33 protein-coding genes and 1 pseudogene (1 of these 34 only partly in view) are annotated in these 48,199 nt (G+C 63.4%); 23 read left to right on the forward strand and 11 right to left on the reverse strand.

Annotated elements, in window-relative coordinates:
• Positions 1–1,161, forward strand: the 3' portion of a protein-coding gene (locus NCT32_RS28870) for a replication initiation protein (protein WP_061119531.1). 246 nt of this gene lie to the left of the window's left edge; the window shows 1,161 of its 1,407 coding nt (coding positions 247–1,407); the start codon falls outside the window, past its left edge; its stop codon occupies positions 1,159–1,161.
• Between the two features lie 53 nt (positions 1,162–1,214).
• On the opposite strand, the gene NCT32_RS28875 is transcribed toward NCT32_RS28870, so the two are convergent.
• On the reverse strand, positions 1,215–2,480 hold the full coding sequence (locus NCT32_RS28875; RefSeq protein ID WP_409219315.1) for a YbfB/YjiJ family MFS transporter: 1,266 nt from the start codon (positions 2,478–2,480) through the stop codon (positions 1,215–1,217).
• Between the two features lie 168 nt (positions 2,481–2,648).
• Positions 2,649–2,774 (reverse strand): hypothetical protein, encoded by a 126-nt coding sequence (locus NCT32_RS37335; RefSeq protein WP_284502442.1) that lies wholly within the window; start codon positions 2,772–2,774, stop codon positions 2,649–2,651.
• A gap of 154 nt (positions 2,775–2,928) precedes the next feature.
• Here NCT32_RS37335 and NCT32_RS28880 point away from each other — a divergent pair, with 154 nt between their 5' ends.
• The 7 genes from NCT32_RS28880 to asnB all read left to right on the forward strand — a co-directional run bounded on the left by NCT32_RS28880 (position 2,929) and on the right by asnB (position 11,925).
• Complete coding sequence (locus NCT32_RS28880) at positions 2,929–5,043, forward strand: phosphocholine-specific phospholipase C (protein WP_061119532.1); 2,115 nt, start codon at positions 2,929–2,931, stop codon at positions 5,041–5,043.
• A gap of 304 nt (positions 5,044–5,347) precedes the next feature.
• Complete coding sequence (locus NCT32_RS28885) at positions 5,348–5,776, forward strand: NUDIX domain-containing protein (protein ID WP_250478075.1); 429 nt, start codon at positions 5,348–5,350, stop codon at positions 5,774–5,776.
• Between the two features lie 204 nt (positions 5,777–5,980).
• Positions 5,981–6,109, forward strand: coding sequence for a hypothetical protein (locus NCT32_RS37340; protein ID WP_284502443.1), 129 nt, complete (start codon positions 5,981–5,983; stop codon positions 6,107–6,109).
• Between the two features lie 464 nt (positions 6,110–6,573).
• Positions 6,574–6,762 (forward strand): hypothetical protein, encoded by a 189-nt coding sequence (locus NCT32_RS28890; protein ID WP_143756365.1) that lies wholly within the window; start codon positions 6,574–6,576, stop codon positions 6,760–6,762.
• A 331-nt stretch (positions 6,763–7,093) separates the two neighbouring features.
• Entirely contained in the window at positions 7,094–8,452 is a 1,359-nt protein-coding gene (locus NCT32_RS28895; protein ID WP_061119533.1) for a hypothetical protein, read from the forward strand.
• A 271-nt stretch (positions 8,453–8,723) separates the two neighbouring features.
• Positions 8,724–9,857 carry a glycosyltransferase gene (locus NCT32_RS28900; RefSeq protein ID WP_061119534.1) on the forward strand — a complete coding sequence of 378 codons (1,134 nt, stop codon included), beginning with the start codon at positions 8,724–8,726 and terminating at the stop codon, positions 9,855–9,857.
• A 46-nt stretch (positions 9,858–9,903) separates the two neighbouring features.
• A complete protein-coding gene (asnB, locus tag NCT32_RS28905) occupies positions 9,904–11,925 on the forward strand; it encodes an asparagine synthase (glutamine-hydrolyzing) (protein WP_250478076.1) in 2,022 nt (673 codons plus the stop codon).
• A gap of 496 nt (positions 11,926–12,421) precedes the next feature.
• Here asnB and NCT32_RS28910 read toward each other — a convergent pair whose 3' ends face one another.
• Positions 12,422–13,546 carry a glycosyltransferase gene (locus NCT32_RS28910; protein ID WP_061119536.1) on the reverse strand — a complete coding sequence of 375 codons (1,125 nt, stop codon included), beginning with the start codon at positions 13,544–13,546 and terminating at the stop codon, positions 12,422–12,424.
• A gap of 780 nt (positions 13,547–14,326) precedes the next feature.
• On the opposite strand from NCT32_RS28910, the gene NCT32_RS28915 reads away from it, so the two are divergent.
• The 10 genes from NCT32_RS28915 (at position 14,327) to NCT32_RS28960 (ending at position 27,899) form a co-directional block, all read left to right on the forward strand.
• Positions 14,327–16,567, forward strand: a complete 2,241-nt coding sequence (locus tag NCT32_RS28915; RefSeq protein WP_061119537.1) for a polysaccharide biosynthesis tyrosine autokinase — start codon at positions 14,327–14,329, stop codon at positions 16,565–16,567.
• A 94-nt stretch (positions 16,568–16,661) separates the two neighbouring features.
• Entirely contained in the window at positions 16,662–17,939 is a 1,278-nt protein-coding gene (gene tviB / locus NCT32_RS28920; protein ID WP_061119538.1) for a Vi polysaccharide biosynthesis UDP-N-acetylglucosamine C-6 dehydrogenase TviB, read from the forward strand.
• A 117-nt stretch (positions 17,940–18,056) separates the two neighbouring features.
• Entirely contained in the window at positions 18,057–19,268 is a 1,212-nt protein-coding gene (locus NCT32_RS28925) for a glycosyltransferase family 4 protein (RefSeq protein ID WP_061119585.1), read from the forward strand.
• Positions 19,261–20,334, forward strand: a complete 1,074-nt coding sequence (locus tag NCT32_RS28930; protein ID WP_061119539.1) for an SDR family oxidoreductase — start codon at positions 19,261–19,263, stop codon at positions 20,332–20,334. Before NCT32_RS28925 ends, NCT32_RS28930 begins: the two co-directional genes overlap by 8 nt.
• The gene (locus tag NCT32_RS28935) at positions 20,331–21,500 is read left to right on the forward strand and encodes a glycosyltransferase family 4 protein (RefSeq protein ID WP_061119540.1); all 1,170 of its coding nucleotides are present in this window, start codon (positions 20,331–20,333) and stop codon (positions 21,498–21,500) included. Before NCT32_RS28930 ends, NCT32_RS28935 begins: the two co-directional genes overlap by 4 nt.
• Positions 21,501–21,510: 10 nt before the next feature.
• Positions 21,511–22,674, forward strand: a complete 1,164-nt coding sequence (locus tag NCT32_RS28940) for a glycosyltransferase family 4 protein (RefSeq protein ID WP_061119541.1) — start codon at positions 21,511–21,513, stop codon at positions 22,672–22,674.
• On the forward strand, positions 22,674–23,693 hold the full coding sequence (locus tag NCT32_RS28945) for a hypothetical protein (RefSeq protein ID WP_061119542.1): 1,020 nt from the start codon (positions 22,674–22,676) through the stop codon (positions 23,691–23,693). Before NCT32_RS28940 ends, NCT32_RS28945 begins: the two co-directional genes overlap by 1 nt.
• A 46-nt stretch (positions 23,694–23,739) precedes the next feature.
• Positions 23,740–24,822, forward strand: a complete 1,083-nt coding sequence (locus NCT32_RS28950; RefSeq protein ID WP_250478077.1) for a hypothetical protein — start codon at positions 23,740–23,742, stop codon at positions 24,820–24,822.
• Positions 24,823–24,827: 5 nt separating this feature from the next.
• Positions 24,828–25,841, forward strand: a complete 1,014-nt coding sequence (locus NCT32_RS28955; RefSeq protein ID WP_250478078.1) for a polysaccharide deacetylase family protein — start codon at positions 24,828–24,830, stop codon at positions 25,839–25,841.
• A 123-nt stretch (positions 25,842–25,964) separates the two neighbouring features.
• A complete protein-coding gene (locus NCT32_RS28960; RefSeq protein ID WP_250490818.1) occupies positions 25,965–27,899 on the forward strand; it encodes an acyltransferase family protein in 1,935 nt (644 codons plus the stop codon).
• A gap of 48 nt (positions 27,900–27,947) precedes the next feature.
• On the opposite strand, the gene murJ is transcribed toward NCT32_RS28960, so the two are convergent.
• Both murJ and NCT32_RS28970 read right to left on the reverse strand, forming a co-directional pair.
• Positions 27,948–29,333 carry a murein biosynthesis integral membrane protein MurJ gene (gene murJ, locus NCT32_RS28965; RefSeq protein ID WP_061119587.1) on the reverse strand — a complete coding sequence of 462 codons (1,386 nt, stop codon included), beginning with the start codon at positions 29,331–29,333 and terminating at the stop codon, positions 27,948–27,950.
• A gap of 206 nt (positions 29,334–29,539) precedes the next feature.
• A complete protein-coding gene (locus NCT32_RS28970; protein WP_061119545.1) occupies positions 29,540–30,103 on the reverse strand; it encodes a serine O-acetyltransferase in 564 nt (187 codons plus the stop codon).
• A gap of 1,118 nt (positions 30,104–31,221) precedes the next feature.
• Here NCT32_RS28970 and NCT32_RS28975 point away from each other — a divergent pair.
• Positions 31,222–32,439, forward strand: coding sequence for a hypothetical protein (locus NCT32_RS28975; RefSeq protein ID WP_061119546.1), 1,218 nt, complete (start codon positions 31,222–31,224; stop codon positions 32,437–32,439).
• 83 nt (positions 32,440–32,522) lie between these two features.
• Here NCT32_RS28975 and NCT32_RS28980 read toward each other — a convergent pair whose 3' ends face one another.
• From NCT32_RS28980 to NCT32_RS28990, 3 genes are all read right to left on the reverse strand, one after another.
• Entirely contained in the window at positions 32,523–33,698 is a 1,176-nt protein-coding gene (locus tag NCT32_RS28980) for a GDSL-type esterase/lipase family protein (protein WP_061119547.1), read from the reverse strand.
• A 282-nt stretch (positions 33,699–33,980) separates the two neighbouring features.
• Positions 33,981–36,356, reverse strand: a complete 2,376-nt coding sequence (locus tag NCT32_RS28985; RefSeq protein ID WP_061119548.1) for a penicillin-binding protein 1A — start codon at positions 36,354–36,356, stop codon at positions 33,981–33,983.
• A 74-nt stretch (positions 36,357–36,430) separates the two neighbouring features.
• A complete protein-coding gene (locus NCT32_RS28990; protein WP_061119549.1) occupies positions 36,431–36,967 on the reverse strand; it encodes an Lrp/AsnC family transcriptional regulator in 537 nt (178 codons plus the stop codon).
• 144 nt (positions 36,968–37,111) lie between these two features.
• Here NCT32_RS28990 and NCT32_RS28995 point away from each other — a divergent pair, with 144 nt between their 5' ends.
• Positions 37,112–38,128, forward strand: coding sequence for a 1-aminocyclopropane-1-carboxylate deaminase (locus tag NCT32_RS28995; protein WP_061119588.1), 1,017 nt, complete (start codon positions 37,112–37,114; stop codon positions 38,126–38,128).
• Between the two features lie 2 nt (positions 38,129–38,130).
• Here the strand turns inward: NCT32_RS28995 and NCT32_RS29000 are convergent, their stop codons facing one another.
• The 3 genes from NCT32_RS29000 to NCT32_RS29010 all read right to left on the reverse strand — a co-directional run bounded on the left by NCT32_RS29000 (position 38,131) and on the right by NCT32_RS29010 (position 40,405).
• The gene (locus tag NCT32_RS29000) at positions 38,131–39,003 is read right to left on the reverse strand and encodes a nucleotidyl transferase AbiEii/AbiGii toxin family protein (RefSeq protein ID WP_250478080.1); all 873 of its coding nucleotides are present in this window, start codon (positions 39,001–39,003) and stop codon (positions 38,131–38,133) included.
• Entirely contained in the window at positions 38,981–40,009 is a 1,029-nt protein-coding gene (locus NCT32_RS29005; RefSeq protein ID WP_061119550.1) for a type IV toxin-antitoxin system AbiEi family antitoxin, read from the reverse strand. Before NCT32_RS29005 ends, NCT32_RS29000 begins: the two co-directional genes overlap by 23 nt.
• Positions 40,010–40,084: 75 nt before the next feature.
• A complete protein-coding gene (locus NCT32_RS29010) occupies positions 40,085–40,405 on the reverse strand; it encodes a pyrimidine/purine nucleoside phosphorylase (RefSeq protein WP_061119551.1) in 321 nt (106 codons plus the stop codon).
• A gap of 241 nt (positions 40,406–40,646) precedes the next feature.
• On the opposite strand from NCT32_RS29010, the gene NCT32_RS29015 reads away from it, so the two are divergent.
• The 3 genes and pseudogenes from NCT32_RS29015 to NCT32_RS29025 all read left to right on the forward strand — a co-directional run.
• The gene (locus NCT32_RS29015; protein WP_250490819.1) at positions 40,647–47,708 is read left to right on the forward strand and encodes an S-layer family protein; all 7,062 of its coding nucleotides are present in this window, start codon (positions 40,647–40,649) and stop codon (positions 47,706–47,708) included.
• A gap of 116 nt (positions 47,709–47,824) precedes the next feature.
• Positions 47,825–47,962: pseudogene (locus tag NCT32_RS29020) on the forward strand (peptide transporter); the annotation flags it as partial.
• Positions 47,963–47,968: 6 nt separating this feature from the next.
• Positions 47,969–48,199: hemagglutinin repeat-containing protein (locus tag NCT32_RS29025; protein WP_250490820.1), on the forward strand; the 231-nt coding region annotated here is incomplete at its 3' end.

Raw genomic sequence — 48,199 nt, forward strand, 5'->3', positions numbered from 1 at the left:
GACATCAACTACTTCAAATGGTTGATGCGGTATGACAGCCGCAACCACAGCCATCTGATCGCCCAGATGCGATCTGCGGCGCGGGCTCGTGTCGAAATCATGACGGCCCCGTCGATCGAAGAACTGACCGAAAAGGACTCGTGGGGCACCATCAGTCTGCTGGGTGATTGCTACATCGAGCGCAACGTCGTTTGCATCCTGCTTGCGGGACGCGTCATCAAGTATCTGATCAGTCCGTACAAGGCGCACTGGCTGAGCCTGCGGGCATCGACGGCGTTTTCGCTTTCGCTCGCCCGGGCAATCTACGACCGCCTCATCCCATGCGAAGGCCACGGCGTGACCGAGTGGTTCGCATTCGAAGACGTGCTGGAGTGGCCGGGAAAGGTCGGCGAGTCGCGCAAGGAAGTGAAAGAGTTCAAGAAGCGCTTCCTCGAGCCCGCGATCGACCAGCTCAACGATGTCTCGGATTTCGATGTCAGCTGGGAGCCCAATGCCGAACGCGTTACCGCGGACAAGCTGAAAATCCGGTTTCGCTTCACGAAGAAGCAGGGCGCGGATGCCGCCCGCGCCGGCATTCAGGATTCGATGTATCTCCTGTTGCACAACGAGTTCGCCTTCGATACGCCCGACTTCGAGCGCCTCGCCAAGCGCCGCGACGTCTGGACCGACGAGCGGCTCGAGCAGGCCATCGAATACACGCGTTTCAAGCTCAACGAGGGCAAGGTGACGGTCAGTCCCCGCGGCTATCTGTTCAAGGCGCTGGAGGGAAACTACCGGATCGGCGATGCGGATCGAAAGATGGCGTCGATCAAGGCGAAGCAACTCGAGGACGACAAGAAAGACCGCCGTTCGCGCGATACGGTGAAGGCGCACCTCGAAGCCAGCATCCAGGTCCAGAACGACACGGCGAAGGCCAAGATGAGCGAAGAGATCCGGGCCGGCCGCGAGTATTTCGAATCGGTCGACGCTCCGTCGCGCAAGGAGCTTTGCCATTCGTTCGTAAGCCAGTTGATTCCGCAGCGGCTCATCGAGAAACAGGGTCTTTCACGCGAAAGCGTCAGCGCCGACAACATTCTCACCGTCAATCGCGTGGTCGCCGATGCGTTCTGTGCGCATGTCTACGCGAAGCTGAAGAAGGCGCGCGCGGGCAGCCGGATCTGATTCGTACGAGGCGCTGCGAGATGATCCGCAATTCGTAGTATCCAACTACCCCGTCATCCAGGCCGCTTCAGCGGTTTCTGACAACCCGCGAGCACCGCGCCCGCCGCCAGCACGAGCGCGGAATAAACGAGGCCGCGCGTCAGCCCCGCGCTATCCGACACCCGCCCGATCACCACCGGCCCGACGATCTGCCCCAGCGCGAACACGATCGTGAATGCGTTGATGCCGGTCGGCCACTGATTCGCGGGCAGATTGTGCCGCACGAATGCCGTCGTCGACGCCACCGCCGACAGGAACGTCGCACCGAACAGCGTGCCCGAAATGAATGCCGCCAACGGATGCACGAGCATCGCGGGGATGAGCGTCGCCGCGGCGAGCAGCCCGTTGAGGATCGCCAGCGCCTGGCCGCCGCGCATGCGATCGAGTAGCCCGGACCACATCCGCGCCGATACCACCGTCGCTACACCCAGAAGGATATAGAAGCCGCTCACCACAGCCGCGCTCATGCCCGCGTTGCGAAGCAGGGCGACGATGAACGTCATGTAGCCGATATAGCCGATGCCGAAGCAGCCATATCCGGCGAGCGCGAGCGCGAAACGCCGCCGTTGCACAGGTGCGCCGGACACGGCATCCGTGCCGTGGCGCGCCGACGAAAGCGGATGCGCGGATTCGATCCGCCGCGCGGCCCAGACCGCGACGCCGGAAAAAGCGGCGCAGGCGGCGGCGAGCGCGAACCACGCGAAGCGCCAGCCGTGCGCAACGGGCAAGACCGCGACCGGAACGAGCAGCGACGAAATCACGATTCCCCAGCCCGTGCCGCCGTAGTAGAGGCCGATCACGAGCCCCGCATCGCGCGGAGACATCGATGCGAGCCGGGCGGCCAGCACACCGCCGCTCACGAAGATGAGCGCGCTGCCGATGCCTGTCGCGACGCGCAGCACGAGCAGGGCGTCGGTAGCGGTCGTTGCGCCGCTCGCCGCCATCAGCAAAGCGGTGAGCGCGCAACCAGCGATGAACAGCGTGCGTGACGCGACGCGCATCGACAATCGGGAGAACGCGAGCGCGCCGAGCAGATAGCCGAACGCGTTCGCCGTATTCATCGCGCCGGCCTGGGCGAAGTTCCACGCGAGGTCGAGCCGCATCGGCGGCAGAAGGAGCGCGTATGAAAAGCGCGCGAGCCCGAGCGCGATGGCGCTCCCGAGCGACAACGCCACCGCGAGCAAGAGCGCGTGTCTGCGATCGGCCTCGTAGACGATCGCGCGGGAAGGGGCTGGGCTGTTCTCGCGAAGGTCTGCGCTCGCATCGTCACGCTGTCTCACGCTCTTGTCGTCCTATGGATGGCGATTCGTCTTGTCATGTCGTCGGTCTGCCGGCCTATGGTATCGCGGACCGGTCACATTGCTTACACACGTCATGGCTAAGCTTCGCTGCGCTGTATGGATCTGCGCGACCCTGCCGGAGAACCCGATGTCGATCGTCTCGTGCCGCTACGTGAGCGTGGCCTGTTTCGCCGTATGCGTCAGCGCAATCGTTTGCGGATGCAGCAAGCCGGACGCGGATTCGCCGTCACCGGTCGCCGTCATGCGCAGCGAGCCGTCCGAAACAGCCGCCACGAGCGAGCTTCAGGACTGGGCGAAGCAGGCGACAGGAGGCGCATCCGCTCAAGCCGCGCGACCCGCCATGGCACGGGCCGCATCGGAGCCGCTCGCAACACCGGTGATGCACACAGTGGACTAACCTTTCCTATTCACTTCCCCCGCGAAACGAATGAAAAACAAGAACCGTCGTGACTTTCTGCGCGCGGCCGTCGAGGCCGCAGGCGCGACCGCCGCACTCAACGTGATGCCGCTCGGCATTCGCCAGGCGCTCGCGATTCCCGCGAACAACCGTCATGGATCGATCGAGGACATCGAGCATATCGTCGTGCTCATGCAGGAAAACCGGTCGTTCGATCATTACTTCGGCACCTTGCGCGGCGTGCGCGGTTTCGGTGACAAGAGCGCGGTGACGCTGCCGAATGGCAAGCCCGTTTTCAACCAGCCGATCGCGGCCGGCGCGGGCGAAGTGCTGCCGTTTCATCCCGGCGCGTCGAACCTCGGCCTGCAGTTCCTGCAGGATTTGCCGCACGACTGGGTGAGCGGGCAGGGCGCATTCCACGGCGGTCTGTACGATCAGTGGGTGCCGTTCAAGGGCACGACGACGATGGCGTACCTGCAACGCGACGACATCCCGTTCCACTATCAGCTCGCCGACGCCTTCACGATCTGCGACGCCTATCACTGCTCGACGAACACATCGACCGATCCGAACCGCTACTACATGTGGACGGGCTACCTGGGCAACGACGGCGCGGGCGGCGGTCCGGTCGTCGACAACGCGGAAGCCGGCTACGGCTGGTCCACGTTCCCCGAAGTGCTCGAACGCGCGGGCATCTCCTGGAAGATCTATCAGGACATCGGCGCCGGGCTCGACGCGAAAAACGCGTGGGGCTGGACTGACGACGCGTACATCGGCAACTACGGCGACAACTCGCTGCTCTACTTCACGCAATATCAGAACGCGCAGCCGGGCAGTCCGCTGTACGAAAAGGCGCGTCGCGGCACGAACGCGGCCGCCGGCGACGACTACTTCGCGATTCTGAAGCGCGATGTGCAAGCCGGCACGCTGCCGCAGGTCTCGTGGATCGTCGCCCCGGAAGCGTTCTCCGAGCATCCGAACTGGCCCGCGAACTATGGCGCCTGGTACGTCGATCAGGTCTTGCAGGTGCTCACGTCGAATCCGGATGTGTGGAGCAAGACGGCGCTTCTCATCAACTACGACGAAAACGACGGTTTCTTCGACCATCTCGTTCCGCCTTTCCCGCCGACTTCGAGCGCAAACGGACTTTCGACCGTCGATACGGGCGGCGAGATCTTTCCGGGCACCGCGAAATATGCGAGCGGCCCGTATGGACTCGGCGCGCGCGTGCCGATGCTCGTCGTGTCGCCGTGGTCGAAAGGCGGCTGGGTGTGCTCCGAAACCTTCGACCACACGTCGGTGATCCGCTTCATCCAGAAGCGCTTCGGCCGCGCGCACGGCCTGGCCGAACCGAACATCTCGCCGTGGCGCCGCGCGATTTGCGGCGATCTCACATCCGCGTTCGACTTCCGCAATCCGAACACCGCGACGCCCACGCTGCCCGCCACGAGCGGCTACGTTCCGCCCGACAAGCTGCGGCATCCAGACTACGTGCCTGTTCCGCCCGTCGCGCAGGCGATCCCGAAGCAGGAGCCGGGCGTTCGCGCCGCGCGCGCGTTGCCTTACGAACTGTTCGTGCGAACGCGCGCGGATGCGTCGAAGGACACCGTCTCGTTCGATTTCGTCAACACGGGCAGCGCGGGCGCGGTATTTCTGCTCTATCGCAACGCGAGCGCGGACGCGCCGCGCACCTACACGGTCGAAGCGCGCAAGCGTCTCGCGGACCGCGTCGCGGCGAATCCGGACGGCAGCTTCGATTTCGTCGTGCACGGCCCGAACGGCTTTCTCCGGCGGATCGCCGGCAAGGCGGGCGCGCAGTCGCACGGCTGGTGGTCGCGCGAGCAGGCCGCGCCCGATGTCGCGGAAGGTTACGACGTCGCCAACGGCAATCTGCAATTGCGGCTCGCGAATCGCGGAACGGCCGCGTGCACCTTCAGCGTGACCAATGCGTACGATCCCTCGAAGACGATCACGCGACGCGTGCGGGGCGGCGACACCGAGCAGGTCTACCTCGATTTGCGCGAAGCGCACGGCTGGTACGACGTCGAAGTCAAGGTCGACACCGATCGCGCATTCTTGCGCCGCCTCGCCGGTCACGTCGAGACCGGCCGCGACAGCATGAGCGATCCCGCGCTCGGGGAATGATCTCGATCGCAAGAATGACTTCCTTATCGCAGTAGGCAACGCCGACCAGCGAACTCTCATGCCCAACCCCGCGCATGCGGGACTTTTTTCCGATCGCGGCTCGTCGTGCAGCGCACATACGTGGGACATCACGCATTGCGAAGCGCGACGAACCCTGTGAAGATCGAGCGTGCACGCCAGTTCACGCTTGAGCTCGACGCGACGGTGAAATCAAAATGGCACGCCGCGCGTCGTATCGCACCATCGAATCCAACAACGAATTGGGGTGCAACACGGAGAGACGGGGATGAGAGAACGAGCAACAGTGCTGCTGGTTCGTCACCAGTCAGTACTGCTGGTCCGGGAACGCGGCGGACCGTGGTTGCTGCCGGGCGGCGCGGTGGCATTCGACGAACTGACGATTATTGCGGCGATCCGAGCGCTGCACGAAGACACCGGGGTGCAGGCGAGCGCCGCCGCTTTTCTGTTTCAGCAGGCATCGGCGCATCATCTGCATCATGTCTTTCGCATCGCGATACCGGACGACGTCCATCTGCGGCCGAAAGCCGGAGCCAGATTCCATGAGCTATTTTGGGTGGAGGCGCATCAGCTCGCGCATGTCAGCGCGACTCCGGGCACCCGGGCGATCCTGACGCGCGCAATGGGCGGCGGCCGTGAGTCCACGCGGCACGCGTGGAGCAACGGTGGGGTGGAGCAGGAGGCCGCGGCCGGTTTTGGGAGGCGCGGCCGCTAAGTCGCTTCGGCTTGTTTCCAGCTAACTGTATTTCTTGTCTGCGCAAACCACGCAGGCGCGTACTTCGCTGCGAAATGAATACTTTTTCGGCGACGTTGGGCCTATGCTACCGTTTGAACGGTTGCGGGCGCTCGAGCGAAGGTCGAGCGCCCGCACCTGCCATTGAGCAACGGAAGCATTCGCCCCTGATTGGCGGAGGAAACCATGAAGCTCGTCAGCATGTTTGCCGGAACCGTCGGATTCGTGGCCGTCGTCGGCCTTTCCTTATTGGCCGTTGCGGACATTCTCTTGACGCCATCCGACAAACCCGCAGAGAAAGAACGGCTCGCGTAACACGGCGCTTTCTTTCAGACCGCCGAATGACCGTTTAATTGTCGGTCAAATCGATGAGCCGGCTGTCCATGAAACGTCGAATTTCAGTTGAAGGCATTCGAATGCGAAATGCTGTCTTTCTATAACCAGACGACAGTGATAATGAGCGATGCATCATAATTCCATTATCGCGGACGCCCTTTGCTCCGGCGGCGCGACGATGCCAGGCCCGGCGGGGCAAGGGCCAAGTGCCGCCGGGCGCGGCGCGCGTCGACGGTCGATCGAACAGACCTGCTTTCACCCCTTTGTTCAGGGATTTGCGCGCGTCGGATGCATCCGAAAATCATGCCTACAGTTCGCATGCCGGAAATCGGCGAATTTGAGATGTGATATAATCGTCGATAAATCAAAGTTCATTCGGTCAAAACTTTCAGTCACGGGTTTTATCAAATGCTTGATTCAACGCGTATGAGCGCGGAGGAAGCATGTCAGTAGTCGGTGTCATAGGCGCAATTGTTTTTTTCGCAATAATCGGTCTTGCATTGCTGGCCGTGATCGAAATTATCTTTTCGCCTTTTGCCAAACATAAGGCAAATGAAACGAGCAAGCACGGCCACAAGCGGCCGACCTGGTATCGCAGGCGCGAAGTCGCCGTGCGCCGCGACGAGCCCTGATCGACGCCAAATTTTCCTGATCCGCCAACAGCTTAGCGTACCCTCCCGAGCCGGCTGACACAGCCGCCACCAGCCTGCCGATCATGAAGCAGTGCCATATTTTCGGCACATCCGTTCAAATCCCTCGCATTAATTAGCTCTCGCAACTGTGCGATAACGCACCGCACGCGCTTTCCCCAGACTCTAGTCTTTCTTCGCCGGCACACGCATGAAATGGACTGTTCATCATTTCAAAAGCGCCGGACCACAACACATATAAAGACAGTTAAGCGTTTAGCTAAAGACCTGCATCGGGTCGACTGGCGAATGGCTGCTGTCTGAGGGAAAAGAAATGGCGCAACCCGCATATCCTTCCGTGCTTGAATGGTGGACGCGCGTCGAAAAGCGGCTCTATGGTGACTCGGACGAGACTCCGCAGAGCCGCTCTCTTGTCCGTGCACCGATCATGGTCTTGTACGACGGCTGTGAGAACATCGAAGCGCTGTGGAAAGCGCTGCTCCAATGCCGAACGCCGCATATCCAGGTTGTTTGGAAGTCGCCCGAGTCGGACGAAATGCGTCTGCTGGCGGAGTCGTATGTCGCGATACCGGAGAAGCTCTTCTTCCTGAAGTCGCTTCAGACGAGCCTGCGGCGTGTCGCCGTTCTCGTCGGGCGGGCGCAGAAGCGTCTGGAGTCCGCTTCGTCGCCGCGTGACTTTCCGCTCGTCAAGGCGAAGGCGCAGCCGGCGCGACTTTCGGCTCTCACGTCGGCGTGCTTCGCGTTGCGGCATCTCGGCCGCAAGGTGCTGAATCAGCCGCTCAAGCTGCTGGTGCAGCGCGGACACTGGGTGCTGGCGTACCGTCGCACCGACACGCCCTCCGAGTTGCGCGCGGGGAGCAGTGTCGACGGTGACGAAAGCCGCAACTGGGTCACGCTTCCCGGCATGACGTCGCAATTTCACGCCGACCCGTTCCTCTGGCGCGGCAAGAACGGCGACTACCATCTGTTCTTCGAGAGCCTTCCCTACGACACGAACCGCGGGACGATCAGCCATATTGCGTTCGATCCGGTCAAGCAGACATGGCAGGAGACGCCGCGCGTCGTGCTCGACAAGAGCTATCACCTGTCGTACCCGTTTCTCTTCGAGCACGAAGGCGAGGTCTTCATGATTCCGGAGACCTGCGGCAATCGCACGATCGAGATGTATCGGGCCGCTTCATTCCCGACCGACTGGGCGCTGCACAAGGTGATCATGCGCGATGTCGTCGCCGCCGATACGACGCTCCATCACGACGGCAAGACCTGGTGGATGTTCACGAGCATCACCGAAGAGGGCGGATCGAACTGGGACGAACTGTCGATCTTCTATTCGGATAGCCCGTTCGGCGAATGGACCGCGCATCCGATGAACCCGGTCGTCTCCGACTGCCGTCTCGCCCGCATGGCCGGCAACCTGTTCAAGGACGCGCAGAACCGCCTGATTCGTCCCGCGCAGAATTGCGAGCGCGAATATGGCGCCGCGCTGACGTTCCGCGAGATCACCGAACTCACGACCACGACGTATGCCGAGCGGACCGTGTCGATTCGCACGCCGCCGCGCGGCCACCAGGGACTTCACACGTGGAATGCAGTCGGCGGGATCACCGTCATCGATCTGAAGACGCAGCTTCGCAAGTGGAATCCCTGGCGCGGGCCGATGAGGCGCGCATGACGCGACAGGCGCCCGTCGGCGGCTGCGCACGGGCAAGAGAACCGGCGTGTGGCACGTCGCACAGTGCGTGCCACGGCGCCGGCTTACATTGGTGATTCATCGGAGACTGGAAGCCGCATCGCGCGTTTGTCTTTAGCGCGCGTCACGCAGGTCCTCCGGCGAGGCAGCCCATCGCCATAAAACACCCGTCACAGCACCAGCATCTCCGCCAGCGGCGCGCGCGTCGGTTGCCTGGGGACGGGCCCATCGTAGAAAAACGGCAGCCGGGACCATGAAGCTTCTCCATGTCATCGTTGCGCTCAATGCGGACGGCGCTGAACGCATGCTCCAGCGACTCATCGAGTCGCACATCGAAGATCCGCGGTTTCGTCACGTCGTCTGCTCGCTCACGACGACCGGCAAGGTCGGTGAGGAACTTGCCGCTCGCGGCATCGACGTGCATAGCCTCGGCATGCGTTCGCCGCTCGGCTTTCCGCGCGCGCTGTGGCAACTCGTGAAACTGATTCGCGCAGTACGCCCCGACATCATTCAGACGTGGATGTATCACGCCGACTTTCTCGGCGGACTCGCGGGACGGCTCGCGGCGCACAAGCGCATCGTCTGGGGCGTGCGCACCACCGACGTCAGATCGGGCGGCTCGCGCGTGACCGTGCTGCTGCGCAAGGTCTGCGCGTGGCTGTCGTACTCCGTGCCGCAGGCGATCGTGTGCGCGGCCGAGGCATCGCGCCGGGCGCACGTATTGGTCGGCTATGACGCGAGCCGCATGATGGTCGTGCCGAACGGATTCGATGTCGCACGCCTTGCCGCGACGCCCGAGCAACGCGCCGCGATCCGCCAGCAATGCGGATTCGGCGATGGCACGGTCGTCGTCGGCATCCTGGGGCGTTTCCATCCGGTGAAGGATCATCAGAATTTCGTGCGCGCGGCAGGCATCCTGGCCGCGCGCCATCCCGACGTGCGTTTCATGATGGTCGGGCGCGATCTCGACGCGAACAATCGCGAGCTCGCCGACTGGATCGCGCAGACGGGATTCGCGTCGCGCTTCGTGCTGCTCGGCGAGCGGCGCGACGTGCCCGCGTGCCTGTCGGCGATGGACGTGTTCTGCCTTTCGTCGCGCACGGAGGGCTTTCCGAACGTGGTCGGCGAGGCAATGGCGATGGCGCTGCCATGCGTCGTCACCGATGTCGGCGATGCGGCCATGCTCGTCGCCAATACGGGCGTGGTTGTCGCGAAGGAAAACACCGACGCGCTCGCGGCCGGACTGTCCCGCGTCGTCGACATGACACCCGACGAGCGCATCCGTCTCGGCCAGATGGCGAAAGCGCGCATCCATGCCGAATTCACGATGATGCGCGCGCGCGAGCGTTTCGAAGATATCTACCTGCGGCTCGTCGAAGAAAAGTGAGCATCGCATAAGCGTGGCCTCTGGCCGCAACTTAAGGAGAACGAACATGTGCGGTATCGTCGGCTTTCTGGGTGGTCGCGGCATCGGCCCGGGCGACTCGAAGACAACGGTCAGGAAGATGGCGCTCGCCATCGCCTATCGCGGACCCGACGACGCGGGCGAGTGGACCGATGATCTGCGCGGCATCGCGCTCGGCCATCGCCGGCTGGCGATTCAGGATCTCTCGTCGGCGGGGCATCAGCCGATGTCATCGGGCAGCGGCCGTTATGTCATCGTCTTCAATGGCGAGATCTATAACCATCTCGATCTGCGCGATGAGCTCGAGGACACGCAGCGCGCGCCTGTCTGGCGCGGAAGTTCGGATACCGAAACATTGATGGCCGGCTTCGATGCGTGGGGCATTCAGGCGACCATCGAACGCGCGGTCGGCATGTTCGCGTTCGCCGTGTGGGACCGGCAGGAATGCCAGCTCACGCTCGCGCGCGACCGGATCGGCGAAAAACCCCTTTACTACGGCTGGCAGGGACAGGGCGAAGAAGCCGCGTTCGTGTTCGGCTCCGAGCTCAAGGGGCTGCGCGAGCATCCCGCGTTCGAGAACAACGTCGATCGCGGCGCGCTGACGCTGCAGATCCGTCACGGTTGCGTGCCGGCGCCGTATTCCATCTTCGAAGGCATCTACAAGCTTGAACCGGGCAAGATGCTCACCGTGTCGCTCGAACGGCGTGAGCCGCGCATCTGGCCGTACTGGTCCGGCGTCGAGGCGGCCGTCAACGGTGCGGCACGCGGCTTCGCGGGCAGCCCGGAGGACGCCGTCGACGAACTCGAGCACCTGCTGAGCGATGCGATCCGCCAGCAGATGCTCTCCGACGTGCCGCTCGGCGCGTTCCTCTCGGGCGGCGTGGACTCGTCGACCATCGTCGCGCTGATGCAGAAGCAATCGTCGCGTCCGGTGAAGACGTTCACGATCGGCTTCAACGAAAGCGACTTCGACGAAGCGAAGCTCGCGAAGGCCGTCTCGGCGCATCTCGGCACCGACCATACGGAGTTGTACGTGACGGCGCGTGAGGCGCTCGACGTCATTCCGCGTCTGCCCGAACTCTACGACGAACCGTTCGCCGATTCGTCGCAGATACCGACGTTCCTCGTGTCGCAGCTCGCCAGGCAACACGTGACGGTCTCGCTGTCCGGCGACGCCGGCGACGAGCTCTTCTGCGGCTATCAGCGCTACCGGACCGCACCCGACATGTGGGACAAGATGACGGTGCTGCCAGCGGCGCTGCGCAAGCTGGCGGCATCGGGCATCGTCGGGATATCGCCGAAGCGCTGGAACAGCATGGCGGGGCTGATGGAACCGATTCTGCCGTCGTCGCTGCGCGGCGTGAAAGTCGGCGACAAGCTGCACAAGGGCGCGCAACTGCTGTCGTGCCAGTCGCGCGACGAGGTTTATCTGCACCTGATGTCGCAATGGAACGACCCGGCCGCGCTCGTGATCGGCGGTCACCAGCCGCCGACGCTGATGACCGGCAACGCGCCGGCCTTCACCGGCCTCGACGACGTGCAGCGCATGATGGCGCTCGACATGATCACCTATCTGCCCGACGACATTCTCACGAAGGTCGATCGCGCCGCGATGGGCGTCTCGCTCGAAACGCGCGTGCCGTTCCTCGATCATCGTGTCGTGGAGTTCGCGTGGCGCCTGCCGCAGTCGATGAAGGTGCGCGACGGACAAACCAAATGGGCGCTGCGCCAGGTGCTTTATCGTCATGTGCCGCGCGCGATGATCGAGCGGCCCAAGCAGGGCTTCGGCGTGCCGATCACGCACTGGCTGCGCGGCGAGCTGCGCGACTGGGCCGAAGCGCTGCTCGACGCATCGCGGCTGCGTCGCGAGGGCTTCTTCGATCCGACGATCGTGCGGGCGAAATGGCAGCAGCATCTGTCGGGCGAGCAGAACTGGCACCGGCAGTTGTGGAACGTGCTGATGTTCCAGCAGTGGCTCGAGCATCAGCATGCTTCGTCGATCCCGCTGTTCACGTCGCCTGCGGCCGATCTCGCTGGCATGGAGAGCTGATATCGTTGCGCGGCGCATGCGCGCCGCGCGTGACGACATCCATGACGAAAGGCCCTGGTCTACCGGACCAGGGCCTTTTGCCTGGGCGCACACGCCTGCGATCTTCTCCCGGTTTCATGATGGGCAAATATGGGCAGGCGTAGCCGATGCGCTGCCGATTACGGCATCGGCACGGGCGTCTCCTTGCGCGCACACGCCCGCGATCGACGCGCCTGATTCTCCCCGTTTCATCAAGGGCGAACATGGGCAGGGCGTGGTTACGCCATCGCCGAATCTGTCAGGCCCCGGCCGGATGACGAACGGCCTTTTGTTCGTGCGCGAACGCCTGCGATCGACGCGCCCGATTCCCCCGTTTCCCGTTGAGAGAATCCACGAAGAGCGTGGTCGACGCTCGGCTCACGAGGGCACCGCCAAAGCAAAAGGCCCCGGTCTGATCGACCAGGGCCTTTCGTCTTTCTGCCATTCTCCGGCGCGCCTCGCGCCCGGAATTGCACGCCTACTTGTGATGCTGCTCGGGAACGGCGCGGGGAACGACGGGCTGTCTGCTGCCCACCAGCCAGCGCGGCGTCTTGAACCGGACGATCGCGGTGTACAGCCAGACATACGCGACGGCGAACACGACCGCGGTCACCGCGAGCACCACCGGGTTGTGCCAGAAGAGCGAGGCCGGCACGATGCCGATCATGCTCAGCACCCACAGATACGGCGACGTCCGCGCGTTTCTGCGCTGACGCTGACGCGGGTCGGAGCCTTTGCGCACGATACGCTTGAAAATCAGCGTATGCAGGTGGATGCCATCGGGCGCGCCGACCGGCCGGCCGCGCACGATCCTGCGGCGGTAGATCGAGAACAGCGTTTCGAAGAGCGGATAGATCGCCACGACCATGGCATACCACGCGCAGACGCTCGGGTGGCGGGCGACCAGCAGCACGAGCAGCTCCGCGATCGTGAAGCCGATGAAGTACGCACCGCCGTCACCGAGAAAAATCGACGCCGCGGGATAGTTCCAGATCGCAAAGCCGCCGATCGCACCGATCATCGTGAGCGCGGTGCTCATCACGAGCAGGTCGCCGACTTCATGCGCGACATAGCCGATCGAACCGAAGATCAGAATCGCCACGACTGCGGCGAGCCCGTTGAAACCGTCGATGATGTTGACCGCATTGGTGAGGCCCGCGACCGCGAGCACCGTCAGGCCGATCGCGATGGGCGCGACGGAGAGAATCGGATCGACGAGCGGAAGGTCCACGCGGCTGACCACGCCGTTGAGCAGGAACGCGCCCAGGAGCGCCGCGAGCATCGCACTGAGAAGGCGTGCACGAACACTCACGCGCTTGGTCAGATCCTCGATCACGCCACTCGCAAATGCCGGCGCCGCACAGAGCAGCAGCAGCAGGGACTCCTCACGCGGATTACCCCCGAAAATCGCGGCGATGGGAAAGGTCACGCAGGCCGCAACCATCAGCGCGATGCCGCCGATTCTCGGCACCGGATGAGAATGATTCTTTTGAACCCCGTTCAAATCGTGATCCAGGGAAAGCGCCCCGTAGCGTCCCGCGAATCGAACTATAAGTAGCGTCATGCAGAAAGAACTGATGAAGCCAAGCGCAAGGTTTAACATTTTTTTCACTCACGAAGAGGGCGCATCTCTTTTCGAATATCAAAACCCGAAAACGTATGGTAGGTACAACCCCCGCCATTGTCCACGCATTTATGGCGCTTTAATGTGTGAAACCGAGCCTATCGGGATTATATCGGGACTTCCCCCGATTATTCATACAAACCGGCTTTTAAAATCCCGTTAAAACACGATTTTCATATAACGGACTTAAAAAATCGCTTTAGAGAAATCGTGCGTCGTCGGTGCGCAAGCCCACTTTCGGGCGCATTTTCTTCGTGGGGCCGGTACGTTTTGCCGCGGCAAAAGGCCGTCAGGTCGTCTCTACGCCTAGCATAGGCTAAAAGAACCACGGCGGCAGGCGAAAAATGTCCGCAAATCGAACCCCGGCTAAACCGGCTTTCTTCATAAAATTAGCAGTTCGATTAAAAGCGATTATATGTGCGGTGGCGCGCATACAGCAATACGCGTTGTGATAGCTTCCGATTTGCTCAAATGGCCCGCATACTCAATAAATTCTTAAAAGTGGGTTATAGAACACTCGATCGCGTTGAAAGGTTCGTTAAACAACAAAAATCGTCTGTTGGAATTTCTCTTTTTTTGAGTCGTGTGTTTCAATACGACTGCAATGCCGGGGCGGGATTTTAACGGCTCCGAATGTCGACCTGAATTCAAGAATAAGGAAATAGTGTTTGCGCCCCTTTGGGCGCGCTGCAAGTGTTTCGATCCGCATCCGGTGCGCATGTCGCGCCGGTCCCATAAGAGCCTGTAACGAGACGTTCCATGAAAGTTAAAAATCAGGCGTCAGCCGTAACGGCCGAGACCGACAAAGAGATCGAGCTCACGTCGATTCTCGAAACGCTGGGCCGTCACTGGAAGATGATCGCGACGACCGTGGCGGTCGTCTTCAGCATCGGGGTGGTGTACGCGTATTTCTCCGCGCCGATTTACCAGGCCGGCATGCTGGTCCGCGTCGACGACTCGACCGCCGCGCCGCCGACCGATTCACGCGACATGGTAAGAACCGCTGCCGCGATGTTCGACCAGCGGGCGACGGCCGAAGGCGAGATCCAGGTCATCGGCTCCAAGTTCGTGCTCGGACCCGTCGTCGATGCCCTCAAGCTGTATATCCAGGCCGCGCCGCATCGCTTCCCGCTGATCGGCGGGATGGTCGCGCGCATGAACGACGAAACGTCGACGCCGGGTCTCTTCGGCCGTGGCGGCTACGCCTGGGGCGCCGAATCGATCGACGTGTCCGCGTTCGACGTGCCGAAGAAGTTCGAAGGCAAGGAATACACGCTGCGCTATCTCGGCAACGGCCAGTATCAGGTTCGCGGTCCGGGCGTCGAAACGGGCGTCGGCGGCCAGGTCGGCACCGTGCAGCGCTTCGACACGGAAGCGGGCCCGATCTCGCTGCTCGTCGGCTTCATTCACGGCGAGAAGGGCGTCGAATTCGATCTCACGCGTAATTCGCGCACGTCCGCCATCGACCGGCTGCAGAACTCGCTGACGATCGCCGAGCAGGGCAACAAGTCGGGCGTGATCAGCACGTCGCTGGAAGGCAAGGATCCGGTGCTCGTGGCGGCGATCATCAACGAACTCTCGCAGATGTACGTCCGGCAAAACGCCGATCGCCGCGGGATCAACGCCGCGAAGTCGCTCGAGTATCTCGAGCAGCAGTTGCCCGACGCGAAACGTCAGATGGAAACGGCCGAGGACAACTACAACGCCTATCGCAACAGCCGCACGCTGTTCAATCCGGACGAAGAAGGCCGCATCGTCATGCAGCAGGCTTCGCAGGCGGACGCCCAGTTGCTCGACCTGAAGCGCCGCCGTTCGGACCTGGCAGTTCACTTCTCGCCGTCGCATCCGAGCGTGGTGGTGATCGACCAGCAGATTGCGGCGACCGAGAAGTACATCAACGACCTCGCAGCGCGCGTCAAGGCGATGCCGGCAGCCGAGCAGGGCGCGCTTCGCCTGCAACGCGACGTGCGCGTGAGCACCGATGTGTATTCGGCGTTGCGCAACAACATCGAAACGATGCGCCTGATCAGGGCCGGCCGCGTGCCGACCGTGGAACTGCTCGACCGCGCCGAAGTGCCCGAGCGTCCCGTCAAGCCGGTCAAGGCGCTGGTGCTCGTGATCGCAGCAGGCCTCGGACTCTTCATCGGCATCGTGCTCGCCTTCGCTCGCGACTTCCTGTTCAAGGGCGTGCTCGACCCGAAGGAACTGGAATCGAAGACGGGTCTTTCGGTATTCGCGACGATTCCGGACAGCGAACGCCAGAAGGAACTCGCGAAGCGCATCGCCGACAAGCGGCCCGAACAGCTCGCGCTCGCCTCGCGTTACCCGACGGACCCGGCCGTGGAAGGCCTGCGCATGATGCGCTCCTCCCTCCACTACGCGTTGATGGATGCGCCGAACAACGTCGTGATGCTGGCGGGCCCGCTGCCGGGTATCGGCAAGTCGTTCGTGTCGGCGAATCTCGCGACGCTGCTCGCGGCCGGCGGCAAGCGCGTGCTGCTCGTCGATTGCGACCTGCGCCGCGGCCACCTGAACCAGTACTTCGGCCTGCCGCGCGGCAAGGGGCTCGTCGATATCGTCAACGGCTCCAGCACGCTCGAAGAGACCGTGCATCGCTCGGTGCTGAACAACCTCGACTTCGTGCAGTGCGGCTTCTATCCGCCGGACCCGGCCGAGCTGCTCCTGTCGAACGCGTTCACGGAATCGGTGAGCCGCGCATCGGAGCAATACGACATCGTGCTGCTCGACGCGCCGGCGATCCTGGCGGTGTCCGACACGGCGATCATGGCGCCCGTCGCGGGTTCGATCTTCCTGGTCGCGCGTTATGGGGATACGCGCTCCGGGGAAATCTCGGAGTCCGTGAAGCGGCTTGAACAGTCGGGCGCAAGCGTCACCGGCGTACTGCTCAACGGCTTCAAGGTGCATTACGGCAACTACGCCCAGGCGCGTCAGTACGGCGGCTACGCCTACGCTGCCTACAAGGCCGAGAAGGCTGACTAGAGGCTGACTCATCCGGCATGCGCTCCTGCCGGACCCCGAATCAAAAAGTAGTACTAAACAAACGTCCTGAGTCGTATAACGAGGAGAAGTGAATATGTTCTCGCCGCATGAGTTGAAACTCGGCATCGTGGGCCTGGGCTATGTCGGCCTGCCGCTCGCCGTTGAATTTGGAAAGCGTCATCCCGTCGTGGGCTTCGATATCAACCGCGCGCGCATCAACGCGCTGCGCGAAGGCCGCGACGTGACGCTCGAAGTCGACGATGCCGAGCTGGCCTCCGCGACGTTCATGCAATACAGCGCCGAAGTCGAAGACTTGCGCAGCTGCACCGTCTTCATCGCCACCGTGCCGACGCCGATCGATCACTACAAGCGTCCGGACCTCTCGCCGCTGATCGGTGCATCGACGACCATCGGCAGCGTGCTGAAGAAGGGCGATGTCGTCATTTATGAATCGACGGTTTATCCCGGCGCGACCGAGGAAGAATGCGTGCCCGTGCTCGAGAAGATGTCGGGCCTGAAATTCAACGAGGACTTCTTCGTCGGCTACAGCCCGGAGCGGATCAACCCGGGCGACAAGTCGCACCGTCTGCCGGACATCAAGAAGGTCACGTCCGGCTCGACGCCCGAAGTGGCCGACTTCGTCGACGAGCTGTATCGCGGCATCATTACCGCGGGCACGCACAAGGCGAGCAGCATCCGCGTCGCCGAGGCGGCCAAGGTGATCGAGAACACGCAGCGCGACGTCAACATCGCGCTCATCAATGAACTCTCGATCATCTTCAACAAGATGAATATCGATACCGAATCCGTGCTGCTCGCGGCCGGCACGAAGTGGAACTTCATCCCGTTCCGCCCGGGCCTCGTCGGCGGCCACTGCATCGGCGTAGACCCGTACTACCTGACGCACAAGGCGCAGGCGATCGGCTACCACCCGGAGATCATTCTCGCGGGGCGGCGTCTGAACGACAGCATGGGCAATTACGTCGTCTCGCAACTCGTGAAGACGATGACCAAGCGCGATATCGCCATCTCCGGTGCGCGCGTGCTCATCATGGGCCTCACCTTCAAGGAAAACTGCCCGGACCTGCGCAATACGCGCGTGGTCGACATCATCGCCGACCTCAAGGAATACGGCGTCCAGGTCGATGTGTACGACCCGTGGGTGTCGAAGGAAGAGTCGCGGCACGAGTACGGCATCGATCCGATCGAGCAGCCGGCCAAGGGCGCGTACGACGCGATCGTGCTCGCCGTCGCGCACCAGCAGTTCGCCGAAGAAGGCGCGGAAGGCATCCACGCATACGGCAAGGCGAAGCACGTGCTGTGCGACCTCAAGTACATCCTGCCGCTCGAGTCGAGCGACATGCGTCTCTGAGGCTCGGTGGCATCGGCGTGACTGCCGATGCAGGCCGTCGCACAACATCGCCGCGGTTCGGCCCTCGACATTCGGGGGTTGCCCGCGGCGATGTCAACCGGACGTTCGGAGTTCGCAATGAAGATGCCCAAGGTAGTTCTGTACGCCAACACCGATTGGTATCTATATAACTTTCGCCTTTCGTTCGCTCGCAGACTGCGCGATGCGGGTTTCGAAGTCATTCTGTTGTCACCCGACGGCGAGTACGGCCCGAAGCTGCGCGATCTCGGTTTTCGCTGGCACGCGGTGCCGATGAACCGTCGCAGCCTGAATCCGCTTCGCGAACTGGCGCTCGTGCTGTGGCTCGCGCGCTTCTTCCAGCGCGAAAAGCCGCAGCTCGTGCACGGCTTCACGATCAAGAGCGCGGTGTACGGCTCGTTCGCGAGCAAGCTCGCCGGCGTCCCCGCGCGCGTGAACGCGGTCGCGGGCATGGGCTACGTCTTCACGAGCCGCGACCTCAAGGCGCGTATCCTGAAGCCGGTCGTGCGCCAGGTGATGCGCACGGCGCTGAACGGCCGCGACAGCATTCTCGTCCTGCAGAATCCGGACGACATCAAGCTGTTCGAGGCCGCGCGCATCGTCGAGACGCAGGGGATCCGCCTCATCAAGGGATCGGGGGTCGATCTGACGCGCTTCAAGGTGCGCGAGGAATCGGCCGAAGACGCGGGCAAGCCGCTGCGCATCCTGCTGGCGGCGCGGCTCGTGTGGGACAAGGGTATCGAGGAATACGTCGAGGCGGCGCGCATGTTGCGGCGCGAGAATCGCACCGTGCGCTTCCTTCTCGCGGGCTCGCCCGATGACGGGAATCCGGCGTCGGTGAGCACGGCGATGGTGCAGGGCTGGGTGAAGGAAGGGCTCGTCGAATGGCTCGGCCATGTGAGCGACATGCCGAAACTCTTCACCGAAGTGGATGTAATGGTGCTGCCGAGCTATCGCGAAGGCTTGCCGAAAGCGCTGATCGAAGCCGCCGGCTGCGCGCTGCCGCTCATCACGACCGATGCGCCGGGCTGCCGCGAAGTGGTCAGCGAGTCGGGTGTGGATGGCTTGCAGGTGCCGGTGCGCGACGCCCGCGCGCTCGCCGACGCGATTCGCCAGCTCGACGACGACCGCGCGCTCGCGAGAAAGCTCGGCCTCGCCGCGCGGGAAAAGGCACTGAAGAATTTCGACGAACGCATCGTCATCGAGAAGACGCTGGCCGTGTATCGCGAGCTGGTGCCCTCGATCGCGATCGAAGGCGAGCGCCGCGAACATGCCGCGCCCGTCGGTAATCTTGGAGACTTTCATGTCTGATCGTTACGAATCGATCCGCCAGCAACTGACGCGCGCTCCGCGCAAGTGGCTGATCACCGGCGTGGCCGGGTTCATCGGCTCGAACCTGCTCGAAGCGCTTCTCAAGCTCGACCAGGAAGTCGTCGGGCTCGACAACTTCGCGACGGGCCATCAGCGCAATCTGGACGAAGTGCGCTCGCTCGTGAGCCCCGCGCAATGGAACCGTTTCAGCTTCATCGAGGGCGACATCCGCAATCTCGACGATTGCCGCGCCGCGGTGAAGGGCGCCGCCCACGTGCTGCACGAAGCCGCGCTCGGCTCGGTGCCGCGTTCCGTGAACGATCCGATCACGACGCACGAAGTCAACATCAGCGGCTTTCTGAACATGCTCGTCGCCGCGCGCGACGCGAAGGTGGAGAGCTTTACCTACGCGGCGTCGAGCTCGACGTATGGCGATCATCCGGGCTTGCCCAAAGTCGAGGATCGTATCGGCCAGCCGCTGTCGCCGTACGCGGTGACGAAATACGCGAACGAGCTGTACGCATCGGTGTTTGCGCGCACGTATGGCCTGAACGCCATCGGCCTGCGTTACTTCAATGTCTTCGGCAAGCGTCAGGACCCGGACGGCGCGTATGCGGCCGTGATTCCGAAGTGGACGGCCGCGCTCATCGACGACGAGCAGGTGACCATCAACGGCGACGGCGAAACGAGCCGCGACTTCTGCTTTATCGATAACGTCGTGCAGATGAACATCCTCGCGGCGCTGTCCGACGCGGCGGCGCGCAACCAGGTCTACAACGTCGCGGTCGGCGATCGCACGACGCTCAATCAGCTGTACGACGCGCTGAAGCGCGTGCTCGCCGAGAACGGCGTGCCGAACGACGGCAGCCCGGTGTACGCGCCGTTCCGCGCCGGCGACGTGCGCCATTCGCAGGCCAACGTCGACAAGGCCGCGCAGTTGCTGGGCTACGCGAACGCCATTGCGCTTGCGGACGGGCTCGCGATCGCGATGCCGTGGTACATCCGCTTCCTTTCCGAGCGGCGGCTCGTGCCGGCGGAAGCCGACATGGCGGCGAGGCCCGCATGAAGATCGTCGTTTTCATCTACTCGATGCACGGCGGCGGCGCGGAGCGCGTCACCGCCAATCTCGCGAACGAGTGGGCGGCGCTCGGCTGGGAAGTGACCGTCGTCACGCTGACGGCCGGTGAGGGCGACGTCTATCCGTTCCATCCGCGCGTGAAGCGCATCGAGCTCGGACTCGCGGGCGGCGTCGAAGGCGGCGGCATGCTGCGAACGGTGATGGCGAACCTGAAGCGCGTCCTCGCCTTCCGCAAGGTGCTGCGTGAGACGAAGCCGACGGTTGCGCTCGGCGTCATGGCGACCGCCAACGTGCTCGCCGTTCTCGCGGGCATCGGCCTGCCCTACAAGATCATCGCGAGCGAGCACACGCATCCGCCGCGCGCACCGCTCACGCCGTTCTGGGAGCGTCTGCGGCTGCTGACGTACCGCTTCGCGGACAAGGTCGTCGCGCTCACCGACGAAACCCGCGAATGGATCGAAACGCATTGCCGTTGCACCGACGTCAAGGTGATTCCGCCGCCGTTCACGCTGCCGATCGCGCGGACGAATCCGGTCATCGAGCCGCGCAGCGTCGTCGGTGACGAGCGCCGCGTGTTGCTCGCGGTCGGACGGCTGTCGCCTGAAAAGGGCTTCGACAGTCTCATCGACGCGTTCAGGAAAATCGCCGGCGCGCTGCCGCAATGGGATCTCGTGATCGTCGGGGAAGGCCTGGCGCGCGCGAGTCTCGAGCGGCGCCTAGAGGAGGCAAGGCTGCGCGGCCGCGTGTTCCTGCCGGGCCGCGCCGGCAACGTGGCGGACTGGTACGAACGCGCGGATCTCTACGTGCTGAGCTCGCACTTCGAAGGCTTCTCGATGACGCTCGTCGAAGCGATGGCGAGCGGCTGCGCGGCCGTCAGCTACGACTGCGATTCCGGCCCGCGCGTGATCGTCACGCACGGCACGAACGGCCTGCTCGTGAATCCGGTGGGCGATGCGGCCGCGCTCGCGAAGTCGCTCGAAACGCTGATGAGGGACGACGCCGAGCGTCATCGCATGGCGTTGTGCGCGACATCGGTCAACGAGACCTTCGCGCTGCCGAAGACCATCGCGCTGTGGCAGGAAGTGTTCGAAGAGTCCGGCGTGAAGGTTCCGCGGCGCGCGGCGGACCTGCGCGTTCCCGTTGCCGAGCGATGAGGAGCCGCCCATGAAAATCATGCTCGTCGTCAGTTCGATGGGAAGCGGCGGCGCCGAGCGCGTCGCGGCTTCGCTCGTCAATGCGTGGGCGCAACGCGGCGACACCGTGACGCTCGTCATCACGTACAGCGGCCGCGGCGCGTGCTTCTATCCGCTCGCGGAGAACGTGCGCTGCATCTTTCTCGCCGATCGCGTGAAGGCCGGCGCGCGCATGCTGCAATATCCCGCGCGGTTCCGCGCATTGCGCGCGCTCATCCGCGAGAGCGCGCCGGATGTCGTCGTGTCGTTTCTCTCGAACGTGAACATCACGACGATTCTCGCCACCCGCGGGCTCGGCGTTCCGGTGATCGCGTGCGAGCACATCGACCCTTCCGCCGATGGCCGCTCGCAGCTCATGAGCCAGATGTGCCGCTTCGTCTATCCGAGCGCGGATCTGCTCACGCTGCTCACGGACAACATGGAGGCATCGTTCAGGAAGATGGTGCCGCGCGTGAAGCGCATCGAGGTGGTGCCCAATCCGCTGCCGGACGAACTATTGCTGTTGCAGCCCGAGACCGTCGAGAAGAGTGCGCGCAAGCGGCTCGTCGCGGTGGGGCGTCTGAACACGCAGAAGCAGTTCGACTTGCTGATCGACGTGTTCGCGACGCTCGCGCCCGAGTTTCCAGACTGGGACTTGTGGATCTGGGGCGAAGGCCCGGAGCGCGCGGCGCTCGAAGCGCAGGTCGCCCGCTTGCAGATGGGCGAGCGCGTGCTGATGCCGGGCAAGACTACGAGTCCCTGGGAAGAAATGGCGCGCTCGGACGCGTTCGTGCTGTCGTCGCGCTATGAAGGCTTGCCGATGGCGATGCTCGAAGGCATGGCGCTCGGACTGGCGACCGTCGCGTTCGACTGCAAGAGCGGCCCGCGCGAACTGACGCGCGACGGTGAGGACGGCGTGCTCGTGCCGCCCGGCGACAAGTCCGCGCTCATCGATGCGCTGCGGCGCGTGATGTCGGACGACGCGCTGCGCGCCGAGCTCGGACGCAAGGCGGCGGCCTCGGTGCGGCAACGCTATTCGTCGCCGGCCATCCTGCGCCAGTGGGACGCCATCTTCGCGCAGCTCGGCGCGCGCACGCGTGGCGACGAAGGCAAGAGCACGGCGTATCCGCGCACCATCACGGGAGAAAAAGCGTAATGGTCGACAGGCGACGCGTGATCCACTCGCTGCTGATGGGCGCCGTCGCCGGTGGATCGGGTGCGCTCGGCCTCGGCGCGCGCGCGGCCGGACGGCGCGATGTCGTCACCGACAAGTCGTTCGGCGTCAAGGGCGATGGCAAGACCAATGACCGCGCCGCGCTGCAAACGGCCATCGACCGGTCCGTCGACCAGACGCTCCTGATCACGGGCAAGTGCCGCATCGACGAAAAGGGTCTCGATCTGCGCCGCGACAGTCACGTGCGATTCGCGCCGGGCGCGTCGATCAAGCTGCTGCCGCACGACACGTCGTTCTATTCGATGTTTCGCATCTGGGACGTGAACAACGTGCTCGTCGAAAACGCGGTGCTGGACGGCAGCAAGGAGTTGAACGCCGCGAAGCCCGAGCTGCGCGAAAACGGCCACGGCATGGGTTTTTCCATCGCCGGCAGCACGGAGGTCACGCTCGTCTCGCCGAAGACGGTCGGGTGCTGGGGCGACGGCATCTATATCGCCAACAGCTACAACGTGCCGTTCAAGTACAGCAGCGGCATCCGCGTGGTGAATCATCATGCGGACCGCTGCCGCCGGCAGGGCCTCTCGATCATCAGCGGGCGCAATATCGTGTTCGAGAATCCGCTGTGGGAGAACATCGGCGGCACGCAGCCGGAGGCGGGCATGGATGCGGAGCCGAACAGCAACGCGGACATTCTCGAGAACATCCGCATCGTCAATCCGACGACGCGCAAGTGCCGCTACGGGATCATCGTGTGGCTGGAAGAGATCGTGGGGCCGATGCCCAAGCATGTCGATATCGGCATCACGAATCATCGCGACGAAGGCGCGAGCGATGCGGCGTTCGCCGTGTCGTCGCTCAAGCTGAAAGGACGAAAGGTGTCCGGGCAGATCGCGAGCCACTCGCCGACGTGGGTCAGCCCGAGGCTTGCCACCGTCGAGAGCATCGATTACGACAAGGCGGGACCGAAGATCGTCGTCACCAACCTGAGGCTCGTGCCATGACAGCCGCGCCCACGGACAATAACTAAAGCGTATAAAGGCCAGAACGATGCAAGCAACGACAATGGACAACACGGCGCAGCAGCGCGCACCCGCGAAGCGGGTGCGCGGATTCGCGTACTTCTTGACGCCCTCCGGATGGGCGTTCCTGGTGCTGGCGACCGCCGCGATTTCGATCGTCGCGTTCCGCGAGCGCAGCGTCGGGCTGATCTTCGACCAGGAAGCGTACATCCAGTACTTCCGGTCGACGGACTGGCACTGGCTCGTGCAGTTCTATCAGAACCGCCAGTCGGACATGGGCTTTCTCATCAGCCTGATCACCGAGGAGCTCGGCTGGCGCTCGTGGGTCATATTGCTCAACGCGTTCGGCGTGACGCCCGAAGGCGGCATTCGCACGACGGTCGTGCTGCTCAACCTGATCGTGATGTACTCGCTGCTGCAGACGCGGCGGCCGCTCGTGGGCCTGCTTCTGTGGCTCGTCATTCCGTATGCGCTCGCGACCGTCGGCCTGTTCCAGATCCGGCAGGGCTTCGGGCTCGCAATTGCCATGCTGTTCACCTGCCGCTTCAACCGCCCCACGCTCGGCATGGGCCTCGCGAGCTTCGTGCACACGACCTTCGCGGTGCCCACTGCGCTGCTGCTCGCGGCGGGTTTCGGCGGCGAGAAAAAGCGCTCGCTCATCGTGGTCAGCGCGGTGGCGATCGTGCTGGCGTCGGCGGCGAAGTTCCTGTTCGCGAACTACGGCGGACGCCGTATCGACGAATACACCGGCTATCAGGAAAACTTCACGATCAAGCTGCTGGCGCTGCTGTTCTTCTACACGATGGCCTCCGTCATGGTGCTGTACTCGTCGTGGCGCTCGCCGGAAACAAAGCGGGAAATCGCCTACACGCGCCTGTCGATCATGCATTTCGGCCTGTTCGTGTATCTCGTCGTCGCGTTCTTCGTGTTCCCGTTCGCCAAGGGCCGCGTCTGGTATTGCGTGCCGCTGCTGCTGCCGTTCCTCGCGCCGGAAATCAAGTTCAAGAACGCGGCCGTTCTCGTCATCACCTTCGGCGTGTTCGTGGCCGTCGCCGCCGACGCAACGAAGAGTTATTTCGAAGGCGTCTATCACTACTTCCTGATGCCCTGACGACGATGTCCTACTTCCTGATTTCGCTCGATTTCGAATTGATGTGGGGCGTGCGCGACCATCGCTCGATCGCTACGTACGGAAAGAACATCCTCGGCGTGCGCGAGGCGATTCCGGCCATGCTCGCGATGTTCACGAAGTACCGCGTGAAGGCGACATGGGCGACGGTCGGCATGCTGCTCTTCGATAACAAGAAGGACCTGCTCGCGAATCTGCCCGACATCCGCCCGACCTATAACGATACGAAACTCAGTCCGTACGCGAACGGCTATATCGATTCGATCGGCACGGACGAGAAAAGCGATCCCTACCATTACGGCCTGTCGCTCGCGCGACAGATCGTCGATACCGAAGGCAGCGAGCTCGCAAGCCATACCTTCTGTCACTACTACTGCCTCGAAGCGGGACAGGACAAGGCGCAATTCGCCGCCGACATGCAAGCGTCCGTCGCGTCGATCCGGCGTCTCGCCGATCCGCCCGCGAGCATCGTGTTTCCGCGCAATCAGGTGAACAACGCGTACCTTTCGGTGTGCGCGGAAGCGGGACTGATCGCGTACCGGGGCACCGAACGCAACTGGATGTATCGCGAAACATCGCGCGCCGATGAAGCCGCGCTGCGCCGCGCCGCGCGTCTCGCCGATGCCTATGTCAATCTCTCGGGCGATCACGCCTTCGATCCGCGCCCTTCGGGTGGTGGGCTCGTCGATGTGCGCTCCAGCCGCTTCCTGCGTCCCTATGCGCGCAACAAGGCTGCGCTGGAATGGCTGCGCATCCATCGGATCAAGCAGTCGATGACTTCGGCGGCGCGCACGGGACGCTCGTTTCATTTGTGGTGGCATCCGCATAACTTCGGCGCGAATCTCGCCGAAAACCTCGCGGTGCTCGAAGCGGTGCTCAAGCATCAGGCGCATCTGAGAGACACCTACGGCATGCAGCCCGCGACCATGGCGGAAGTCGCGCGCGCGACGCAATCCGAAGAGAGCCGGCTTGCGGAGATGGAATTCGGCCTGTTCGTTTGACCAAGTTCGAAGAAGCAACAACAAGACACTAGAAAACGACCCGCACCGCGGGTGCGATGCACGGGCGATGGCCATTGCATCGCGCCGGCGCGCGCCGGGGATAAGAACAAAGGGGGAAGTGCGATGAATTTTCGTAACGACATAAACGGCTTGCGCGCGTTCGCGGTCCTCGCGGTCGTCCTGTTCCACTTCGATGTGCCCGGCTTCAAGGGCGGCTTTCTCGGCGTCGACGTGTTCTTCGTGATCTCCGGCTACCTGATGACGAGCATCATCTTCAGGCGCATCGCGAAGGGCAGGTTCTCGGTGCTCGAGTTCTATGGCGATCGGGCGCGGCGCATCGTTCCGGCGCTCGCGTTTCTCTGCTTCGCGCTTTTCGTGCTCGGCTGGCTCGTTTTCCTGCCCTCCGAATTCCGCGCGTTCGGCAAGGCGGCGGCTTCGAGCCTCGGGTTCTTCTCCAATATCGTCTACTGGCGCGAGGCGGGTTATTTCGATGTCCGCTCGCACCTGAAGTGGCTGCTGCACACGTGGTCGCTTTCCGTCGAGTGGCAGTTCTATCTTCTGTATCCGCTCGGCATCCTCCTCGTGCGCAAGCTGTTCGGGCATCGCGGGACGGTGATCGCGATGATCGGTACCGCGCTCGCGTCGCTTGCGGTGTGCGTCTATCTCTCCGATCCCACCAAATGGCCGACGGCTGCGTTCTTCCTGCTGCCGACGCGCGCATGGGAAATGCTCGCGGGCGGTCTCGTGTACCTGTTCCCGGTAACGCCGCGCAGACCCCTGCGCCGGACGCTCGAAATCGCCGGCCTGGCGATGATCGTGTACGGCACGCTCACCTTCAACGAAAACAATGCGTGGCCCGGCTATCTCGCGCTCGTGCCGGTTCTGGGCACGGCGCTCGTGATCCTCGCGGCGCGCAAGCATTCGATCTTCACGTGCAATCCGCTCGCGCAGTTCATCGGCAAGATTTCGTACTCGGTGTATCTCTGGCACTGGCCGTTCGTCGTCGCGCTCACGTACTTCGACAAAGAAGGCTCGCTGCCGTGGCGCGTGGGCGCCATCGCCGACGGTTTCGCGATGGGGTATCTGTCGTACGCGCTCGTCGAGTCGAAGACGAGAAAGCCGTCGCATGGCGAGGCGCGCGCGTTTCCGAAGTTCATCACGCTGCGCCCGATTCTCGTGTTCACGCTGCTGCTCGCAATCGGCGGCGGCAGCATCTATGCGAACCAGGGCGTGCCGAATCGCTTCGACCGCTCCGTGTTCATCGCCGACAGCGAGACCTACGACACGAATCCGCACCGCACGAAGTGTCACATGATGATCGATCCGTGCGACGTCGCGAGCAAGCAGAAGGATAGCCGCGCGGTCGTCCTCGGCGACAGCCACGCGGAGGCGATCGCCGAAGCAGTCGTCGATGCCGTGCCGAACGGCAAGCCGGACGATGTGCTGCTCATCACGATCGAAGGCTGTCCGACGATCTACGGCATCCGTCGCGGCGACGGCGACTGCTTCGAGCAGGACCGCAAGTACATCGATATCCTGAGCCGCGATCAGACCGCGAAGACGCCCGTCATCATCGCCAATCACTGGTCGCAGTACTGGTCGGGACCGTCCCCGGATGATTATTCGTTCGTCGATCCGGAGCGGCCTGCGCAGACGCCCACGCCGTTTTCGACCGAGTCGTATCGCGAGCATTTGCTGTCGACGGTCTGCCGCATTTCGAAGATCCGGCCCGTCTATCTGGTCGAGCCGATTCCGGAGTTCGACTTCAACGTGCCGCTGGTGCTCGCGCGCGAGAAGATGAAAGACCCGCACGCGCCCGATCTGTCGATCACGCTCTCGGATTACGTCCAGCGCAACGGCGGTTTGCTGCAGGCGATGCGCCAGGCCCACGACGAGTGCGGCATCCATCTGCTCGACCCGCGCCCGTATCTGTGCCCGGACGGCAAATGCATGGGCTCGCACGACGGCCGGCCGCTCTATTCCGACTTCCACCACATGAGCGAATACGGCAACCGCTTCCTCGTGCCGATGTTCCGGCATGTGTTCGAACAGACGTGAGCGCGCGCGAAATCGACGACAGAACGGCCTCCTTCGGGAGGCCGTATTTCATTCGGACGTGCCGGCTTCGGTTTGCGGACCATTACCGGTGAAGGGCGGCGCGAAGCGCGTCCAGAAGATGTAGCTCGCAAGCACCGCCATCGCGCCGATGCCGGTTGCGAGCAGCACGCCCTGAGCGCCATAGAGACGCACGAGAATGACGTTGCCGATGATCTTGGTCCCGAAGCCGATCAGCGAAATGACGGAGATCGCCCGATAACGCGTTTCACTCGCGAACAACTGCACGAGCACGCACATGCCGAAGTAGAACGGCACTTGCAGCAGCCCGTAGCGAAAGAGCGTGGTCACTGCGATCGTGTCCTCGGCCGTGAAGGCGCCTTTCTGGAACAGCAGCTTGACCACGTACGGTGCGAGCGCATACGCGAAGAGTCCGCCGACGAGACCGAGCATCGTCATGATGCCCGACCACTTCAGCGCGGTGCTGCGCGCGCGCGCATGATCGCCGCGATGAAGAATCTCCGCGAGAATCGGCAAGGTTGCGCGGGTGATGGCGAGCGCGCCCATGCTGAGCACGAGCGAGAGCAGGCGGTTCGCGTAGCCGAGCGTCGCGATGGCGCCGTCGCCTTGCTGCGCCATGAAATACTGGTCGATGGGAAGCCAGAGGCTCGCGACGACCGAACCGATCATGAGCATGCCCATCGAGCGGATCGTCGACGGCCACTGTGTCGCGCGCGCCGAGACGCGCGGCAGTACGGCCATCGAATCGGCGCGTCTGGCCAGCACCCGCAGCCACGCAGCCTGAACCACGAAGCCGAGCGACGTGCCGAGAACGAGCGGCATGATCGACGTGTTGTTGCGCGCGGCAAGCACGAAGACGAGCAGGCCGATGGCCGGCACGCATTCCAGCAACGTATTGATGTGCTTGCCCGAAGCCTGCAGGCGCGACGACGAGATGCAGATCGTGAAGGTCAGCACGCCGACCGGCGTCATGCTGATGATCATGTCGCGGCACATGTCGCGCGTGGATTCCGCGAGACTGCCCGCGATCACATCCGCGAGATAAGGCCAGAAGAGCCAGAGCAGGAGCGAGGACGCGAGGCCGAGGACGAGCCCGATGCCTTCCAGCTCGCCGAGAAAGCCGTCGCGCTGGGACTTGTCTTCCTTGAGCGACACGAGCGCGGGAACGAGCAGCACCGCCAGCACGTTCGTGAGCATCGAGGGCAGCCAGGTGACGAGCGTGAGCGCGAACTGATACGCGTCGACGGTTCCGCTGATCCCGTAGCGATACGCGATCGCCATTTCCTTCGACGCGCCGATACATTTCCCGGCGATCACGAATATCAGCAGAACGACCGCGCTTCTCGCGATCCGCTTGTGATCCTGATGCACGCCGCCGAGACGTCGTCTTACCGATTGCACAGCTGTGCTCAGCACGTGTACTCCTCCTGCGTTGGAGCCTTTCGTCGCGTGGCTCGACGTCAGGTTGAAATCGCCATGCGATGAGATACGCGAAAGCCGCCGGCTTTCGCGTGAGAGTGACGAGCATGCACGAGAACGGGCGCCGCGACTGTTCGCCAAGGCACCCGGCAACGCCGATGACGGCGCGCTTGCCGTCCGGAAGAAGCGAAGCGCGTCTTTTCTTACGACGATTGCACGCTCCAGGGACGCACGATGTAGCGCGCCGCGCGATCGGGCGATGCATCGTTCGTCAGGATTCGCGCCGGGCAGCCGGCCACGGTCACGTTCGATGGAATGTCTTTCGTCACGACGCTGCCCGCGCCGATCGTCACGTTGTCGCCGATGGTCACGTCTTCGACGATGCAGACGTTCGGCCCGATATACACGTTATTGCCGATCGTCGCCGCCTTGCCGTGGTTCGATCCGATCGTCACGCCTTGGGAAATATTGCAGTTGGCGCCGATGACCGCGGTCGGATTCACCACGAGCGAACCGACGTGACTGATATAGAAGCCCGGCCCGATCTTCGTGCGGGGGCTGATCACGAATCCGAACCTGCGCTGCTTCAGGCGGACGATGTGGTTGAGCACGAGCCGCACCGGCCGCGACGACGCCGCGCTCGCGAGGCGCAGCCAGAACATGTAGTTGAACCCTTCGTTCAACACCAGTTGCTCGAGGAGGAGCATGAGGCTGTACTCGCCGCTGTAGCGATAGAGGTCGCTCTTGATCAGATCGAAGGTTTTCATTGCAGCGTGTCTTTTTCGTTGGCATGGACGCTTTCAGGACTTCCCCCGCCGCTTCGGAGAGAAGCACGGCGAGCGGCGCCAACGTTGAGACTAGTGATTAGTGCTGGTGCATTCGGTGCGAAATGGAACACATGGACGGTTCGTGCGGCAAGGTCTGCCGATTTCGATTAATTTGTCTGCTGAATACCTGATTTGTTTAATCAGATTATTAGATATTCAGCCGCCGACCAGTGGCGGCGGTCGATCTGGCCGTTTAGACCGTCGTGCGTATTAACCCGATAAGGGTATTCACGGTAGGGTCTTTTAGTTTCGTATTTAAAAAAATTTCCGGCGTCGCATTTACAAAATCGTATTGATCAGTTGAAAACAGCAAGAAGCCACCTTTCATGTTGTAATTTTTGCATGTAATCCGATAGAAAGCGGTCATTCTGGCGTGTGGAATTACAATTATCGGCCGAATAATCGGTCATTAACGGTGATTAATCTGGCGAATCGATGTCGTTTCGGCATACGAAAGGCGCTTCGCCAAGCCTTGCGGGGCTTTCCGCGAGCGCGTTTTACCGACCCGGCGAGTGAAGGTTCACGTTCTAAGTCGCAAATGTTCATATGAATGTCAATCATCTTATATAAGGTGGTTTGAAGTGGTGTCATTCATCTACGGTATTAACAATCAAAACGACCTGGATTAATTCACTCATCGGTGAATGAAAGAGAAAATGCGTAACGATAAAGCGCTCAAAAAAGAAAATAAAAAGTTACAAGCGTACATTCTGTAACAAGTCGCGGGTAGAAACGCCTCGTAACAATCGGTAGTATTAATAAAAGACGGTAATTACTTCCGTCAGACTTCAGTGCTCCGGCGGTCCGTTCACGGACGATCGGGCATGGGGTGAATAGGTCTTCCGGCATATCTGGTTCCTTATCCCGAAGTCGCCCTGTTTTTCGCCGAGATGCCTTTCGGAGTCGCCGTGTGCGGCTGTCGAGCGCTGAGCGGCGCAATCGTTTGCGCCTGCTTTTTTGCGTTGGTCATCTCATTGCCCATTAAGAAACGTTGCGTGCGGCCGATGTCGCAGGAACGGGATCGTCCGTCGATAACGCACGACCAATTGGAAAGACTAATGCTTCCTAACAACACTCAGGCAGACACCCAAGCAGACAACACCGTCGTCGGCGCCCGTATTGCAACCCGTCGCAAGCTGCTGACCTCGCTCATCGCGGGCAGCGGTGCGTTCGTGCTCGCCGCATGCGGCGGCGGCGGCGATGGCGCGACGCCTGATTCCGTCGCGGATCGCTGGAGAAGGAGAAACAACGGTGGCGCCTCCACGGCGACGCCCGCGAGCTCGGCTTCGTCCACGACGACTGCCAGCGCGGCGGCCCCCGCCAGCGCGGCAACGCCTGCCAGCTCGACGTCCGCCGCAGCCGATAACACCGCCGGCACCATCAACGCGTCGTCGTTCGGCGTGAAGGCCGATGGCTCGACCAACGACCGCGCCGCGCTCCAGGCTGCCATCGACGGCTCCGTCGGCCAGATCCTGCTGATCTCCGGCCAGGTCCGCATCGACACGACCGGCCTCAAGCTGCGCACGAACAGCCACATCCGCTTTGCGTCGGGCGCTTCGATCAAGCTGCTGCCGCACAACGCCGACATTTACCAGATGATGCTCATCGAAGACGTGAGCAACGTCATCGTCGAAAACGCGTATCTCGACGGCAGCAAAGAGCTGAACTCGGCTTCGGGCGGCGAGCACGGCATGGGCTTCTCGATCATCGGCGGCCAGAACGTGCATCTCATCTCGCCGACGACGATCAACACGTGGGGCGACGGCATCTACATCAACGATAGCCAGACCAAGAAGAACACGCCGACGTACAACCTGACCGTCGACAACCACAAGGCGGACGGCTGCCGTCGTCAGGGCGTGTCGATCATCTCGGGCGACACGATCACGTTCAACAGCCCGGTGTGGCAGAACATCACCGGCACGGCGCCGGCGTGCGGTCTCGATTTCGAACCGAACGACAACTCGGCCGTGTTCAAGAGCATCACGATCAACAGCCCGACGACGGCGAACTGCAAGGGCGGCGGCATCAACGTGTGGTTCGGCTCGCTGCCGGGTCCGATCAGCAAGACGGTCACCATCGCGATCAACAACCACGTCGACACGACGAGCCCGGGCGGTTCGTTCGCGGTTCAGGGTCTGTCGCTCGACGGCTACATCGTGAACGGCCAGATCAGCAGCTCGAATCCGAAGTGGAAGTACCCGCTGATCGTCGAGCAGTGGGACAACTCGGGTCCGCGCATCAACGTCACGAACCCGACGATCGTCAAGTCGTAATCGGCGACGAAGGAAAAACGCCATGCGGAAAAGCTCATCTCCGCATGGCGTTTTTTGCGTTTTTGCGGCGTGACATGACGCCGCTACTTGAACCAGCCGAGATTCACCGAATTGGAAATCGCCTGCAGTCCCGCCTGATTCGGATGCAGATGATCGCCGCTGTCGTATGCGTGGAGCATGACGGGAGGATTCGAAGGATCGCCGAGCGCGGCCGCCTGATCGAGCACGGCGTCGCATCCGCTGTCGGCGGTGGCGACGAACGCGTTCACCGCTGCGCGCGTCGCCTCGATGTCCGGCGTCCACGACGAAACACCCTCGAACGGCGTGAGCGTCGAGCAGATCACGCGGACGCCCGCTGCGTGCGCGCTTTGCGTCAGCTGGCTGAACGCGCCGGTCAGACTGGCGGCTGTCGGCGGCGCGCCACCGATCAGGTTGTTGACCGCGTCGTCGGAAATGATGACCCACTTCACGTTGTATTGGTTCAGCACGTCGCGCTGGAAGCGTGAAAGACCCGCCTCGCCGGAATCGTTCGTGAAGAAGTCGTTGCCGGAGATGCCCTGGTTCAGCACGCCGACCGTCATGCCGGCTTGCTGCAGACGCGCGGCCAGCAAGTTCGGCCAGCGTCCGTTGGTGTTCGGCTGCGACGCGATGCCGTCGGTGATCGACGCGCCGAAGGCAACCACGGCGCCCGTCGCACTGGCGTTCTGCACGACGACGTCGGTGAGGAAGTAATAGGACTGCGCGCCGAGTGCGTTGAGCACGCCGCCCGTGAAGTCCGGGTCGGCGCTGACGTCGCCGGGTGCGATGTACACGTCCTGCAGGCCCTCGGCGTGCCCGGTCGTTTCGCTCGGCGTCCGCTGCGGCAGATAGGCGCTGACGACGATATCCGTAAGCGCCGGCACCTGAAACGCGATCGGATCGCTCATGACGGCGCCGCCCGGCGGGATCGTGACGAACGGCTGCCCTTCGAAGGTGACGGCCTTGTCGGTGCCGGGCACGGTGCGCTGGCCGCTCGCGCGTAGCGCGACGTGCACGTCGCCGATCACGAGCGGATCGCTGCCGTAAAGATTCGAAAATTGCACGCCGGCGGCCGTCCCGCCGATGCTCGTGCGCACGATCTGCCGGATCGTCTGATTATTGAAGCCGCCGTCTCCGGTGACCATCGGCGCGGCGCTCCATGTGCCGGTCCACGGCAAGGTGGCGCTGATGCTCTGGGCGAAACAGGACGACGAAAGCGGCAGGGCGAGCGCGGTGGCCACGAGGGCTCGCCTGTTGCGACTGAATTGCTTGATCAACTTGTTCTCCGAAACCAGCCAGACATGAAGTGGACGTTTCGCGCGACACGGCGACGTCCTTGGAGTGGGGAGTTCGGAACGTCAGGTTCGCGTTCCTGTTGGCTGGCGCGTGTGGCCACAGCGCGCCGTTTCGCGCGGCGAAATCTTCAGCTGATTGCTTCGCCTTGACGCATCGAGCATCGGAGCATCATTCGCGCCCGTGCGCTGTGCGCGGGCGCGCATATCGTCACAAAAGGCCGTAATGCGCTATTGCTGCGCGCCGGAGGCGGCTTCGGGCGATGACGCCGCCGCCGCATCGCTCGTGCTTTCGCCCGGCGACGGCAGAATCGGCGGCATGGTCGTGAACACCGGCGCTTGCGGCGGCTCTTCCGTCACTTCGGCCACCGGCTCCGAAGCCGCGCGCTTCGTGCGCACCGGAGGCTGGGCCGCCGTCTGCGCGGTTTTCGGCTTGCCCGGCTTCGGCGCTTTCGAGAACGTCTCGTCGAACCAGGTCCTCACGCGCGTGGACACCGTCTGCCACATGCCCGGCGTTTCCTGCGTGTCGAAGCGCGCGCGTGCGTCGATCAGATGCGAACGCAGCGAGCGCTGCACGAAGTCGCCGACGATCGGCAGCGCGCTGTGCGCGCCCTGTCCCCAGTAATCGCTGCGCAGCGTGACGCGGCTGTCGTTGAAGCCGACCCACGCACCCGCCACGAGTTGCGGATGCATGAGGATGAACCAGCCGTCCGCGTTGTCCTGCGTGGTACCGGTCTTGCCCGCGACGTCCGCGCGGATGCCGAAGCGCGTGCGGATCGCCGTGCCCGTGCCGCGGTTGATCACGTCGCGCATCACGTCGACGAGCTTGCGGGTCGCATCGACGGACAGCGCGCGCTCGGGCGCGCTTTCGAACTGCGCGAGGACGTCGCCGTCCTTGTTCTCGATGCGCGTAACGAGCAGCGGCTCTATATAACTACCGTCATTGGCGATGGTGCCGTACGCCGACACCATTTCCTTGAGTGTGACCGGGCTCGTGCCCAGTGCGAGCGACGGCACCACGTCGAGATGACTGTCGCGCACGCCCATGTCCCGTGCGAGCCGTGCGACGCGTCCGGGCCCGACCTGTTCCATCAGTTGCGCGGTGATGCGGTTCTTCGAATAGGCGATCCCGTCGCGCAGGCTCACGGGGCGGCCCGAGGGCGGCGAGTCGTCGGTCGGACGCCAGGTTTCGGCGCCGCGCACCGGAATTTCGACGGCCTGATCGATGAACGTGTCCGCCGGTTTCGCGCCCCGCTCGAAGGCCGCGCCGTAGACGAAGGGCTTGAACGTCGAGCCGGGCTGGCGGCGCGCCTGCGCGACGTGGTCGAACGGATCCTGCGTGAAATCGCGGCTGCCGACCCACGCCTTGATCTGGCCGTTGCGCGGATCGAGCGCCAGAAACGCGGCCTGCACGCGCGTCTTGTTCTCGCACAACGCCTGCATGAATGCGCGGTCGGCGCCGAGCTTTTTGATGGCATCGGCGTCGTTCGCGCCGCTCGTGCGCAGCGCGCGATACTGATCCGTCTCGCGGATGAACGCGTGCCCGAGATCCGCGTTCGTGTTCGCGCAGCCGCCTTGTCCTCGCCCGGCGCCCCACGCCGCATTCGCGATCGACTGCAACTGATTGCCCTGTAGCGCGAGCGCGTTCGTCGCCATTGCCTGCAGACGCGAGTCGATGGTCGTGCGCACGACGAGACCATCGGAGTAGATGTTGTAGTCGTTGTCGTCGGCCCAGCCGATCAGCCACTTGCGCAACTGCTGCGCGAAGTGCGGCGCGCGGCCCGGCTCTTCCGTCTGCCGCTCGAAGTCGATGCGCAACGGGCGCTTCCTGAGCGCATCGAGCTTCGCGGCTTGCAGGTGGCCGAACTTGACCATCTGCCCGAGCACGATGTTGCGCCGGTCGAGCGCGCGCTCGGGATTGATCACCGGGTTGTAATAACTGTTGCCCTTCAACATGCCGATGAGCGTCGCGCTCTCGAGCACGTCGAGCTGGCCCGCGGATTTATCGAAATAGGTGCGCGCGGCCATTTCGATACCGTAGGCGTTGTAGAGGAACGGCACCGTGTTCAGATAGGTTTCGAGGATCTCGTCCTTCGAATAGAGCGCTTCGATCTTGAACGCGGTGATCGCTTCCTTCAGCTTGCGCGTGAGCGTCTGCGAGCGGCCGATTTCCTCGGGATACAGATTGCGCGCGAGTTGCTGGGTGAGTGTCGAGCCGCCCTGACGGTCGCCCGAGAACGTATGCAGCGCCGCGCCGGCGGTGCGCCTGAAATCGATCCCGTGATGCTGATAGAAACGCCGGTCTTCCGTCGATATGAGCGCGTCGATCACTTGCGGCGAGATTTGCTTGAGGCTCACCCATTCGCGATGCGTCGGCTTGAACTCGGCGAGCAGCTTGCCATCGGCGGAATAGATCTGCGCGGGCTGGTCCACCTTTGCACGGCGGATATCTCGGATGCCGGGTGTGAACGGAATCAGCACCAGCACGTAGAGCAGGAAGAGCGCGGGCAGCAGGAGCAGCGTGCGGGGCCGCAGATGCGGACGCAGCCGCGACGCGAGGCGAGCCAGAGTCGCCTTGGCCAAGGCTTTGAAATCAGACGCGGTCACAACGAAACGGGATGCCCGGACATGGAAAACCCTGAATCGTAGCGTAATTTTTCAGCAGGTCTTTCGCAAATTTGTCATCGAGGTGGCGGCGTGCGCGCGCCGGCCGACTCGCCGATCGGAAACGCCGTCGTCGAGAGGATCTCGCGCAGCACGACGAACGTGCGGATCTGGCGCACGCCGGGAAGATAAAGCAGCTTCTCCGCGTGGAGCCGGTTGAAGCTCTCGCTGTCGCGCGTGCGGATCAGCATGAAGAAATCGAACTCGCCCGTCACGACATGGCACTCCATGCAGCCGGGCACTTTCTGCGCGGCCTTTTCGAAATCGGCGAAGGAATCCGGCGTCGAGCGGTCGAGGATCACGCCGATCAGCACGAGCATGCCGGCGTCGAGCGCTTTCGGATCGAGCAGCGCGACGGTCGCGCGGATCAGTCCCGCTTCGCGCAGGCGCTCGACTCGCCGCAGGCACGCGGGCGGGCTGAGATTGACCTTCTCCGCGAGCGCGACGTTCGAGATCGACGCATCGCGCTGCAACTGACGCAGAATCGCGCGATCGACGCGATCGGTCTGGACGCCCGCCGGAAGCGGGTTCGAAGCGGTCGTGGTTTTTTTCATTGCTCTATGTCTGAGTCAGGCGAAATAAAAGTTTGCATAGGCATCAAGTCCTTCGAGAACGTTAGGTCGAAAGCATTTTTTTCGCAACCCGACCCATTCCGACAATCTCTACGATGGTGTTCCACCCCCACGAGGATGCCGATCATGAACCTGCAACGTTTTCCCCGTTATCCGCTGACTTTCGGACCGACGCCGATCCAGCCGCTCAAGCGCCTCTCCGCGCATCTCGGCGGCAAGGTCGAGTTGTATGCCAAGCGCGAGGACTGCAACAGCGGCCTCGCGTTCGGCGGCAACAAGACGCGCAAGCTCGAATATCTGATTCCTGAGGCGCTCGCCGAAGGCTGCGACACGCTCGTGTCCATCGGCGGCGTGCAGTCGAACCAGACGCGCCAGGTCGCGGCGGTCGCGGCGCACCTCGGCATGAAATGCGTGCTCGTGCAGGAGAACTGGGTCAATTACTCCGATGCCGTCTATGACCGCGTCGGCAATATCCAGATGTCGCGGATGATGGGCGCGGACGTGCGGCTCGTCGCCGATGGCTTCGATATCGGCATCCGCAAAAGCTGGCAGGACGCGATGGACAGCGTGCGCGCGGCGGGCGGCAAGCCGTTTCCGGTCCCGGCGGGTTGCTCGGAGCATCCGCTGGGCGGGCTCGGCTTCGTCGGTTTCGCGGAAGAAGTGCGCGCGCAGGAAGCGGAACTCGGCTTCAGTTTCGATTACATCGTCGTGTGCTCGGTGACGGGCAGCACGCAGGCCGGCATGGTCGTCGGCTTCGCGGCGGACGGCCGGGCGCGGCGCGTGATCGGCATCGATGCATCGGCGAAACCGCAGCAGACGCACGACCAGATCCTGCGCATCGCGAAGCACACGGCGGAACTCGTCGGGCTCGGCCAGGACATCACGCGCGAGGATGTGATCCTCGACACGCGCTTCGGCGGCCCCGAATACGGCTTGCCGAACGAAGGCACGCTGGAGGCGATCCGTCTGTGCGCGCGGCTCGAAGGCGTGCTGACCGATCCCGTCTACGAAGGCAAGTCGATGGACGGCATGATCCAGATGGTGCGCAACGGCGAATTCCCCGAAGGCTCGAAGGTGCTGTACGCGCATCTCGGCGGCGTGCCCGCGCTCAACGCGTACAGTTATCTGTTCCGCAACGGCTAGCTCTAGAACGCGTCGCGGAACGCGTAGAACAGCGCGGCGGTCCGTTCCGACGTATCGGCTTCGAAGACCGGCATGCGTGAGCCGAGCATGTGCGTGAGGATCGGCGGCGCGGGATCGTCGGCGTGCAGGATCGCGCGAATCTGCGCGCGCAGCTCGCCGTCGTTTGCGATGGCCGCCGTGTCGCGCCCGAGCAGCGCCGCGCCCGCGATATCCGGATCGTGGCCGTGGCGCTCGACGAGATCGAAGGCATCGGAATAGAGCCGGTCGAGGTTGCCGGCTTGCGCGTAGCGCGCCATCAGAAAGAGCAGGTCGATCGCGTCCTTGCGATCCGCCGCGTGCCGGTCCTGCCATGCGACGATCTTCAGCATCGCCTGCGCGGGCAGCGATGCAACCGGCACGACGAGATCACGGTCGATGCGCACGGCAATCGCCGCATCGAGCGCCTGCCTGAAACCGGCGACGTTCATCCGCACCGACCCGTCCGGCGGCCACGCGATTTCGCCGTGCTCGTCCTGCACGCCGCCGAACGGCACGATGTCGAGCCACGTGCGCTCGCTGGTCTGCGGCGCGCGGTAGTTCAGCCGATGCGCCGAACCCTTCGGCGCCGTGAAATTGCCCGAGGCGAGCAGCGCTTGCCGCAACGTGTCGTGGCCGGTCCAGCTTCGAATCGAAATGCCGATGTCGATGTCGGCGGTCGCGCGTGTCGCCTCCATGTCGTGGACGTGCGTGAGCAGGATGTCGCGCGCGCTTGCGCCGCCGACGAACCAAGCGATGCGGGTCGCGACCGATGCGGCGACGACCTCACGCAGCATCGCCGACATGACGCCGGTGAGCGGGCGATGCGGCAGCAGTTCAAGCGGCGAGGTAGCGTTCACGCAGCATCCTGGCGGTTTCGAGATTGCGCGGGTCGCCGCTCGCGACGAGATCGGCGTAGACGATCAGCGGCGCGACGACGTTCGCCGGCAATCCGTCGATGGGCGCGAGCGCGATGGGCGCGCGCAGGAACTCGACATTTCCGGCGGGATCGGGCCGCAATCGCGCCTGCATGATCCACTCGCGCGGCACGGTTTCGGCGCAATAGGCGGTGACCGTCGCCGGCTTCAGGTATTCCGTGAGTATGGCCGCTGCGGGCTCGCCGCCGAATTGGCATCGACCCGGCAGATCGGGCGCGTCGCGCCACCAGTCGTTCGACTCCGCGCGATAACGGCCGATGACGAGCGATTCACGCAATTGCCGCGGATAGAGCGTGACCCATTCATCGATGAGCCGTTGCTTGTCGGCGAATTGCAGGCCGCGGCCATCGGGCCGTTCGAACACGTCGCGATGATCGATGAGCGCGCGCACGGCGTTCTGCACCGTGCCGTGACTGACGCCCGCGTTTTGCGCGATGTCGCGATAACCGCGCTCCAGCAGCGAAGGCGTGGTGAGCAGCGCCAGCGTGACGCGCAGTGTCGATTTGGTCCAGGTTCTGGAACGATGCGCCTTGCCTCGCGCCGTGCGCGGACGGCCCGAAACGATCACGACGCTATTGCCTTCAATGAGGGTCGCGTTGCCAGCGAGATCGAGTGCATCGACGCCGGTTTCGCGGCACGCACGGATCATGTCCGGCGAGAGATACAGGGTGACGAGCGTGGGATTCGCGCCGCTGTCGCGCATGACCGATGCGCTGAACGCGGACAGCGCGCTGAACCGGTCGATGTTTTCCCGCACGATGACGGGACGCCTGACACGCGCGCCGCCGATGCGGAATTCGATGGCGGCGTCGTATTCGCCGCGCGCGGGCGGCTTGACGCGGCGCGCGGCGAGGCCGGTGGCGTCGCTGAAGGCGGCTGCGGCGGCTTCGACGAGTTGCTCGGCGTGGCTGTCGGCGGGCGGCGGCATGATGCGGCTCGTTGTCCAATTATTCGAAGTGTACACGAAACGTGGACACCGCTGAAAATTGGACAACCGATTCGCTTAGAGGTAGCTGCAAACGTAGTCGAGCGTTTCGATCACGTCGATATGGAAGCGGCTCTTGCCCGGCACCGGGAACGAATCGCCTGCGCCGTACGTTTTCCACTCGTCGCTGCCATCCAGGCGGATGCGGCATTGGCCGGCTTGCACTTCCATGAGCTCGGGCGCGTCGGTGCCGAAGTTGAGCGTGCCGGGCAGGATCACGCCGAGCGTCTTTTTCGTGCCGTCGGCGAAGAGAACGGTATGCGACACGCACTTGCCGTCGAAGTAGACGTTGGCGCGCTTGATGACGGAAACCTGATCGAATTGCGTTGCGGCGGTCATGGCGATGGTCCCTGGACTGTCGGAAATGGATGGCCTGCAATCATACAAAAAAGGGCGACGCGGTTTCCACCGCGCGACGCAGATCAAGTCTGCGAAAGATCGTCGCTATTGCGCTGTTGCGGCGGCATTGAATTCAGACTGCTCCCATATTACGAGACGTCAGGTACGAGAAGAATTCGGGGCCTTTTGCGGGGCCGCTGTCGGCATCCTGCACCCAGAAAAGAAGAAAAAAATCCAAGTAATGAATAACAGGTTTTATAAGCTGGTCTTTAGCCGCGTGCGGCAGATGATGGTGGCGGTCGCGGATTTCGCCACGGGGCAAGGCGCAAGGGGCAGCAGCGGGACGCAAGGTGCGTCGGTCGCTCCGCTTCGAAATATCGGTTTGGTCGTTTCCATGCGCGCCGTGGCGTTTGCCGCGATGCTGATGCTGGGCACCGCCGCGTCCGTGTCGTATGCGCAGATCGTCGCGGCGCCCGGGTCCGGTGCGCAGGTGATTCAAACGCAAAACGGCCTCCAGCAAGTCAACATCGCCAAACCGTCCGGTGCCGGCGTATCGCTAAATAATTACTCGCAATTCGACGTGCCGGGCAAGGGCGCGGTCTTGAACAATTCGCCGACCATCGTTCAGACGCAGCAGGCGGGTTACATCAACGGCAATCCGAATCTCGCGCCGGGGCAGTCGGCGGGCATCATCGTCAATCAGGTGTTGAGCAATTCGCCTTCGCAATTGCGAGGCTATCTCGAAGTCGCCGGGCAGAAGGCCGAAGTGGTGATCGCGAATCCGAACGGCATCGTGGTCGATGGCGGCGGCTTCATCAACACCTCTCGCGCGATTCTCACGACGGGCACGCCGAACATCGGGGCGAATGGCAGTCTGACGGGCTTTAACGTCAATGGCGGCAATATCACCGTGCAGGGCGCGGGGCTGAACGCCACGAACGTCGATCAGGTCGATTTGCTCGCGCGTGCGATACAGGTGAACGCGGCGATCTATGCCAATAATCTGAATGCGATCGCCGGTTCGAATCAGATCGATCACAACACGCTTGCTGCGACGCCTATTGCGGGCAACGGTCCTGCGCCGTCCATCGCGATCGATGTGAGCGCATTGGGCGGAATGTATGCCAACCGGATCTATCTGGTCTCGAATGAGTTTGGTGTCGGTGTAAGCAATCGCGGTGTCGTGGCGGCACAGGCTGGCGACTTGACGCTTCAATCCAACGGGCAGCTCGTGCTTGCCGGTGCGACGAACGCGAGCGGTTCGATCAGTGCGAGCGCCACGCAGGGCATCGACAACAGCGGCACGACTTACGCGCAGCAGAATGTCGTCGCATCGACTTCGGGCGCGCTGACCAACAGCGGCGTGCTGGCTGCGCAGAACAACACGACGATCAATGCGGGCAGCGTCGCTTCGACCGGCACGCTCGGCGCTGGCGTCAATAGCGACGGGACGATCGCCAATTCAGGCGACTTGAACGTGGCATCGAGCGGCGCCGTTTCGGCGACCGGGCGCAACGAGGGCGGCGGCAACACGACGATTCAGGGCGCATCGCTCAATCTCGCGGGCAGCAACACGTCAGCCAATGGCACGCTCGCGCTGGCCGCGACGAACGGCGACATGAACCTGGCGGGCGCGAGTTCGACCGCGGGCGGCGCACTCGTCGCCAACGCCGCGGGCACGCTCACCAACGACGGCGGCAAGCTGTCGAGCGGCGCGGCGATGCAAGTCACGGCTGGCAATCTCTCCAACGCGAATGGTCAGCTCGTGTCGCAATCGACGCTCGATGCAAGCGCGAGCGGCGCGCTGAACAATCGCGGCGGCACGATGCAGGCCGCCGGCCGCGAGACGGTTCATGCGAGTTCGCTCGACAACACGGCAGGCAACGTGCTGTCGCTCAATGGCGACGGCTTGCAGGTCACGACCACGGGCGCGCTCGTGAACGGCGCGGGCGGCACGATCGGTGCGAACGGCGCGCTTGAGGCGTCGGCGGGAACGCTGACGAATCAGGGCAAGCTCACGGCCTCGGGCGATGCGACCGTGAACGCGCGAAGCATCGATAACCACGCGGGCAGCATGACGGCCGGTGGCGCGCTCAAGGCGACGACACCCGGCGCGCTGAACAACGCGGGCGGCACGCTGTCGGGCGGCACGGCGACGGTTTCCGGCGCGTCGATCGACAACACGAACGGCACGATCGACGGCGACACGCTCGCCGTTTCGACGCCGGGCGCGCTGATCAATCGTGGCGGCAAGATCAAGCAGTACGGCGCGAGCGATCAAAGCATCACGGCAGGTGGCGCGCTCGACAACACGGGCGGCACGATTGCATCGAATGCGAACAACCTGAGCGTCGGCGCGCAAAGCATCGCGAACGATGGCGGCGCGCTGCTGCACTCGGGCGCGGGCGCGCTCGCCGTGAATTCGAAAGGCGCGCTCTCGAACGCGAACGGGCAAATCGTCACCAATGGCGCGCTGGCGCTTCAGGCCGAGCTCGCGCTGAACAACCGACAGGGCACGATTCAGGCGGCACGGCGCGCCGATATCGGCAGTGCATCGCTCGACAATACCGCGGGACGCATCGTTTCGTTGAACGCCGACGGCACGAACGTGACGACGACCGGCGCGCTTGTGAACGGCGCGGGCGGCATGATCGGCGCGAATGGCGCGCTCGATCTGAGCGCCGCGTCGTTGTCGAATCAAGGGCAACTGAACGCGGCCACCGATGCGACGCTCAACGCGCAGAGCATCGACAACCATGCGGGCAGCGTGGTCGCGGGCGGTGCGTTGAACGTGACGACGAGCGGCACGCTCAACAACGCGGGCGGTACGCTTTCGGGAGCGGCGACGACCGTCTCGGCTACGGCAATCGATAACACCAACGGCGACATCGAAGGTGATTCGTTATCCGTGTCGAGCGCGGGCGATCTGATCAATCGAAGCGGCAAGCTCACGCAATACGGTACGTCCGATCAGTCGATTCACGCAGGCGGCACGCTGGACAACGGCGGCGGAACGATTGCGAGCAACGCGACGAACCTGAACGTCGATGCGCAAGGCATCGTCAACGACGGCGGCAACATTCAGCACGCGGGCAGCGGCACGCTCGCCCTGAACGCGAACGGTGCGCTCTCGAACGTTCACGGCAGTGCGCAGACCAACGGCGCGCTCACCGCGACCAGCGCGAGCCTCGACAACACGAACGGCACGTTACTGGCGATGCAGTCCGCGCAAGTCAATGCGGCGTCGGGAATCGCGAATCGCGGCGGCTCGATCTATGGCGGCAACGCGTTGAGCGTCGGCACGCAAGGCGACATCGACAACACGGGCGGTTCCGTGCAGACGGCGGGCGATCTGTCCGTCGATGCAGGCGGCGCACTCGTCAACGCGCAAGGCACGATCAGCGCCAACGGCGCGCACGGCACGGCGAGCGTGAACGCCGCCAACGTCGATAACACCGGCGGCAAGCTGACCAATGCGGGCGACGGCGCGATGACGGTCAACGCGTCGGACGTGAAGAACACTGGCGGCACGCTCGGCGGTAACGGCGACGTGACGGTCAACGCGCAGACGCTGGAAAACGAAGCGGGCGCGAACCTCGTCGCGGGCGGTGCAGCGAATCTCAATATCGCGCAACGCATCGACAACACCGGCGGCACACTCTTCGGCGGCACGGCGTTGAACGTCGGACAAGCGACGACGACGGTCATCAACGACGGCGGCTCGATCCTCGGCGGGCGCGACGTGTCGGCGAACGTCGCTTCGCTTTCGAACGCGAACGGCTCGATCCGCGCGAATCGCGATGTGAGCGTGAGCGGCATCGTATCGGGCGATGGCGCGATGATCGCAGGCCGCAATCTCGGGCTCGCTGTCGCCGGCGACTACACCAACGACGCCGCGAACAACCTGCACGCCGATGGCGACATGACGCTGAGCGCCACGGGCACGCTCACCAACACAGGCACGCTCGAAGCAGCGGGCGCGCTCACCGCAAGTGCTCAGGCCGTGGTGAATGCGGCGGGCGCGGACATCAACTCGTCCAATACCACCGTCAACGCGGCGGGAACGATCACGAACGCCGGGCGCATCGAAGGCGATACGGTCACGACCCACAGCGCGACGCTCGACAACACGGCGACCGTCATCGGTAACGACGTCACGGTCAACGCCACCGACGTGAAGAATAGCGGCGCGGCGGCGGCCATCGCGGGCGGGAACAGCGTTCATATCTACGCGGCGAACTCCGTCACGAATGAAGACGGCGCGCTGATCTACAGCGCCGGCAATCTGGAAATCGGCAAGGACGGCGCGCGCGATGCGTCCGGCATGCTGGCGAATCAGACCGGCGCGCTCATCAACAGCGCAGCAAACATCGAAGCGGACGGCGATGTAGACATCGCGGCGCGCACAGTGCAGAACATTCGCACGGGCGTGCAGACGGAGGCAGGCACGCCGCAGGACGCGGGCTCGACGACGCTCACGCTGTGGACGGCGGGTCTGGGCGGCTCCGATCTGAGCCTTTACTACAGCCAAGATCACCGCGAGTGGAGATGGGGCGCCGGCGCAATTGGGACTGAGACGATCGGCAAACTGGCTCAGCCCATCACGGTGACCGTGCCTAAGGATCAGGTGACCAATCTTGACACGACGGCGCAGACGTTCTCGCTCGCGCAGCCACTCACGGATACATACCGCGACACATTCGAGATCCCGCTTCAACCGGTCGACCCGAACGATCCCCAGCCGCAGCCATCGCCGTACAAGACGCGCACGATCACCAACAACGCGACGCAGTACTACAACTCACTGACCGATAACGGCGACGGTACGGTCTCGATCACCTTCTGGCCGGACTTCGATCCGAAGACGAACATTCGTCCCGATCAAGTGACGTTGCGTTACGACCTCGGACCAGACAATCACGACTATGTCGAACTGAACCGCACCGTACAAACCACGACGACGACGGACCAACTGCTCAACGCGGGCAACGCCGCGACGATTCAGGCGCAAGGCGCGATCCGCATCAACGCGGACGGTGGCAGCATCACCAACGCATCGTCGACGATGGCAGCGGGCGGCGATCTGGTGCGCCGCGCGGACGGCGGCTCGGTGACCGACACGGGCATCGTGCTGCAACAGACCATCACCGACGAATCGAAGTCGACGTTCTACTGGCATCAGAAGACGGGCGGCAGCAACGATACGCAAGTGGTCGACACCGGCATCGCGCAGACCACGACAACGGTCGATGCGCTGCCCGCGATCGCGTCGTCGAATCAGAACGTGCAGACGAACGCGGCGACCATCAGCATCAACTCGGTGGACCGTCAGGGACAGACGGTGATCGGGTCGGGCGTGACGGGCGGCAGCGCGGACGGCACGCAAACCGGCATGATCACGGGGCAAGGCGGCAGCGCGGAAAACATCAGCGGCAGTAAGGCGCAAGCCGTGAGCGGCCAGTCGAGCGCGCCGCAGACGGTCGGTGGCGCGACGGGCGGCATTCCGAACCTGAAACTGCCGGTCAATGGCCTCTACACGTACAACACCGCGCCGGGCGCGAGCTATCTGATCGCGACCGATCCGCGCCTGACGAGCTACACGAAGTTCATCAGCAGCGACTACATGTTGAGCGCGCTGGACCTCGATCCGGCGAAAACCATCAAGCGTCTGGGCGATGGCGTCTACGAACAGACGCTGATTCGCAACCAGATCACGCAGTTGACGGGCCACACGTTCCTCTCGGGCTTTAACGATGCGATGGACGAGTACACCGCGCTGATGAACAACGGCGTGGCGTATGCGAAGCAGTTCGATCTCGCCATCGGCATCGCGCTGACGCCGGCGCAAATGGCGCAACTCACGACCGACATGGTGTGGCTCGTCGAGCAAGACGTAACTTTGCCCGACGGCTCGCATCAGAAGGTGCTCGTGCCTACGGTGTATCTGGCGCAGGCAAACGCGGTCGATCTGACGCATAGCGGTGCGCTCGTCACGGGCAACACCGTGAACCTGAACGCCAGCGGCGACGTGACCAACAGCGGCCACGTGACGAGCAATCTGGCGACGACGATCATCGGCAACAACATCGTCAACGGTGGCGTGATCGGCAGCGGCGGTACGACGGCGGTGGTCGCGGTGCAGGACGTGCGTAACACGAGCGGGCGCATCGGCGGCGGCGATGTGCTCGTGCAGGCCGGGCGCGATGTCATCAACGAGACGCGCACGTATGGCGTATCGAGCGATTTCGTATCGAACGGCGTGGCTGGACGCGTGACCGGAACCGGCGTGGATGCACTCGGCACGATTTCGGCGACGAACACTGCGACGGTCATCGCGGGGCGTGACGTGAACCTGAATGCCGCGGTGATACAGGCGGGCGGCAACGCGGGCATCGCGGCGGGACGCGATCTGAACGTCGGCACGACGGAACTCACGAGCACGCGCGAAGTGCATTCCTTCGACGGCCAGAACGGCAGTCACGATGAAGTCAGTCAGCAACTCGGCAGCGCGATCGTTGCGGGCGGCAATGTCACGACCCTTTCCGGGCACGACACGACGTTCACGGGCGCGGCCGTCAAGGCGGGCGGCGACGCGACGATGATCGCGGGCGGCGATCTGACGGTGACGGCATCGAAGGACACGGCCACGCATCACGAACAATCGATGGGCGGCAAGAACGCTCAGCACATCAGTTCGAGTTATGACGAATCGGTCAATGGATCGAACGTGAGCGCGGGCAACGGCGTAACGCTGGCGGCCGGTCAGAACGGCGGCGGCAATCTGTCCGTGCTCGGCTCGAACGTGACGGCGGACAAGGGCGGCATCGCGCTTGTTTCGACGGGCGACATCAACATCGGCAGCGTGAGCGAAACGCATGATTCGCAGAGCTGGTCGGGCCATGCGCCGGTGAAGCTCACGAACGTGGCTGACGGTACGGAGAATCCGGATGCGGTGAACTTCGGTCAGTTGAGCTCGCTGTCGAGCTCGGCTTCGACCGGCCTCGACTCGCTGTCTACGGGCATCAGCTCGCTGTCGACCTCGACCTCCACGGCGGTGAGTTCGCTGTCCACGGGCGTGAGTTCGCTGTCGAGCTCGACCTCGACGGCAATTAGCTCGCTGTCCACGGGTGTCAGTTCGCTGTCCACGTCGACCTCGACGGCAGTGAGCTCGCTGTCCACGGGCGTGAGCTCGCTGTCCACGGGTATCAGTTCGCTGTCCACGGGCATGAGTTCGCTGTCGACTTCGACATCGACCGCGATCAGCTCGTTGTCCACGGGTAACCGCGCGTTCCATCCGAACTAATCCAACCAGTCCCATCAGTGGTCATTTTCGCACCATCTCCAACCCAGGCTTTCCCAAGTTGATCAGCCTCTGCCGCCGTACCAGTCTACGTGCAAGTGTCGAAGCGCTTCGGCGCGATCGGCATTCGCGGCGGCATCCCAGCGAAATACGCGGGTTTCAGCTACGACCTGTTCGCTGGCACGCCCATCTACAAGCCGTCGGCATTTCCGAGTTCGCGTGTGACGGCCGGGTTTCAGGTGACGGCGCAGCTCTAACTCACGATGGGCGGCAAGAACGCTCAGCACATCGGTTCGAGTTATGACGAATCGGTCAATGGATCGACCGTGAGCGCGGGCAACGGCGTAACGCTGGCGGCCGGTCAGAACGGCGGCGGCAATCTGTCCGTGCTCGGCTCGAACGTGACGGCGGACAAGGGCGGCATCGCGCTTGTTTCGACGGGCGACATCAACATCGGCAGCGTGAGCGAAACGCATGATTCGCAGAGCTGGTCG

It is taken from the genome of Caballeronia sp. INML2 (genome assembly GCF_023631365.1).
Taxonomy (GTDB): Bacteria; Pseudomonadota; Gammaproteobacteria; order Burkholderiales; family Burkholderiaceae; genus Caballeronia; species Caballeronia turbans.

Excerpts from the sequence above, each read along its gene's own strand:
- NCT32_RS28940 (WP_061119541.1), top strand. The coding sequence starts at position 21,511 with ATGAAAATCATGCTCGTCGTCAGTTCGATGGGAAGCGGCGGCGCCGAG.
- NCT32_RS28945 (WP_061119542.1), top strand. The coding sequence starts at position 22,674 with ATGGTCGACAGGCGACGCGTGATCCACTCGCTGCTGATGGGCGCCGTC.
- NCT32_RS28930 (WP_061119539.1), top strand. The coding sequence starts at position 19,261 with ATGTCTGATCGTTACGAATCGATCCGCCAGCAACTGACGCGCGCTCCG.
- NCT32_RS28880 (WP_061119532.1), top strand. The coding sequence starts at position 2,929 with ATGAAAAACAAGAACCGTCGTGACTTTCTGCGCGCGGCCGTCGAGGCC.
- NCT32_RS29005 (WP_061119550.1), bottom strand. The coding sequence starts at position 40,009 with ATGCCGCCGCCCGCCGACAGCCACGCCGAGCAACTCGTCGAAGCCGCC.
- NCT32_RS28935 (WP_061119540.1), top strand. The coding sequence starts at position 20,331 with ATGAAGATCGTCGTTTTCATCTACTCGATGCACGGCGGCGGCGCGGAG.
- NCT32_RS28960 (WP_250490818.1), top strand. The coding sequence starts at position 25,965 with ATGAATTTTCGTAACGACATAAACGGCTTGCGCGCGTTCGCGGTCCTC.
- NCT32_RS37340 (WP_284502443.1), top strand. The coding sequence starts at position 5,981 with ATGAAGCTCGTCAGCATGTTTGCCGGAACCGTCGGATTCGTGGCCGTC.
- NCT32_RS28915 (WP_061119537.1), top strand. The coding sequence starts at position 14,327 with ATGAAAGTTAAAAATCAGGCGTCAGCCGTAACGGCCGAGACCGACAAA.
- NCT32_RS28990 (WP_061119549.1), bottom strand. The coding sequence starts at position 36,967 with ATGAAAAAAACCACGACCGCTTCGAACCCGCTTCCGGCGGGCGTCCAG.
- asnB (WP_250478076.1), top strand. The coding sequence starts at position 9,904 with ATGTGCGGTATCGTCGGCTTTCTGGGTGGTCGCGGCATCGGCCCGGGC.
- NCT32_RS28925 (WP_061119585.1), top strand. The coding sequence starts at position 18,057 with ATGAAGATGCCCAAGGTAGTTCTGTACGCCAACACCGATTGGTATCTA.
- NCT32_RS29010 (WP_061119551.1), bottom strand. The coding sequence starts at position 40,405 with ATGACCGCCGCAACGCAATTCGATCAGGTTTCCGTCATCAAGCGCGCC.
- NCT32_RS28900 (WP_061119534.1), top strand. The coding sequence starts at position 8,724 with ATGAAGCTTCTCCATGTCATCGTTGCGCTCAATGCGGACGGCGCTGAA.
- NCT32_RS28995 (WP_061119588.1), top strand. The coding sequence starts at position 37,112 with ATGAACCTGCAACGTTTTCCCCGTTATCCGCTGACTTTCGGACCGACG.
- NCT32_RS28910 (WP_061119536.1), bottom strand. The coding sequence starts at position 13,546 with ATGTTAAACCTTGCGCTTGGCTTCATCAGTTCTTTCTGCATGACGCTA.
- NCT32_RS28950 (WP_250478077.1), top strand. The coding sequence starts at position 23,740 with ATGCAAGCAACGACAATGGACAACACGGCGCAGCAGCGCGCACCCGCG.
- NCT32_RS28955 (WP_250478078.1), top strand. The coding sequence starts at position 24,828 with ATGTCCTACTTCCTGATTTCGCTCGATTTCGAATTGATGTGGGGCGTG.
- NCT32_RS28895 (WP_061119533.1), top strand. The coding sequence starts at position 7,094 with ATGGCGCAACCCGCATATCCTTCCGTGCTTGAATGGTGGACGCGCGTC.
- tviB (WP_061119538.1), top strand. The coding sequence starts at position 16,662 with ATGTTCTCGCCGCATGAGTTGAAACTCGGCATCGTGGGCCTGGGCTAT.
- NCT32_RS28890 (WP_143756365.1), top strand. The coding sequence starts at position 6,574 with ATGTCAGTAGTCGGTGTCATAGGCGCAATTGTTTTTTTCGCAATAATC.
- NCT32_RS29015 (WP_250490819.1), top strand. The coding sequence starts at position 40,647 with ATGAATAACAGGTTTTATAAGCTGGTCTTTAGCCGCGTGCGGCAGATG.
- NCT32_RS28975 (WP_061119546.1), top strand. The coding sequence starts at position 31,222 with ATGCTTCCTAACAACACTCAGGCAGACACCCAAGCAGACAACACCGTC.
- NCT32_RS28970 (WP_061119545.1), bottom strand. The coding sequence starts at position 30,103 with ATGAAAACCTTCGATCTGATCAAGAGCGACCTCTATCGCTACAGCGGC.